55 protein-coding genes (2 of these 55 cut by a window edge) are annotated in these 56,083 nt (G+C 59.7%); 33 read left to right on the plus strand and 22 right to left on the minus strand.

Annotated elements, in window-relative coordinates; all coding sequences use genetic code 11:
* Window positions 1-778, plus strand: the 3' portion of a protein-coding gene (uraA, locus tag FO014_RS16735) for a uracil permease (protein ID WP_105232107.1). 509 nt of this gene lie to the left of the window's left edge; the window shows 778 of its 1,287 coding nt (coding positions 510-1,287); the start codon falls outside the window, past its left edge; it ends in the stop codon at window positions 776-778.
* A gap of 85 nt (window positions 779-863) precedes the next feature.
* Here uraA and FO014_RS16740 read toward each other — a convergent pair whose 3' ends face one another.
* Entirely contained in the window at window positions 864-1,382 is a 519-nt protein-coding gene (locus FO014_RS16740) for an E3 ubiquitin--protein ligase (protein ID WP_105232106.1), read from the minus strand.
* Window positions 1,383-1,591: 209 nt separating this feature from the next.
* On the opposite strand from FO014_RS16740, the gene hda reads away from it, so the two are divergent.
* A complete protein-coding gene (gene hda, locus FO014_RS16745) occupies window positions 1,592-2,299 on the plus strand; it encodes a DnaA inactivator Hda (RefSeq protein WP_105233467.1) in 708 nt (235 codons plus the stop codon).
* Between the two features lie 27 nt (window positions 2,300-2,326).
* Here hda and arsC read toward each other — a convergent pair whose 3' ends face one another.
* Both arsC and bepA read right to left on the minus strand, forming a co-directional pair.
* Window positions 2,327-2,680, minus strand: a complete 354-nt coding sequence (gene arsC / locus FO014_RS16750; RefSeq protein WP_105232105.1) for an arsenate reductase (glutaredoxin) — start codon at window positions 2,678-2,680, stop codon at window positions 2,327-2,329.
* Window positions 2,681-2,698: 18 nt separating this feature from the next.
* Entirely contained in the window at window positions 2,699-4,168 is a 1,470-nt protein-coding gene (gene bepA, locus FO014_RS16755; protein ID WP_160030342.1) for a beta-barrel assembly-enhancing protease, read from the minus strand.
* 320 nt (window positions 4,169-4,488) lie between these two features.
* On the opposite strand from bepA, the gene FO014_RS16760 reads away from it, so the two are divergent.
* On the plus strand, window positions 4,489-5,559 hold the full coding sequence (locus FO014_RS16760) for an AI-2E family transporter (RefSeq protein ID WP_160030343.1): 1,071 nt from the start codon (window positions 4,489-4,491) through the stop codon (window positions 5,557-5,559).
* A gap of 109 nt (window positions 5,560-5,668) precedes the next feature.
* Here FO014_RS16760 and bcp read toward each other — a convergent pair whose 3' ends face one another.
* Both bcp and FO014_RS16770 read right to left on the minus strand, forming a co-directional pair.
* Window positions 5,669-6,136 (minus strand): thioredoxin-dependent thiol peroxidase, encoded by a 468-nt coding sequence (gene bcp / locus FO014_RS16765; protein ID WP_105232102.1) that lies wholly within the window; start codon window positions 6,134-6,136, stop codon window positions 5,669-5,671.
* Window positions 6,137-6,138: 2 nt separating this feature from the next.
* Window positions 6,139-6,711: a glycine cleavage system transcriptional repressor gene (locus FO014_RS16770; RefSeq protein WP_105232101.1), complete on the minus strand. Its 573-nt coding sequence runs from the start codon at window positions 6,709-6,711 to the stop codon at window positions 6,139-6,141.
* Window positions 6,712-7,244: 533 nt separating this feature from the next.
* Between FO014_RS16770 and FO014_RS16775 the strand changes: the two genes are divergently transcribed.
* From FO014_RS16775 to FO014_RS16805, 7 genes are all read left to right on the plus strand, one after another.
* Entirely contained in the window at window positions 7,245-8,651 is a 1,407-nt protein-coding gene (locus tag FO014_RS16775) for a Tle-like phospholipase domain-containing protein (protein ID WP_246167979.1), read from the plus strand.
* The gene (locus FO014_RS16780; RefSeq protein ID WP_160030344.1) at window positions 8,648-9,391 is read left to right on the plus strand and encodes an ankyrin repeat domain-containing protein; all 744 of its coding nucleotides are present in this window, start codon (window positions 8,648-8,650) and stop codon (window positions 9,389-9,391) included. Before FO014_RS16775 ends, FO014_RS16780 begins: the two co-directional genes overlap by 4 nt.
* A gap of 540 nt (window positions 9,392-9,931) precedes the next feature.
* Complete coding sequence (gene dapA / locus FO014_RS16785) at window positions 9,932-10,819, plus strand: 4-hydroxy-tetrahydrodipicolinate synthase (protein ID WP_160030345.1); 888 nt, start codon at window positions 9,932-9,934, stop codon at window positions 10,817-10,819.
* 67 nt (window positions 10,820-10,886) lie between these two features.
* A complete protein-coding gene (gene bamC, locus FO014_RS16790; protein WP_160030346.1) occupies window positions 10,887-11,939 on the plus strand; it encodes an outer membrane protein assembly factor BamC in 1,053 nt (350 codons plus the stop codon).
* Window positions 11,940-12,065: 126 nt separating this feature from the next.
* Window positions 12,066-12,779 carry a phosphoribosylaminoimidazolesuccinocarboxamide synthase gene (purC, locus tag FO014_RS16795; protein ID WP_160030347.1) on the plus strand — a complete coding sequence of 238 codons (714 nt, stop codon included), beginning with the start codon at window positions 12,066-12,068 and terminating at the stop codon, window positions 12,777-12,779.
* 190 nt (window positions 12,780-12,969) lie between these two features.
* The gene (ypfJ, locus tag FO014_RS16800) at window positions 12,970-13,833 is read left to right on the plus strand and encodes a KPN_02809 family neutral zinc metallopeptidase (protein ID WP_160030348.1); all 864 of its coding nucleotides are present in this window, start codon (window positions 12,970-12,972) and stop codon (window positions 13,831-13,833) included.
* 74 nt (window positions 13,834-13,907) lie between these two features.
* Window positions 13,908-15,923, plus strand: coding sequence for a tRNA(Met) cytidine acetyltransferase TmcA (locus tag FO014_RS16805; protein ID WP_160030349.1), 2,016 nt, complete (start codon window positions 13,908-13,910; stop codon window positions 15,921-15,923).
* 31 nt (window positions 15,924-15,954) lie between these two features.
* Here FO014_RS16805 and FO014_RS16810 read toward each other — a convergent pair whose 3' ends face one another.
* The 6 genes from FO014_RS16810 to acrD all read right to left on the minus strand — a co-directional run bounded on the left by FO014_RS16810 (window position 15,955) and on the right by acrD (window position 22,190).
* Window positions 15,955-16,140: a YpfN family protein gene (locus FO014_RS16810; RefSeq protein WP_105232095.1), complete on the minus strand. Its 186-nt coding sequence runs from the start codon at window positions 16,138-16,140 to the stop codon at window positions 15,955-15,957.
* A 2-nt stretch (window positions 16,141-16,142) separates the two neighbouring features.
* On the minus strand, window positions 16,143-16,817 hold the full coding sequence (locus tag FO014_RS16815) for a M15 family metallopeptidase (RefSeq protein WP_105232094.1): 675 nt from the start codon (window positions 16,815-16,817) through the stop codon (window positions 16,143-16,145).
* Complete coding sequence (gene dapE, locus FO014_RS16820) at window positions 16,814-17,941, minus strand: succinyl-diaminopimelate desuccinylase (protein WP_105232093.1); 1,128 nt, start codon at window positions 17,939-17,941, stop codon at window positions 16,814-16,816. The genes FO014_RS16815 and dapE overlap by 4 nt, the downstream gene beginning before the upstream one ends.
* Window positions 17,938-18,303, minus strand: a complete 366-nt coding sequence (locus FO014_RS16825; protein ID WP_160030350.1) for an ArsC family reductase — start codon at window positions 18,301-18,303, stop codon at window positions 17,938-17,940. The genes dapE and FO014_RS16825 overlap by 4 nt, the downstream gene beginning before the upstream one ends.
* 224 nt (window positions 18,304-18,527) lie before the next feature.
* Window positions 18,528-18,959: a GNAT family N-acetyltransferase gene (locus tag FO014_RS16830; RefSeq protein ID WP_160030351.1), complete on the minus strand. Its 432-nt coding sequence runs from the start codon at window positions 18,957-18,959 to the stop codon at window positions 18,528-18,530.
* A gap of 96 nt (window positions 18,960-19,055) precedes the next feature.
* On the minus strand, window positions 19,056-22,190 hold the full coding sequence (acrD, locus tag FO014_RS16835) for a multidrug efflux RND transporter permease AcrD (protein ID WP_160030352.1): 3,135 nt from the start codon (window positions 22,188-22,190) through the stop codon (window positions 19,056-19,058).
* A gap of 238 nt (window positions 22,191-22,428) precedes the next feature.
* Here acrD and FO014_RS16840 point away from each other — a divergent pair, with 238 nt between their 5' ends.
* Window positions 22,429-22,707, plus strand: coding sequence for a winged helix-turn-helix domain-containing protein (locus tag FO014_RS16840; RefSeq protein WP_105232089.1), 279 nt, complete (start codon window positions 22,429-22,431; stop codon window positions 22,705-22,707).
* A 19-nt stretch (window positions 22,708-22,726) separates the two neighbouring features.
* Here FO014_RS16840 and narL read toward each other — a convergent pair whose 3' ends face one another.
* The gene (gene narL, locus FO014_RS16845; protein WP_054307010.1) at window positions 22,727-23,359 is read right to left on the minus strand and encodes a two-component system response regulator NarL; all 633 of its coding nucleotides are present in this window, start codon (window positions 23,357-23,359) and stop codon (window positions 22,727-22,729) included.
* A 120-nt stretch (window positions 23,360-23,479) separates the two neighbouring features.
* Entirely contained in the window at window positions 23,480-25,162 is a 1,683-nt protein-coding gene (narQ, locus tag FO014_RS16850) for a nitrate/nitrite two-component system sensor histidine kinase NarQ (RefSeq protein WP_160030353.1), read from the minus strand.
* A gap of 357 nt (window positions 25,163-25,519) precedes the next feature.
* Between narQ and napF the strand changes: the two genes are divergently transcribed.
* From napF to nudK, 8 genes are all read left to right on the plus strand, one after another.
* The gene (napF, locus tag FO014_RS16855) at window positions 25,520-26,014 is read left to right on the plus strand and encodes a ferredoxin-type protein NapF (RefSeq protein WP_160030354.1); all 495 of its coding nucleotides are present in this window, start codon (window positions 25,520-25,522) and stop codon (window positions 26,012-26,014) included.
* Complete coding sequence (gene napD / locus FO014_RS16860) at window positions 26,007-26,270, plus strand: chaperone NapD (RefSeq protein WP_160030355.1); 264 nt, start codon at window positions 26,007-26,009, stop codon at window positions 26,268-26,270. Before napF ends, napD begins: the two co-directional genes overlap by 8 nt.
* A complete protein-coding gene (napA, locus tag FO014_RS16865) occupies window positions 26,267-28,753 on the plus strand; it encodes a nitrate reductase catalytic subunit NapA (RefSeq protein ID WP_160030356.1) in 2,487 nt (828 codons plus the stop codon). The genes napD and napA overlap by 4 nt, the downstream gene beginning before the upstream one ends.
* A gap of 9 nt (window positions 28,754-28,762) precedes the next feature.
* Window positions 28,763-29,515 (plus strand): ferredoxin-type protein NapG, encoded by a 753-nt coding sequence (napG, locus tag FO014_RS16870; RefSeq protein ID WP_160030357.1) that lies wholly within the window; start codon window positions 28,763-28,765, stop codon window positions 29,513-29,515.
* Entirely contained in the window at window positions 29,515-30,423 is a 909-nt protein-coding gene (napH, locus tag FO014_RS16875) for a quinol dehydrogenase ferredoxin subunit NapH (RefSeq protein ID WP_160030358.1), read from the plus strand. Before napG ends, napH begins: the two co-directional genes overlap by 1 nt.
* The gene (gene napB / locus FO014_RS16880) at window positions 30,420-30,869 is read left to right on the plus strand and encodes a nitrate reductase cytochrome c-type subunit (RefSeq protein ID WP_160030359.1); all 450 of its coding nucleotides are present in this window, start codon (window positions 30,420-30,422) and stop codon (window positions 30,867-30,869) included. The genes napH and napB overlap by 4 nt, the downstream gene beginning before the upstream one ends.
* An 11-nt stretch (window positions 30,870-30,880) precedes the next feature.
* On the plus strand, window positions 30,881-31,489 hold the full coding sequence (napC, locus tag FO014_RS16885; RefSeq protein WP_160030360.1) for a cytochrome c-type protein NapC: 609 nt from the start codon (window positions 30,881-30,883) through the stop codon (window positions 31,487-31,489).
* Window positions 31,490-31,599: 110 nt separating this feature from the next.
* Window positions 31,600-32,172: a GDP-mannose pyrophosphatase NudK gene (nudK, locus tag FO014_RS16890; protein WP_160030361.1), complete on the plus strand. Its 573-nt coding sequence runs from the start codon at window positions 31,600-31,602 to the stop codon at window positions 32,170-32,172.
* A 144-nt stretch (window positions 32,173-32,316) separates the two neighbouring features.
* On the opposite strand, the gene tkt is transcribed toward nudK, so the two are convergent.
* From tkt to rpiB, 3 genes are all read right to left on the minus strand, one after another.
* Window positions 32,317-34,311 (minus strand): transketolase, encoded by a 1,995-nt coding sequence (gene tkt / locus FO014_RS16895; protein ID WP_160030362.1) that lies wholly within the window; start codon window positions 34,309-34,311, stop codon window positions 32,317-32,319.
* Window positions 34,312-34,328: 17 nt separating this feature from the next.
* Complete coding sequence (tal, locus tag FO014_RS16900; protein WP_160030363.1) at window positions 34,329-35,279, minus strand: transaldolase; 951 nt, start codon at window positions 35,277-35,279, stop codon at window positions 34,329-34,331.
* 228 nt (window positions 35,280-35,507) lie between these two features.
* Window positions 35,508-35,966: a ribose 5-phosphate isomerase B gene (gene rpiB, locus FO014_RS16905; protein WP_160030364.1), complete on the minus strand. Its 459-nt coding sequence runs from the start codon at window positions 35,964-35,966 to the stop codon at window positions 35,508-35,510.
* 317 nt (window positions 35,967-36,283) lie between these two features.
* Here rpiB and FO014_RS16910 point away from each other — a divergent pair, with 317 nt between their 5' ends.
* The 7 genes from FO014_RS16910 (at window position 36,284) to maeB (ending at window position 45,032) form a co-directional block, all read left to right on the plus strand.
* Window positions 36,284-37,396: an MDR/zinc-dependent alcohol dehydrogenase-like family protein gene (locus FO014_RS16910; RefSeq protein WP_160030365.1), complete on the plus strand. Its 1,113-nt coding sequence runs from the start codon at window positions 36,284-36,286 to the stop codon at window positions 37,394-37,396.
* A gap of 65 nt (window positions 37,397-37,461) precedes the next feature.
* A complete protein-coding gene (locus tag FO014_RS16915) occupies window positions 37,462-38,730 on the plus strand; it encodes an MFS transporter (RefSeq protein WP_160030366.1) in 1,269 nt (422 codons plus the stop codon).
* A 33-nt stretch (window positions 38,731-38,763) separates the two neighbouring features.
* A complete protein-coding gene (locus FO014_RS16920) occupies window positions 38,764-39,534 on the plus strand; it encodes a GolD/DthD family dehydrogenase (RefSeq protein WP_160030367.1) in 771 nt (256 codons plus the stop codon).
* Window positions 39,535-39,560: 26 nt separating this feature from the next.
* Entirely contained in the window at window positions 39,561-40,562 is a 1,002-nt protein-coding gene (locus FO014_RS16925) for a dihydroxyacetone kinase subunit DhaK (RefSeq protein WP_160030368.1), read from the plus strand.
* A 40-nt stretch (window positions 40,563-40,602) separates the two neighbouring features.
* On the plus strand, window positions 40,603-41,223 hold the full coding sequence (gene dhaL / locus FO014_RS16930; protein WP_425500820.1) for a dihydroxyacetone kinase subunit DhaL: 621 nt from the start codon (window positions 40,603-40,605) through the stop codon (window positions 41,221-41,223).
* Window positions 41,224-41,386: 163 nt separating this feature from the next.
* Window positions 41,387-42,349 carry a sugar-binding transcriptional regulator gene (locus FO014_RS16935; protein ID WP_160030370.1) on the plus strand — a complete coding sequence of 321 codons (963 nt, stop codon included), beginning with the start codon at window positions 41,387-41,389 and terminating at the stop codon, window positions 42,347-42,349.
* 403 nt (window positions 42,350-42,752) lie between these two features.
* Window positions 42,753-45,032 carry an NADP-dependent oxaloacetate-decarboxylating malate dehydrogenase gene (gene maeB / locus FO014_RS16940; RefSeq protein WP_105232071.1) on the plus strand — a complete coding sequence of 760 codons (2,280 nt, stop codon included), beginning with the start codon at window positions 42,753-42,755 and terminating at the stop codon, window positions 45,030-45,032.
* Window positions 45,033-45,089: 57 nt separating this feature from the next.
* On the opposite strand, the gene mmuM is transcribed toward maeB, so the two are convergent.
* Both mmuM and mmuP read right to left on the minus strand, forming a co-directional pair.
* Window positions 45,090-46,031 (minus strand): homocysteine S-methyltransferase, encoded by a 942-nt coding sequence (gene mmuM, locus FO014_RS16945; protein ID WP_160030371.1) that lies wholly within the window; start codon window positions 46,029-46,031, stop codon window positions 45,090-45,092.
* Window positions 46,021-47,442: an S-methylmethionine permease gene (gene mmuP / locus FO014_RS16950; protein ID WP_160030372.1), complete on the minus strand. Its 1,422-nt coding sequence runs from the start codon at window positions 47,440-47,442 to the stop codon at window positions 46,021-46,023. The genes mmuM and mmuP overlap by 11 nt, the downstream gene beginning before the upstream one ends.
* A 157-nt stretch (window positions 47,443-47,599) precedes the next feature.
* On the opposite strand from mmuP, the gene FO014_RS16955 reads away from it, so the two are divergent.
* Window positions 47,600-48,442, plus strand: a complete 843-nt coding sequence (locus tag FO014_RS16955; RefSeq protein ID WP_160030373.1) for a ChaN family lipoprotein — start codon at window positions 47,600-47,602, stop codon at window positions 48,440-48,442.
* Here the strand turns inward: FO014_RS16955 and FO014_RS16960 are convergent.
* The 3 genes from FO014_RS16960 to amiA form a co-directional block, all read right to left on the minus strand.
* Window positions 48,439-48,888, minus strand: a complete 450-nt coding sequence (locus FO014_RS16960; protein WP_105232067.1) for a YaiI/YqxD family protein — start codon at window positions 48,886-48,888, stop codon at window positions 48,439-48,441. The genes FO014_RS16955 and FO014_RS16960 overlap by 4 nt on opposite strands.
* Entirely contained in the window at window positions 48,888-49,808 is a 921-nt protein-coding gene (gene hemF, locus FO014_RS16965; RefSeq protein WP_105232066.1) for an oxygen-dependent coproporphyrinogen oxidase, read from the minus strand. The genes FO014_RS16960 and hemF overlap by 1 nt, the downstream gene beginning before the upstream one ends.
* Window positions 49,809-49,874: 66 nt before the next feature.
* A complete protein-coding gene (amiA, locus tag FO014_RS16970) occupies window positions 49,875-50,762 on the minus strand; it encodes an N-acetylmuramoyl-L-alanine amidase AmiA (protein WP_160030374.1) in 888 nt (295 codons plus the stop codon).
* 203 nt (window positions 50,763-50,965) lie between these two features.
* Between amiA and FO014_RS16975 the strand changes: the two genes are divergently transcribed.
* The gene (locus FO014_RS16975) at window positions 50,966-51,391 is read left to right on the plus strand and encodes a GNAT family acetyltransferase (RefSeq protein ID WP_105232064.1); all 426 of its coding nucleotides are present in this window, start codon (window positions 50,966-50,968) and stop codon (window positions 51,389-51,391) included.
* Window positions 51,392-51,428: 37 nt separating this feature from the next.
* Here the strand turns inward: FO014_RS16975 and FO014_RS16980 are convergent, their stop codons facing one another.
* Complete coding sequence (locus tag FO014_RS16980) at window positions 51,429-51,821, minus strand: YgiW/YdeI family stress tolerance OB fold protein (RefSeq protein WP_160030375.1); 393 nt, start codon at window positions 51,819-51,821, stop codon at window positions 51,429-51,431.
* Between the two features lie 196 nt (window positions 51,822-52,017).
* On the opposite strand from FO014_RS16980, the gene FO014_RS16985 reads away from it, so the two are divergent.
* The 5 genes from FO014_RS16985 to cysT form a co-directional block, all read left to right on the plus strand.
* Window positions 52,018-52,476: a DUF2919 domain-containing protein gene (locus FO014_RS16985; protein WP_160030376.1), complete on the plus strand. Its 459-nt coding sequence runs from the start codon at window positions 52,018-52,020 to the stop codon at window positions 52,474-52,476.
* Between the two features lie 152 nt (window positions 52,477-52,628).
* Entirely contained in the window at window positions 52,629-53,213 is a 585-nt protein-coding gene (locus FO014_RS16990; protein WP_160030377.1) for an RpoE-regulated lipoprotein, read from the plus strand.
* Between the two features lie 136 nt (window positions 53,214-53,349).
* Window positions 53,350-54,252, plus strand: coding sequence for a Dyp-type peroxidase (locus FO014_RS16995; RefSeq protein WP_105232060.1), 903 nt, complete (start codon window positions 53,350-53,352; stop codon window positions 54,250-54,252).
* A gap of 205 nt (window positions 54,253-54,457) precedes the next feature.
* Window positions 54,458-55,480, plus strand: a complete 1,023-nt coding sequence (locus FO014_RS17000) for a sulfate ABC transporter substrate-binding protein (protein WP_160030378.1) — start codon at window positions 54,458-54,460, stop codon at window positions 55,478-55,480.
* A protein-coding gene (cysT, locus tag FO014_RS17005) for a sulfate/thiosulfate ABC transporter permease CysT (RefSeq protein WP_105232058.1) crosses the window boundary here: on the plus strand, window positions 55,480-56,083 show its 5' portion. The gene runs 236 nt beyond the window's last position; 604 of the gene's 840 nt are visible here — the first part of the coding sequence; its start codon is at window positions 55,480-55,482; its stop codon lies beyond the right edge, outside the window. Before FO014_RS17000 ends, cysT begins: the two co-directional genes overlap by 1 nt.

The raw sequence follows: 56,083 nt of genomic DNA on the forward strand, positions 1-56,083 counted from the left end.
TCTCGGTTCGGTGCTGTTCCGTGGATTTTTGGCGATTATCCCGATTCTGATCGGCGTGCTGGCGGGGTATGCGCTGTCGTTCTTTATGGGCGTGGTCGATCTGACGCCGATTCGCGAAGCGCACTGGTTTGCGCTGCCAACCTTCTATACGCCGCGTTTTGAGTGGTTCGCTATTTTCACCATTCTGCCGGCGGCGCTGGTGGTGATCGCCGAACACGTCGGGCATCTGGTGGTGACCGCCAATATTGTTAAAAAGGATCTGATCCGCGAGCCGGGCCTGCATCGTTCGATGTTCGCCAACGGTATTTCCACGGTGATTTCCGGCTTATTCGGCTCGACGCCGAATACGACCTACGGTGAGAACATCGGCGTGATGGCGATTACCAAGGTTTACAGCACCTGGGTGATCGGCGGCGCGGCGATTCTGGCGATTTTGCTCTCCTGCGTCGGCAAGCTGGCGGCGGCGATCCAGGCGGTGCCTGTGCCGGTGATGGGCGGCGTCTCACTGCTGCTGTACGGCGTGATCGGCGCGTCGGGCATCCGCGTACTGATTGACTCGAAGGTGGATTACAACAAGGCGCAGAACCTGATCCTGACCGCAGTGATCCTGATTATCGGCGTCAGCGGCGCCAAGGTGCATATCGGCGCGGCGGAACTGAAGGGCATGGCGCTGGCGACCATCGTCGGCATCGCTCTGAGCCTGCTGTTCAAGCTGATTAGCCTGCTGCGCAAAGAAGAAGAGGTGATTGACGCCGACGAGGGGTTGGAGCAGAAATAGTGCGGGGCGTCCGCACCGGGCAGTCAGGGATGACGCGGGCTCATCCCTGAGGTTTACGGCGCGCTGGCGCGCCGTAATGTGAGGATTACTGATTTGCGGGCTGTGGCTGTTCCGCCGGTGCGTCGGCAGCTTCGGCCTGTTTTTGCGCCTCTTGCTGTTTATTATCGATGCTCTGCTGAATTTCCGAGGTTTTCGCCTTCGCCTCTTCGGTGAGCTGGTTCGCGCCGCTGATGGCGTCATTTTTGATCGTTTTCGCCTGTTCAACCAGGTGCTGACTCTGCTGGTCTGCTTGCTGTTTAATGGCTTCCGCCTTGGCCTGGGCATCGTTAGTGATGGCTTCGGCCTGTTTGCCGGCGTCGTTTTTCAGCGAGGAGGCCTGATCTTTCAGCTGATCGGCCTGCTCTGCTGCGGCCTGTTTGAGCTCTTGTGCCTTGGCTTTGGCGCTGTCGGTCAACTGCTCGGCCTTTTTGTCCGCGGCGTCTTTCATCTGTTCTGCGCTGTCCTTGGCTTTATCCAGGTTGTTGTCAACCTTGGAGGCGTCATCACAGCCCGCCAGCGCCAAACCGATCAGTGAAGCCAGTAAAATTTTATTCCATGATTTCATCGTTTAAATCCTTGTGATAAGCCGTTGTGATGGTAGTGCGGTTTTGCATTTTTATACTAGGACAGCTTATCCGAAAAGTGCAAGCCGCCCGGATGGAACGGCGATTGTTGCAGCATGTTGCCTACTATTACGGCATAAGATCCTACTGGTTCAACAGTGTGCGTTTTCTATGTTAAACTGACGCCGTTTTCCTGCCAGTTTTGGTTGAGGTGCTTCTGAATACGCCGGCACAGCTTTCACTGCCACTTTATCTTCCCGATGATGAAACGTTCGCCAGTTTTTATCCGGGGGAGAATCCGTCCCTATTAGCTGCGATCCAGTCTGCCGTTCGTCAGGAACACGGCAGCTATATCTATTTCTGGTCGCGCGAAGGCGGCGGACGCAGCCATCTGCTGCATGCGGCCTGCGCTGAGCTTTCACAGCGCGGGGAAGCTGCGGGCTATGTGCCGCTCGACAAGCGCGCCTATTTCGTGCCGGAAGTGCTGGACGGTATGGAGCAGCTGGCGCTGGTCTGCATCGACAACATCGAATGCATCGCCGGCGACGAAGAGTGGGAAATGGCGATCTTCAATCTCTATAACCGCATTCTGGAAACCGGGCGCACCCGGCTGTTTATTACCGGCGACCGTCCGCCGCGCCAGCTGAACCTGCAGCTGCCGGATCTGGCGTCGCGTCTGGATTGGGGGCAGATCTATAAACTGCAGCCGCTGTCGGATGATGAGAAATTGCAGGCCCTGCAGCTGCGCGCCAAACTGCGCGGCTTTGAGCTACCGGAAGACGTGGGCCGTTTCCTGCTGAAGCGGCTGGATCGCGAGATGCGCACGCTGTTTATGACGCTGGATCAGCTCGATCGCGCGTCGATCACCGCCCAGCGTAAGCTGACCATTCCGTTCGTCAAAGAGATCCTCAGTCTATAGCGGGGCCGTGCGCCGGCCCCGCATCCCTTACAGAATGTCCAGCACCTGCTCCGGCGGCCGGCCGATGCGCGCCTGCTTGCCTTTAACCACGATCGGACGTTCGATCAGTTTCGGGTTTTCCACCATTGCCTGCAGCAGTTGCTGTTCGCTCAGGCTGTCATCCGCCAGATTAAGCGATTTGTAGAGATCTTCCTTCTTACGCATCAGCTCGCGGGCGGAGCTGAACCCCAGCTGTTGCAGCAGCGTGGTTAACTGCGTGACCGAGGGCGGGGTCTCCAGATACAGCACCACGTCGGGCTGGACGCCGTGCTGCTCCAGCAGGGCCAGCGTTTCACGGCTTTTGGAGCAGCGCGGGTTGTGGTAAATGGTGACGTTTTTCATCTGTTTCTTCCTTAAAAATCAGCTGCGCTGGTATTGACGGAAACGTTGCTGCAGCTGACGGAGTTGATCGATACGCGCATCATAGCGCGCCTGTTTCAGGCTGCCGAGTTTTTGCAGGGCGCTGGCGTTGCTCAGCAGGCCGATAGCCTGATCGAGACGCCCGCCCAGCGCCAGACTTTCGGCGCGGGCGGACAGCTCTTCATCTCGCAGCCCCTGTGCCGCGCTGGCCTGCGCCAGCAGATCCCAGCCGTTGGGATCGTCGGGGTGGGCGAAGGTATAGCGGTTGAGAATTTTCGACGCCTGCGCCGGCTGGTTGCCTTCGACATAGGCGTTAGCCAGGTTAAGCTGCAGCACCGGATTGTTGCTCTGCGCCGCGTTGGCGGCCTGCAGACGGGCAATCGCCTGGGCGGCGCGCTTTTGCCCCAGATCGATATCGGTCATCAGATCCAGGAACCACACGTTGTCGCGCTCTTTGTCCAGCAGCGGCTGGATCAGCCGGCGTGCGGCATCGTACTTTTTCGCTTCGTAGAACAGGATGGCGCGGCCGTACTTGGCGGCGGTCTGCTGGCGGACATTGCCTTTTTCGTAGGCGCCGAGCACGTCCTCCGTCAGGCCGTAGCCGGTGGAACTGTACATGCCGAGTGCGCGCACCTTGGCCATATAGTAGTCCTGAGTGGACTGGGTAATGCGCCGCGCCATCTGGTTGGCGCGGTTGCGGGCGTCGGAAAGGCGGCTGTCCGGCAGCGGGTGCGTCAGCAGCATTTCCGGCGGTTTAGAGGCATAGCGCGACTGATCGGCCAGTTTCTGCAGGAAGTTAGGCATCGCTTCCGGATCGAAACCGGCGCGCTGCAGCACCTGAATGCCGATGCGGTCGGCTTCCTGCTCGTTGGATTGGGTAAAGCTGATCATCCCCTGCTGGGTGCCGGCCATGGTGCCGCTCAGCGCCGCCATGCCCATGGTCGGGTTGGCCATCGCCAGCAAAATGGAGCCCAGCGCGCCGACCCAGGTCAGCGGGGCGTTGCGCTGTTGGTCTTCCATCGCGCGCGCCAGGTGGCGCTGCGTGACGTGCGAAATTTCGTGCGCCAGCACCGAGGCGAGCTGGCTCTCATTGTCGGTTTCACGGAATAGCGCCGTGTGCAGCACCACGTTGCCGCCGAAGAAGGCGAAGGCGTTGATTTCGTCGTTGCGCACCAGGAAGAAATGGAACGGCGTACGCACCGAATAGGCGTTGGCCACCAGCCGGTTGCCCAACTGGTTGATGTAGGTGCTTAACAGCGGGTCATTGACCAGCGGCGCGCTGGCGCGCAGCTGGCGGACGTAAAAGTCGCCCATCGCCATTTCCTGACCGATGCTCAGCGTGCCGCCGGCGGTGGTGCCCATATCCGGCAACTGGTCCTGATTGGCCGCCATGGCGGGGGCTATGGCGCTCGCGTTGAGCGTGCCGAGCAGCAGCAGGGCGATCGCTTGTTTGGTCAACCGGGTGGTCATAGTCAGGGGTATCCCTCGTCATATCGTATTAACTAGGACGTTTATCGGGCGCAAGAGTTCTGCTGCTCGCGCACAGAGTTCTTCTTCCGTGGCGAACTCTCCAGTACAATCAGCGCGCAAGTGAGCCAACTCACAAAAATGGCGGCAGAGCGCGCGGCGCTGACCCATCACATCATAGACAGCCGCAGGCCGTAATGAAACCTTTGCCCGAGGAATTCCGGGCTAAGATTGTGTTACAACAAGAACTCTGTTTTCCCGCTGCGTTGCCAAGGAACGGCAGCCAACGATTCCTCTGTTATGGACCCAAGGAGCAATCTCTGATGTTGGAGATGTTATTACAGTGGTACCGACGTCGTTTCACCGACCCGCAGGCGATCGCCCTGCTGGTGATACTGGTCGCCGGATTCTGCATCCTCTATTTTCTGCATGGCATCCTGACGCCGCTGCTGGTGGCGATCGTGCTGGCTTATCTGCTGGAGTGGCCGACCGCGCGTCTGCAGCGTATCGGCTGCTCCCGCAGCTGGGCGGCGAGCATTATGCTGCTGGTGTTCGCCGGCATCGCCATGCTGCTGGTGTTTGTGGTGGCGCCGACCGCCTGGCAGCAGGGCATGAACCTGATGACCGACCTGCCGGGCATGGTAAATCAGTTCTACAATTTTGCCGCGACGCTGCCGAAGCGCTACCCGGCGCTGGTGGACGCCGGCATCATCGATATGATGGCGGAGAACCTGCGCAGCCGCCTGTCCGGCGTCGGCGAGTCGGTGGTCAAGTTCTCGCTGGCGTCGCTGGTGGGGCTGCTGACGCTGGCGATCTATCTGATTCTGGTGCCGATGATGATGTTCTTCCTGCTGAAGGACAAAGAGCAGCTGCTGAACGGCGTGCGCCGCATTCTGCCGCGCGATCGCGGGCTGGCCGGCCAGGTGTGGGCGGAGATGAATCAGCAGATCACCAACTATATCCGCGGCAAGGTGCTGGAGATGGTGATCGTCGGCGTGGCGACCTATCTGGTGTTTCTGGTGCTGGGCATGCGCTACTCGCTGCTGCTGGCGGTTCTGGTTGGTTTCTCGGTGCTGATCCCCTATATAGGCGCGGTGCTGGTCACCATTCCGGTGGTGGTGGTGGCGATGTTCCAATGGGGTGTCGGCGCGGATTTCTGGACGCTGATTATCGCCTATCTGGTGGTGCAGGGGCTGGACGGCAACCTGCTGGTGCCGATTTTGTTCTCGGAGGCGGTCAACCTGCACCCGCTGCTGATTATTCTGGCGGTGATCATTTTCGGCGGGCTGTGGGGGTTCTGGGGCGTGTTCTTCGCCATCCCGCTGGCTACCCTGGTAAAAGCGGTGATCCACGCCTGGCCGGATGAAATGCTGGTCGAGCGCGACAGCGAATAATCTTGCCCCTCGTTACGCCCGGCCCGGCTATCTCGGACCGTCAGACGACGTTGCCATAAAGCAAAGGCCCCGGAAACCGGGGCCTTTGGCGTTATCAGGGCGGTGAGGCTCAGTGCGCCTGCAGATACTCCAGCACGATATCGTGGTGGTTGGTGGTCTTAAAGCTGTCGAACACTTTCTCCACCTTGCCGTCCGCGCCGATCAGGAAGCTGATACGGTGGATGCCGTCATAGGTTTTACCCATAAAGGTTTTCTCACCCCACACGCCGAACTGCTCGGCAACCTGATGGTTTTCATCAGACAGCAGCGTAAAGTTCAGCAGCTCTTTCTCGGCAAAGCGGGACAGCTTCTCCGGCTTGTCGGTGCTGATGCCCAGCACTTCAACGCCGACCTGCTTCAGCTGATCCATATTGTCGCGCAGACCGCAGGCCTGCACGGTACAACCGGGCGTCATGGCCTTCGGGTAGAAATAAACCAAAACCTTCTGTCCCTGGAAGTCGGCCAAACTAATTTCCTCACCGTCCTGGTCAGGCAAACTAAATTTCGGCGCTGTATCACCGGCTTTCAATGGGCTCATCACTACTCTCCATCTCTCTCATCATGCTGTGGATAGTTCACGACGTTAATACTGCCTTGCGCATTCAATTCTGTACATAGGCGATGGAAGGCTTGCTCAATATTTAACGCATCCGCCTTGCCGGGGCTGTGCGCGGTAATCTGAATATACAGCTGCGGCGGCCGATCGCCTTCGGCGGGCTGGGTGCGCGACACCAGCTCGGCGATATTCATCTGGCTGGAGTCGAACAGATCGGTAAAGCGTTCGATGATATGCGGCGAGTCCTGTACCTCCACCTGCACCCAGACCGTGGCCGGCATCGGCGGGCGTTCGTGCGAATTTGTGCGTTTCATCACAATCAGCAGCTCAAGCTCGGCCCCTTTCTGCGGCAGGGTCGACTCGATCAGCGTAATGGCGTTCCAACTGCCGGACAGCAGCATAATAAAGGTGAATTCTTCGCCCAACATGGCCAGACGGCTATCTTCGATATTGCACCCGCAGCTACTGACGTGGCGGGTGATGGTGTTGACGATACCGGGTCGGTCGGCGCCGAGAGCGGTAATCACCAGATAGTGTTCAGCGGACTGTGGCGACATGGGGCTTCCTGTTGTGCTCAATGGAATACGCGTGCCGGCGGATACAACGCCGCGTATTTTGGGTATACCATGGTAAACATAAAAAAAACCGCCTGCCAAGCGCTTACAACGCCGTTGTTTGCTTGCTTTTGGTTAGACGCACCGTGTGTTCCTAATTTATAACGCAGACTATGTTTTTTGCCCGTGCTCGCAGCCCTGCGCAAATAATCACCTGGTTTTCCCATGCTAAATATTTTGTCGCATTGCGTGATGCGAACCTGAGTTGAATTTTATGGCCGGTATGGCAACCGCTATGGGGGAGGATACGTATCTGACTATATTGATTGACGTCGGTTGTCAAACATTCAGACCAAATATGGCCGCATGCTGGCTGGTAAAAAAGAAGTGATAAGATTAACTTATCATAATGAAACTACATCGATGTAGCCAACAGTACACCCATCAAAGCAGAGATAAAATAGGGTATGAGACTGATTTTTCTATCATTTTAGAACATGTCCCCGGATGACTTTCCTAGGATACTTAGTCCTTCGATGGCTCATTATGAGCTGGACCGCGATTACCTGTTTGGCGGGGCTGCCGGGATGTCTATATGCAGCCAGTATCGCGTTGTCCGTAATACCCAGTCGGGCATCGGTGTCACGGGATATAAAGAAGACACTACCATGAAGCGTATCGTATTCGATGACCTCAATCATGGTGAGTTGGTGGCGATTGGTGAAGGGGGCGGCACTTGGTCGCCGTCTAAACAGGTCTTCTACGTTGATGAGGAGGGGCGGTTACGACGTTATCCTGGTAGTTATCTGCCGATTCTATATCCCGTTGAACGGGTGATATCGCGCTATGAGACGATGGTGAAACGCTATGGTCATCGTGCCAGACCAACGATCTTGCCACCGAATCAGAATATGACCCGTAAGCCGCCGCTGCAGCAGGCTATAGCAACAGCGGCCGCAGCCGTTGTCGCTACAGCGAAAGCAATGCGGCCGATGACCAAGGCGGAACGTTGGCAAGAGCGGCAGTCCCTGATTGCGCGAGGAAATCGCAGTATTTACCCGGACGCACGTATCGCTGCGCAACGGCTGGCTCAGAACAACGTGGCGGTAGAAAAAGCGAAGTTAGCCGAGAATGTTTATAAGACGACAAATCCCTTGGTGGAAACTCCTGGTGTGCCTGAGGGATGGAAAGATATTAGCAACGATGATATTGCATTAGACAAAATTGGATTGAGCAAAGATATGCTCTATGACGATGAGGGTTCCCCTGGTTTTTTAGCCCGTGTCTACCAGCCGGACGAAAATGTATTTGGTAAGGCAATGAATCCGACAGTGGTATTTAGGGGGTCACGCGCACCAGAGTTTCCTGAAGGAATAGGTAATGCTACAAAAAATGTATTACTCAAAAGAGATTTATCAGGGATTAAAAATGTCAATGACTGGGATAATAATGGCTCGCAAGGTTTGGGATTTTATTCAGACTATTACCAAAAAGCAGTAAATATAGGTAAGGGAATTAAAGGGGATGTCGATATTTCGGGGCATTCCCTTGGTGGCGGCATGGCATCAGCAGCATCGATTGCCAGCGGAAAATCAGCTTGGACATTTAATGCAGCGGGATTGAACTCCGGCACAGTAGAAAAATATGGCGGCACAGCCGTAGGCAGTGAAAAAAACATACAAGCATACCGTGTTGAAGGTGAACTTTTAACAAAAGTACAAGAGGTTGATTTGTGGGAAGATGCGAAAAGTGTTTACTTCTATCCTCAAGCCGTAGTGCTTAAGGAAGAGGTATCCATGCTGGCGCCTGATGCCGTGGGTGTCAAACATACTCTACCGGGCGGTACGGGCTCATTATTGGACAAGCATGGTATCGATCAGGCAATAAACTGCATCGAGTCTGAAAAAGACGATGATATAGCGATCATTCGGGGGAGAATATGAAAAAAATCATTATCGCTATCACATTGTTATGCTCGATATTCATTATTCAGGGGTGTAAGGAAGATATGGATTTACAACCGCAGGATTATTTTGAGGGTACACAGTTGGAAATCGCTAAAACTATTTATGATGGTGATGAGCGGAGACTCGACAAAGTGTTGCCGACAGTGAGTGAAGATGACCTGAATCGTCCGGCTAAGGCTGAAATAACGTTGCTCTTTTGGGCAATAAATAACGCAATTTATGATAATGCTACACCAGAAAGACTCCAGATTATCACAGACCTAATTAAGGCTGGAGCGGATCCATTACAACCCAGACCTGCGGGAAAAAGCAGTCCGGTTGAATTTGTTATGAAAGCTAACAAAGGGGTCTGGATTCAAGCCATGCTGGAGGCTGGTTTATCGCCTAATGCAAGAGATAAAGTAAATAATCAACCCATTATATTTAAAAGTTTACAAGCACCTAATACGGAAACATTAAAAACACTGATTAAATATGGTGCTGACGTTAACATCAAAGGACGCATGAATAGAACTCCGCTAATAAATTCATTATATAACAGCAAGATAGAGCATATTGAGGTGTTATTGGATAATGGTGCGGATCCATCAATGAAAGATAATTTTGGTGATAGCTTTTCTTCATTGATTTCGGCAGAGATAGAAAAAGGCGATAAGGCTAATACGTATATAAAGGAACTTATAAAAATAAAAGAAAAAATGGATGCTAACCATTAATTCATTCTTTTTATGGACAGGCCGCGATAATTCTCCAGTAGAAAAAAAGAACTGGGGGAGAATCCCGCCCGCTCGTATCTATTACGCGTCAGGCATGATGGTAAAATCAACGTGATGAAGTGAGTATCTGCCGGTCCACGTTCTCGACGTGTGGTACACGTTTTGCCTCCGGCAAGCGATCGGTATGAGGCTTTTTTGACCCCGCTTGCATACAAAATCAGTCTGGCGTGCTGTTGCTTCAGTCTGTTCCGGGAGGGATTACCCAACCCAAAGAGTCTGGCACCAACAAGATCCGTCCAGTCAGGGGGCGCGGAGAGGGCGTGTTAACGCCGCTTATGAGCACGTTGCGCTTGACGATTATGTGTAATTGAACTGCTGCGGTTGTAGTTAAACGCTGATACAATTCGGTGATGCTATGGGTATGTTTTCTCACGGCGTGGTCAATTTTTGGGCGATGATTTTTATTTTCGTATTTAAGTCATGGTGTTGTATTGACAAAAAAAAGAACCATGGGTGACTTGTTTGTGGAGGGGACGGCCAATGTTTACGGGAAGTATAGTTGCGCTGGTTACGCCGATGGACGACGCGGGCGCCGTCGATCGTGCGAGCCTAAAAAAACTGATTGATTACCATGTTGCCGCCGGGACGTCGGCTATTGTTTCCGTCGGGACGACTGGCGAGTCGGCAACGCTTGCCCATGATGAGCATGTGGACGTGGTCCTGCAGACGCTGGAACTGGCCGACGGCCGCATTCCGGTGATCGCCGGCACCGGCGCCAACGCCACCGCCGAGGCGATTGCCCTGACCCAGCGTTTCAACGGCAGCGGTGTGGCAGGCTGCCTGACGGTGACGCCTTATTACAACAAACCGACGCAGGAAGGGCTGTTCCAGCACTTCAAGGCGATTGCCGACAGCACCGATCTGCCGCAAATCCTGTATAACGTACCGTCTCGTACCGGCTGCGATATGCTGCCGGCGACCGTGGCGCGGCTGGCCAAAATTAAAAATATTGTCGCAATTAAAGAGGCGACGGGGAACTTAAGCCGCGTTAGTCAGATCCAACTGCTGGTTGATGATGAAGATTTCATTCTGCTGAGCGGCGACGACGCCAGCGGTCTGGACTTTATGCAACTGGGCGGTAAAGGGGTAATATCCGTGACGGCCAACATCGCCGCGCGTGACATGGCGCAGCTTTGCCAGCTGGCCGCGCAGGGCGATTTCGCCGCCGCGCGCCGTTTGAACCAGCGCCTGATGCCGCTGCATCAGGACCTGTTTGTCGAAGCGAACCCGATTCCGGTGAAGTGGGCCTGTAAGGCGCTTGGCCTGATTGCCAACGACACCATGCGTCTGCCGATGACGCCGCTGGCTGAGGCCGCCCGCCCGATTGTTGAGCGTGCGCTGAAAAGCGCCGGTTTGCTTGAACCCTGAGTGCGTGATGCCGCGGTAAAACGCTGCGGCCGAGGGTGCACGGGATGAAACTCTTAAAGGAAATTTGATGGCTTATTCATTGCAAAAGTCGACGGTGGCAAAAGTTGTCGGCATCTCCCTGGTGATGATGCTGGCGGCCTGTTCCAGCGATCAGCGTTACAAACGTCAGGTTAGCGGCGACGAGGCTTATCTCGACTCGGCACCGCTCAAAGCGCTGAACGCGCCTGCCGGCATGATTCTGCCGGTGCAAAATGGCAACTACGATGTACCGCAGACCGCCGCCAAAGGCCAGGTCGGCAAGCAGCTGGACATTCGTCCGCCGGTGCAGCCTCTGGCCCTGCTGAGCGGTTCACGCGCGCAGTACGCCGGCGACAGCGGCACGCTGCTGCTGGAGAACAGCCCGCAGAACCAGAATCTGTGGTCGCGCGTGGTCAGCCAACTGCAGGCGAAAAACATCAGCATCGCTTCCCGTCAGGACGCCGCTCAGACGTTGACCACCGACTGGGTGAAGTGGAACCGCCTGGATGAAGACAACCAGTACGAAGGCCGCTATCAGATCAGCGTGCAGCAGCAGGGTTACCAGCAGGCGCTGGTGGTGAAAAGCGTCGGCCTGCAGCAGCAGGGGAAAACCGAACAGGTTACCGACCCGTCTGACGTGCAACGCTATAACGGCATGATGATGAACACCCTGGTGGAAGGGCTGGACAAGCAGGACAACCTGGCCAACGCCCAGACCGCCAATCGAGCAGGCGCGCTGGACGTACAGAGCGGCGCTGACGATACCGGTCTGCCGGTGCTGATCGTGCGCGCGCCGTACACCGTGGTGTGGGACCGTCTGCCGCCGGCGCTGGAAAAAGTCGGCATGAGCGTGGGCGACCGCAGCCGTCCGCAGGGCACCGTGGCCGTGACCTACAAATCCCTGAGCAGCAGCGACTGGGATGCGCTGGGCGTGAAGGATCCAGAGCTGACCGAAGGCGATTACAAGCTGCAGGTCGGGGATCTGAACAACCGCACCAGCCTGCAGTTTATTGCTACCAAAGGGAAACCGCTGACCCAGTCGCAGAACGACGCGCTGGTATCGGTATTCCAGTCTGCGTTTAGTCAAACCAGCGCAAAATAATCAAAAAGGGGCTACGGCCCCTTTTTGTTTTGTTGATACGGTATCGTTTGCGTCGTAGTTTTGGCACAATAGAAGCCCGTGCGTTGAGGCATTTTTTTAGAACTATTCTTTATTGGAGTAAGTAAGATGCAAAAGCTAGCTGAGTTGTATCGCGGCAAGGCAAAAACGGTCTACACCACTGAAAATCCGGATCTGTTGGTGCTGGAATTCCGTAACGATACGTCAGCACTGGATGGTCAGCGCATTGAGCAATTCGATCGCAAAGGGATGGTGAACAACAAGTTCAACCACTTTATCATGAGCAAGCTGGAAGAAGCCGGCATCCCGACGCAGATGGAACGCCTGCTGTCGGATAATGAAGTGCTGGTGAAAAAGCTGGATATGGTGCCGGTCGAATGCGTTATCCGCAACCGCGCCGCCGGCTCGCTGGTGAAGCGCCTGGGCATTGAAGAAGGCCTGGAGCTGAGCCCGCCGCTGTTCGACCTGTTCCTGAAAAACGATGCGATGCACGACCCGATGGTCAATGAATCCTATTGCGAAACCTTCGGCTGGGTCGGCAAAGAGCACCTGGCGCGCATGCGCGAGCTGAGCTACCGCGCCAACGAGGTACTGAGCAAGCTGTTTGACGACGCCGGCCTGATCCTGGTGGACTTCAAGCTGGAGTTCGGCCTGTTCAACGGCGAAGTGGTGCTGGGCGACGAGTTCTCGCCGGACGGCAGCCGCCTGTGGGACAAAAACACTCTGGATAAAATGGATAAAGATCGCTTCCGCCAGAGCCTGGGCGGCCTGATCGAAGCCTATGAAGAAGTGGCGCGCCGCATCGGCGTAACGCTGGATTAATTACGCGCGCTAACGGGACGCGATAAGCGCGTCCCGTCATTTCAGCGCCATTTCCGGAAAAATTCTGCATTTCCCCCCGCGGCAAACCTTTATACTGTAGTCACTGGCAGGACAGGCGAAACCGAACTCGCTATTGCGGGCGGCCGCCTAATTACCTACGATTATTAAAAAATTCATCTGGAGTTTACTTATGCGTTGGCAAGGGCGTCGGGAAAGTGACAATGTTGAGGATCGTCGCGGGCAATCTTCAGGCCAGGGCGGCGGCGGTTTCCGTCCGCCGATCCGCGGCAAGGGCGGCATTGTGCTGCTGGTGGTGGTGCTGGTCGCCGGTTATTACGGTATTGACCTGTCGCCGCTGCTGACCGGCGGCGATGTGACGCCGCAAACGCAGCAGCAGAGCGCCAACATCAGCCCGAAAGATGATGAGCTGGCGAAGTTCACCTCGGTGGTGCTGGCTTCTACCGAAGATAACTGGAAAGAAGTGTTCCAGCGGATGGGCAAAACCTACGAACCGCCGAAGCTGGTGATGTACCGCGGCGTGACGTCTACCCGCTGCGGCACCGGCCAGTCGGCGATGGGGCCGTTTTACTGCCCGGGCGACAGAGCTGTGTATATCGACCTGTCGTTCTATCAGGATATGAAAGATAAGCTGGGCGCCGGCGGCGACTTCGCCCAGGCGTATGTGGTGGCGCATGAAGTGGGCCACCACGTGCAGAACCTGCTGGGCATTGAGCCGAAGGTGCGGCAGATGCAGCAGGGCGCCAGCCAGACCGAGGTTAACCGCCTGTCGGTGAAAATGGAGCTGCAGGCTGACTGCTTCGCCGGCGTGTGGGGCAAGTACGCCGAGAAACAGCAGATGCTGGAAGAGGGCGATCTGCAGGCGGCGCTGAATGCGGCGCAGGCGATCGGCGATGACCGTCTGCAGCAGCAGAGCCAGGGGCGCGTAGTACCGGACAGCTTCACTCACGGCACTTCCGAACAGCGTTACACCTGGTTTAAACAGGGCTTCGACAGCGGCGATCCGAACAGCTGCAACACCTTCGCCAGCCGTTGAGCACGCCGTTTTTAATATTGACCGACATGCCGGCGCAAACGCGCCGGCATTTTTTATCTCCGGGCTGAACACTTATGTTACCGACTATGCAACAGCGTATGCAGCGGCAGGGCATCCGCCGGCTGTTGGTATTAAGCGGCGATGCCGACTGGTGTCGCCAGCAGGCACAACGGCTGATGGCCACCATGCCCGGTGACTGGCCATGGTGCGGCGGTGAGGCGCCGCACGGCGCACAGGCGCTGAACCACGGCGAAGTGCGCACTATGCTGGGGCAGGAGCGGCTGCATGCGGTATTTGACGCCGGCGACGGGCTGGACGTCGAGGCGCTGGCCCAACTGGCCGGCGCACTGCGCGCCGGCAGTTGGCTGCTGTTGCTGACGCCGCCGTGGCAAAGCTGGCCGCAGCGCGCGGATGCCGACAGCCTGCGCTGGAGCGACAGCCCGCAGCCCATCGCCACGCCGAATTTTATCGCGCACTTACAGCAGCGACTGACGGCGGACGCCGAAGTGAGCATCTGGCGGCAGGGCCAGCCGTTGCAACTGGCGCCGCTGCCGGCAAGGCCGGACTGGCAGGCGCCGAACGGCGAACCCACCGCTGAACAACAGGCTTTGTTGACGCGGCTGCTGGCGAGCGAGCGCGGCATCTGGGTGCTGACCGCGCCGCGTGGCCGGGGTAAATCGACGCTGGCGGGCATGCTGGTGCAGCGTTCGGCGCAGAGCTGTTGGATCACCGGCCCCAGCCGTGCGGCCACCGAGGTCGCCAGCCAGTGGGCGCAGGGAAACGCGCAGTTCTGGGCGCCGGACGCGCTGCTGGCGCACTGTCGGCAGCCGGGAAGCTCAGTTGCCGACTGGCTGCTGGTTGACGAGGCGGCGGCGATCCCCGCGCCGCTGTTGCAACAGCTGATTGCCTATTTCCCTCGGGTTCTGCTGACCACCACGGTGCAGGGCTATGAAGGCACCGGCCGAGGTTTTCTGCTGAAATTTTGCGCCTCTCTGCCGCAGTGGCAGGGGCTGAGTCTGCAACAGCCGATGCGCTGGGCGGCCGGTGACGCGCTGGAGCGGATTATTGATGACGCACTGCTGTTTAACGAACTGCAGCCCTGGCAGACGGCCGGCCAGACGATCGGCTATCGTCGGCTGACGCAGCCGCAGCTGTGTGGCGATGACGCGCTGCTGCAGCGCTTTTACGCCTTGCTCACCAGCGCCCATTACCGCACCTCGCCGCTTGATCTGCGGCGGCTGATGGATGCGCCGGGTATGCAGTTTGCCGTCGCCGTGCAGGCGGACGGCGAAGTGGCGGGCGCGCTGTGGCTGACGGAAGAGGGCGGGTTGCCCGCGGCGCTGGCTCACGAGGTGTGGGCCGGACGGCGGCGTCCGCGCGGCAGTCTGGTGGCGCAGTCGCTGGCGGCGCACGGCGGCCAGTGGTGGGCGCCGACCCTGCGGTCGCGCCGTATTACCCGCGTGGCGGTGCTGCCGGCGCTGCGCCGGCAGGGCATTGCCCGCCGGCTGATTGAGCAGCAGCGCCGGCAGGCGCAGGGGCTGGATTACCTGTCCGTCAGCTTTGGCTACACCGAGCCGCTGTGGCGCTTCTGGCAGAGCTGCGGCTTTGAGTTGGCGCGCATCGGCAGCCGGCCGGAGGCCAGCAGCGGCTGCTACAGCGTGATGGCGCTGTTGCCGCTCAGCGAGCAGGGCGAAATGCTGTGCCAGGCGGCGCGTAAGCACCTGGCGCGCGACTGGCGCTGGCTGCAGCAGCGCATTGCGCTGACGCTGGCAATCCCCGGCGACGATGGCGATCCGCAGCTCAATGAAGATGACTGGCGTGAGCTGGCGGGCTTTGCCTTTGCCCACCGACCGCTGGAGGCCAGCCTTGGCGCGCTGCAGCGTCTGCTGCTGCACAGCACGTTGCCGTTGCCGGCGTTGCGCGCGCACTTACAGCAGCAGCTGTCCGTGGAGCAGTGCGTGACGCAGTGCCGTGTGAACGGCCAGAAGGCGTTGCTGCGCCAGTGGCGGCAGGAAGCCGCTCAGGCGTTGGCGCAGATGGATGAACAGCACTGTCGCCGCTGGCGTGAGTGGAGCGCCGCCCGGCCATAAATAAACAGGGCGCCGTATGGGCGCCCTGAGATTATTTCTTTTTCGGCCAGTCGTCTTCGTCGTCCCACTGTGCGTTGTTATCACGGTGTGGCGGCAGTTCGGGCTTATCGGCCAGGTACTTTTTGACGTCGACGCGGCGCAATTCCTTAATGCCGCTGATGACCATCCCGACCAGTACCAGGAGGATTACCCACCAGTAATCTGCTAACCAATGCATATTTACACCTTTCCTTCAGCGCGTATAAAACGCGAAAAAATCGCCGGCAAATGCTGTGCCAGCCATTCGCTACCGGCCACGTCCTTATCCTGCCAGGCTGCCAGCAGCAGCGCCGGCGTCAGCAGATGCTCCGCCTGCTGCGCCAGCGGGCGATAGCTCAGGTGCCAGGGTTCAACCGCCACGCCGTCGCCGTCTTCGGTAAACGGGCGATAAAAGCCGAACTCGGCCATATGCGCCGTCAGCCACCGGTTGAGCGGCGCGAAGTAGCCGCCTTCCTCATACTCCCACGGCTCCAGCTGCAGTTTCTGGCCTGCCGGCAGCAGCGTGGGATCGTAGATATCCAAATCGCTGCCCCAGTGGTGGCGGCTGGCGCCCGGCAGCGCCGACCAGCGCAGAATCGCGGTGCAGCGTTCTTCCGCCGACAGCGGCCCGATATCCATCGGGCGGCTCTCTTTGTCTAATACTGGCCGCTCGCCGCAGAATTTGCCATTCCAGATCGCCAACTGCCGGTCGAAATCGCGGAAGGTGCTGGCGGGCTGCAGGTCAAAACCTGCCTGTGCGGCAGCCTGCTGCATGGCGAGAAAGGCCTGCACCGCCTGCGGCTGCAGGCGGTGGTTGCCGACCAGCGGCACCAGATGTTCGGTTGAACGTCCGGTTAGCATTTCCGGGGTGATCATGCGATCAGTTGCTCCATAATGCGTTGATACATCCGGCTGAGCTGCTGCAGATCGGCGGCGTTCACGCATTCGTTGATTTTATGGATAGTGGCGTTGACCGGCCCCAGTTCCACCACCTGCGCGCCCATCTGGGCGATAAAGCGCCCGTCGGAGGTGCCGCCGGTGGTCAGCAGCTGCGGCGTCAGCTCAGTATAATACTCAACGGCGTTAACCACCGCATCCACCAGCGCGCCGCGCGGGGTGAGGAACGGCTGGCCGGAAAGACGCCATTCGATACTGTAGTTTAGCTGATGGCGCTCCAACAGCTCTTCGACCCGCTGTTTGATGATGGCGTCGGTCAGTTCGGTGCTGAAGCGGAAATTAAACTGGACAAACAGTTCACCGGGGATGACGTTATTGCTGCCGGTGCCGGCCTGGATATTGGCGATCTGCATGCTGGTCGGCGGGAAATAGTCGTTGCCGCGATCCCATTCGATGCTTACCAGTTCATTCAGCGCCGGCATGGCGCGGTGCACCGGGTTATCCGCCAGGTGCGGATAGGCGACGTGGCCCTGTACGCCGTGGATACGCAGGTTGGCGGTGATGGAGCCGCGGCGGCCGTTTTTCACCACGTCGCCGACGCGGTCGGTGCTGGACGGTTCGCCGACCAGGCAGTAGTCCAGCCGCTCGTTGCGCGCCATCAGCGTCTCGACCACTTTCACCGTACCGTGGGTGGCGCTGGCCTCTTCATCGGAGGTGATGAGAAACGCCAGCCGTCCCCGATGGTTGGGGTTGGCGGCGACGAAGCGTTCTGCCGCGACCACCATCGCCGCCAGTGAGCCTTTCATATCGGCCGCGCCGCGGCCGTACAGCATGCCGCCGCGGATGGTCGGTTCAAACGGCGGGTTGTCCCAGTGGCTTTCATCGCCGCTCGGCACCACGTCGGTATGGCCGGCGAACGCCAGCGTCTCGCCTTCGCCGCGCCAGGCCCAAAAATTCTGCGTATCTTCGAAATCCATCTGCTCGACGGTAAAGCCGATAGCCGTCAGGCGCTCAATCAGCATCGCCTGGCAGCCTTCATCGTGCGGGCTGAGGGAAGGGCGGCGGATTAACTGTTGCGCCAGATCGATCACGGGGCAAATCATGCGGTTACCTCGGCAATAAATTGTTGGTAGTTCTCAGCTTTGAAGCCCAGCAGCGCATGGCCGTTGCCGTCGTCCAGCAGCGGACGCTTGATGATGGCCGGCTGCGCCAGCATCAGGGCGATGGCCGCCTCGGCGTTGTCGCAGGCGTTGCGCTGCGCTTCATCCAGCTTGCGCCAGGTGGTGCCGCGGGTGTTCAGCAGCGGTTGCCAGCCCAGCTGCTCGACAAAGCCGCGCAGCTGCTGTTCGCTCAGCCCGTCCGCGCGATAGTCGTGAAATTGGTACGCCACGCCCTGTTCTTCCAGCCAGCGGCGTGCTTTTTTAATGGTGTCGCAGTTTTTGATGCCGTACATGGTCAACGTCATGGTGTTGTGCCCTTTTTTGCCACGAAATACCGGAATTCCCGGTGAAAAAACCGCCGTCGGCGGTAAAACGAAAATTAGCGTTCAGCATGCCGAAAAAAGGCGGTGAGTTCCACCGTGCAATGCTCTGAAAGGCAGAGAAAACGTGAAAAAATCGCCGTGGGCGCCGGCTGCTAAAATTTTGCTAATTCTGCCGGCGGAGCGATTAAAAAGATGAATAAAGCGGCTTAGCGCACATAGCCATTATCCTGCAGCCGGCTGAGCGCCGCGCCTTCGGCAAACACCATGCCGGTGGTCAGATCGTGGAAGCCGTATTTTTTATAGAAAGCCAGCTTATCGGGAACGGCGTAGATAAATATTTTACCGAGCGGCGCCAGGTCTTCCATGATGCGATCCATCAGCTGCCGGCCGTAGCCGCGGCCCTGAAAATCCGGGTGAATCGCCACGTCGGCCAGATAGGCCACCGAAATGCGGTCGCTGATGGCGTGGGCGGTGGCGATCAGCTCGCCGTCCAGGTAGCCCCAGTAGCAAAACGCGTTGTTGTGGTAGATCTGCTCGGTCAGCTGCGGGTCGCGTTTGCCCAGCCCGGCGGCTTCCAGCAGGGCCGCCAGACGCGTCCAGTCAACGCGATAGCGTAGTTGATCGGTGACGATTTCCATGGATGCTCCTTAATGTGCGGTAACGGTGTTGCTGTTGTTCAGTATGCACACAGGAAAATAAAACGGCAGCGAAAACCGCTGCCGTTTTGTCAGGGATTAACCGTTATCGTGCTCCGCCGGCGGCAGTATGTTTTGCCGGCCGGGGAAGCGGCGGCGCACCAGCACGAAGAACAGCGGCACAAAGTAAATCGCCAGCAGGGTGGCGGAGATCATCCCGCCCATCACCCCGGTGCCGACCGCATGCTGGCTGCTGGAGCCGGCGCCCTGGCTGGTGGCCATCGGCAGCACGCCGAAGATAAAGGCCAGCGAGGTCATCAGAATCGGACGCAGGCGCATGCGCGCGGCCTCCAGCGTGGCGGCGGTCAGCTCTTTGCCCTGCTGATGCAGCTCATTGGCGAATTCGACAATCAGAATCGCGTTCTTGGCGGACAGCCCGATAATCGTCAGCAGACCGACCTGGAAATAAACGTCGTTCTCCAGCCCGCGCAGCCAGGTGGCGGCCACGGCGCCGATCACCCCCAGCGGCACCACCAGCATCACGGAGAACGGAATCGACCAGCTTTCATACAGCGCCGCCAGGCACAGGAACACCACCAGCAGCGAGATGGCGTACAGCGCCGGCGCCTGCGCGCCGGACAGGCGTTCCTGATAGGACATGGCGGTCCATTCCAGGCCGAAGCCGTTCGGCAGCTGTTTGACCAGCCGCTCCATTTCATCCATCGCGGTGCCGCTGCTGATGCCGTCGGCGGCTTCGCCGACGATTTCTACCGACGCGCTGCCGTTATAGCGTTCCAGGCGCGGCGAACCGTATTCCCAGCGGCTGGTGGCGAAGGCCGAGAAGGGCACCATGCCGCCGCTGCTGTTGCGGACATACCATTTGTTGATGTCTTCCGGCAGCATGCGGAATTTCGCAGCGGCCTGTACATACACTCTTTTCACCCGGCCGCGGTCAACGAAGTCATTGACGTAGGTGGAGCCCCAGGCGGTGGAGAGCGTATTGTTGATATCATCTACGTTAACCCCCAGCGCCTGCGCCTTACGCTGGTCGATGTCAATCTGCAACTGCGGGCTGTCGTCCAGGCCGTTGTGACGCTCGCGCGACAGCAGCGGGCTTTCCGCCGTCAGCTGCAGCAGCTGGTCGCGGGCGGCCATCAGCTTGACGTGCCCGAGGCCGCCGTGATCTTCCAGCTGCATATCAAAGCCGGATGAGCTGCCCATGCCGCTAATAGCCGGCGGACTGCTGGCGATCACCCGCGCTTCTTTGATGTTTTTGAAGGCTTCGCCGGCGCGGGTGATGATATCGAAGGCCGATTCGCCGGCGCCGCGCTGCTCCCAGTCTTTCAGGCGCACAAACAGCCGCGCCACGTTCTGGCCGTTGCCGCCGGGGCCGGCGCCGATGATGGCGAACACCGACAGCACGTCGTTTTTCTCCGCCGTCAGCAGGTGTTTTTCCACTTTCTCCACTACTTTGCTGGTCTGTTGCTGGGTAGAGCCGGTCGGCAGCTGGACCTGCACGGTGAAGACGCCGCGGTCCTCCAGCGGCAGGAAGGAGGTCGGCAGTTTGATAAACAGCAGCGCCAGGCCGCCAAGCAGCAGCAGATAAATCAGCAGGTAACGCACGCCGTGGTGCAGCACGCGCGCCACGCCGCGCTCATAGCGCATCGTATTGCGGTTGAACATACGGTTAAACCAGCCGAAGAAACCGCGTTTGCCATGATGATGCCCTTTGGCGATCGGTTTGAGCATCGTGGCGCACAGCGCCGGGGTCAGGATCATCGCCACCAGCACCGACAGCACCATGGAAGAGACGATGGTGATGGAGAATTGGCGGTAGATGGCGCCGGTGGTGCCGCCGAAGAACGCCATCGGGATAAATACCGCCGACAGCACCAGCGCGATGCCGACCAGCGCACTCTGAATTTGCCCCATCGATTTGCGCGTGGCCTCGCGCGGCGGCAGGCCTTCTTCGCTCATCACGCGCTCGACGTTCTCCACCACCACGATGGCGTCATCCACCAGCAGGCCGATCGCCAGCACCATGGCGAACATGGTGAGGGTGTTGATGCTGAAGCCGAAGGCGGAGAGGATGGCAAAGGTGCCGAGCAGCACCACCGGCACGGCGATGGTCGGGATCAGCGTCGCGCGGAAGTTCTGCATAAACAGATACATCACCAGGAACACCAGCAGCACCGCTTCCAGCAGGGTTTTCACCACGTCTTTGATCGAGGCTTTGACGAACGGAGTGGTTTCGTAGGCGACCTTGGCCTCCAGCCCGCGCGGGAAATACTGCGACAGTTCGTCGATTTTGGCTTTTACCAGTTCGTCGGTTTGTAGTTCGTTGGCGCCGGAGGCGAGTTTGATATTCATCCCTGCCGCCGGCATGCCGTTGTAGCGGCTGAGGTAGTCGTAATTTTCGCCGCCTAACTCAATGGTGGCGACGTTGCCGAGGGTGACCAGCGAACCGTCCTGATTGACGCGCAGGGTGATATCGCGGAACTGCTGCGGCGTCTGCAACTGCGACTGGGCGTTGATGGTGGCGTTCAGCGCCTGCTTATCGACCGACGGCGTGCCGCCGACCTGGCCGACGGCCACCTGAGCATTCTGCGATTGGATGGCGTTGACCACGTCGGTGGTGGTCAGGGCGTAGCTGTTCAGCTTGTCGGGATCGAGCCAGATGCGCATGGCGTACTGCGAGCCGTACACGTCCATACTGCCGACGCCGTTGATGCGGCTGAGCGGATCCTGCAGGTTGGAGACGATATAGTCGGCGATGTCCTGTTTATCCATGCTGCCGTCGGTGGAGACGAAGGCCACCATCATCAACGTGGTGTCGCCGGATTTGGAGACCGTCACCCCCTGCTGCTGCACCGCCTGCGGCAGCCGCTTGACCGCGGCCTGCAGTTGATTCTGCACCTGCTGCATCGCCTCGTTGGGGTCAGTGCCGGCCTCAAAGGTCAGGGTTACCGTGGCGCGCCCGGTGTTGGTGCTCTGCGACGACATATACATCATATTGTCGAGGCCGGTCATATTCTGTTCGATAATTTGGGTGACGGTATTTTCCAGCGTCTGGGCGGAGGCACCGGGATAATTCGCACTGATGCGCACGTTAGGCGGCGCCAGGTTAGGATACTGTTCCACCGGCAATGAATAAATCGCCAAGGCGCCCGTGAGGCAAAGAATAATTGCCAGCACCCAGGCGAAAATCGGGCGATCAATAAAAAAATTGGCCATGCAGCGCGAACCTCGTTATGACTTGTTCTATCTTTATTACGCACCAACGTTGCGTTTTTCAGAGCCTGGGAAGGATCCCGAGGCTATTGCACTTTACTCGGGATGGGCAGGGAAAGCGTGGAGAAAAAAAGGAGATAGTGTAAAAAACGGTAGTTAGCGAGCGTTCTGCACCGGAGCGCAGGTCCGCAGGCTGTCTGAGGCCGGATGCGGAAAAATTCCCCCGACGCTGGAGCAACCCATGGAATTAAACCCGGTATTCGCCCGCCGCTTGTATTTATGCTGGCTGATCAGCCACAGCGAGCGTCCCAATGTCCCCAAACTGATGGAACTGACCGGCTGGCCGCGCCGCACGCTGCAGGACGTGCTGAAAGCCTTGCCCGGGCTGGGCGTAGAGCTGCAGTTTGTGCAGCAGGGCGTGCGCAATAACGATGGTTATTATCAGTTGGAAAGCTGGGGACCGTTGAATAAAAGCTGGGTCCATCAGCACCATCAGACCCTGCTTGACGCTATCGCCTGATGGGCTGCGGCCCGCATAATTACTGGCTTTTGTGTTCCAGATACATCACCGTGGCGGCGACGCGCGAGCGGACATCCAGCTTGCGTAGCATATTGCGGATATGCACCTTCACCGTTTCTTCGGAAATATGCAGCTGCGCCGCCACCTCCTTGTTTGACATGCCGCGCGCCACTTCCTGCAGTACGTCCAGTTCGCGCTCGGTCAGTTCGGCGAAAGGGTTGTGCTGCTCGCTGCGGGAGGCGAGGTAGCCGGCGATCGCCTCGCTGATCACATTGTTGCCTTCCGCCGCCGCGCGGATATCTTCCAGCAGTTGTTCCGGCTCGCTGTCTTTGAGCAGGTAGCCGTCTGCGCCGGCGTCGATCAGGGCGTACACGTCGCTGCGCGCGTCCGAAACGGTCAGCACCACGATGCGCGCATCGACGCCGTCGTCACGCAGCGCCTTCAGCGTATCCAGCCCGGAAAGCCCTTTCATGTTCAAATCCAGCAGAATGATGTCCGGCTGTTTTTGTGCCGCCAGCGCAATGGCTTCGTTGCCATTGCTGGCTTCGGCGATGGTGCTGAACTGCGGATCCAGCCCCAGCAGCTGCTTGATGCCGCGCCGCATCAGCGGATGGTCATCGACAATCATTACCTTATAATTTTGCATCACCATGAAATGGCTCCCTGTCAGGTATCAAGCCGAGCCACTATGAGTATCGGCACGATGGGGCTGAATCTTATAAAAATAGAAGTTTTTGGCGCCTGGCGCGCCGTTTTACCGTCAGGCGGTGAATTATGCCGGAAAAGACAAGCTGACTTCCGTACCGCTCTGTTGACCACGGGCAATGCGTAATGTTCCGCCAAGGCGGGCGGCGCGCTCGTTCATGATATTCAGCCCGTAATGGCCTTCCGGCTCATCCAGGCTGGCAATGCCGCAGCCGTTGTCGGTAATGGTGATTTGGTTATCGCCGCCTGCGGTTTTGCCGCAGCGGATGACGATATCCTGCGCATCGGCGTGTTTAACCGCGTTGAGCACCGCTTCGCGCACGATCTGCAGCGCGTGCACCTGTTGCTGCGCATTCAGCGCCTGCGAAGGCAGCTCACAGTGTAACTGAATCCGCGCCTGGGTTAGAACTTTTAATGGCGCCAGCAGCTGCTGCAGCGCGGTGTTTAGGTCGGCGTCCTGAATGCTCAGACGGAACGTGGCCAGCAGTTCGCGCAGCTGACGGTTGGCGTCGGCCAGCGCCCGATCGAAGTCGTCGATAATCGTCTGCGCCTGCGGCGGGCCGTCGGCCAGCGTGCGTTTCAGCAGCGTCATCTGAATACGCAAAAACGCCAGCGCCTGCGCCAGCGAGTCGTGCAGTTCGCGGGCGATGGTGGCGCGCTCCTCCATCAGCAAAAACTGCATATGCTGCTTTTGCGTACGGTTGAAGTAGAGGCCGCGGCCGAGCATGTTCGCCACGCTTTGCATCAGATGCGGGTTGGCCGCCTGCTGCCGGGGCTGCCAGCAGAGTTGCCCCAGCGGCTGCTGTTCCTGCGTGATGGTCAGCCGCTGCCAGTCTGCGCCTTCCTGCGGGGCGCCGCTGCTGAGCTGCCAGGGGCTCTGCCCGTCCTGGACGTTGAGCTGCAGACACCGCAGCTGTTCACTCTGGCGCACGATATGCAGCACTTTTTCAAAGGCGTGGCGATCGATCTGGCCGCTGCTCAGCGCCTGTGAACAGCCGTACATCACCTCCAGCGTTTTATTGGCCTGCTGCAGACGTTCGGTTTTTTCCTGCACCTTGTGCTCCAGTGAGCGATACAGGCGGGAGAGTTCGTCGGACATGGCGGTGAACGCCTGTGACAGCACGCCCAGTTCGTTCGGCAGCGTGACGTCCAGCGGCGTGTAGTTGAAGTCGCGGCGTTGGATCTGCTGGCTGGCGTCCACCAATTGCCTGAGCGGCGCCACCACCTGCTTGCGCATCAGACGGATACAGAACAGTACCAGCGCGATAATGGTGATATAGCCGAGCACGCTGAAGGCGGCGACGATCGCCAGCTTGATTTCCGAATAGCGCTGCAGCGCCAGCACGAAGTGGTCGATCTGGTTGACGTAATTGACCACGCTGGCCTGATAGGCCCGTGCGCGGCCGGCGCGGATATGCTGCTCCAGCGGTTGCCAGGCCTGCTGCAGCGCCTGGTATTTATCGCGCACGTCGGCCGGCACGTAAAAACGGCTGAGCTTTTGCAGCGCCGGCGCCTGCAGCGATTGACGGTAGTGGCGCAGGTGCTGCGGCAGCGCCGCGTTGTTTTGCGTCAGGTCATACGCCAGGCGGTAGCTCTGCATGCGCAGCGAACCGGCGATATTCACCGCTTCGGCGTCGCGCAGGCTGTCGGCGACGGTGGTCAGCGCCAGACCGGTGGACAGCACCGACAGGGCGACGATGGCGATTAAGGCTTTGGCCAGACTGCGGGTGACGGAGCGTTTAACAAGCAAACACGGATCCTTTTCGGCTAAGCGCGGTGGGCTTTATTGAAATAAATAGATTTTATTTATATTAAAGCCTATGTATTAGCCAAGTCGATAAAAAGCCCTGCGGTGCCGGATGGTTCCCCACGATCGGATGCGTTTTCGCGCTTATCAGGGACTGCAGGCATCAGCGCCACCCCCTTCGGTATTATCCGAACGCGCCTACGTGAACAGCCCGCCAGGCGGTTGATAAACAATATTCCGCACTTATTTGACCTGGCGCAACGAACCCCGCTGTTTACCCCTTTCGGGTGATTATAACCCCCTATGATTAGCCCTATTTTTACTCTGCCAAAAAACACAGTAATTATAAGGATAAACAGCATGGCCGAATTGTCGCGGCGCAAACTGCTCAGCGGACAATGGCGTCGTCCCTCCAGCGTACAGCGTCCGCCCTGGGCGCATGAGGAAGCTCTGTTTATCGCCGGCTGCAGCCGCTGTCACGCCTGTGTTGACGCCTGTGAAACCGGCGTGCTGATCGCCGGTGGCGGCGGTTATCCGGAAATCGATTTTTCCCGTGCGGCATGCAGTTTTTGTCGCCGCTGCGTCAGCGCCTGTGAAGCGGACGTCTTTGACGCGACGGCGGAGAGGCCATGGCGGCTGCAGCCGAGTGTCTCGATGCGCTGCCTGGCGCTGCAGGGCGTGGAGTGCCGCAGCTGTCAGGACAGTTGCGATAGCAGGGCTATCCGCTTCCGGCCGCGCCTGGGCGGTATTGCGCAGCCCGTGCTGACGGCGGCGGCCTGCAGCGGCTGCGGCAGTTGTGTCGCGCCTTGTCCGACCAGCGCCCTCGCGCTCACCCGGAGTGAAAACAATGAATAACGAATGGCACGTCAGCGGCCTGCTGGTGCAGGCCCGCCCGGAGTCTTTTCAACGGTTGGTTCCCGCGCTGCTGGCGATCCCGGACACCGAAATACCGGCGCAGGATCGCGAACAGGGCAAGCTGGCGGTGGTGATGCAGGCGGCGCACTCGCGTGCGCTGCTGGAAAAAATTGAGTCGGCGCGCAATCTGGAAGGCGTGCTGGCGGTGTCGCTGGTTTATCACCAGCAGGATGAGCAAGGTGAGGTAATGCCATGAAACTCAGTCGTCGAGACTTCATGAAAGCCAATGCCGCTGCGGCAGCCGCCGCAGCGGCCGGGTTGACCATTCCGACGGTGGCGCAGGCGGTGGTCGGCGGTTCGGAAGAGATTAAATGGGATAAAGCGCCTTGCCGTTTCTGCGGTACGGGCTGTGGGGTGCTGGTCGGCACGCAAAACGGTCGCATCGTCGCCTCACAGGGCGATCCGGATGCGCCGGTCAACCGCGGTCTAAACTGCATCAAAGGCTACTTCCTGCCCAAAATCATGTACGGCAAAGATCGCCTGACGCAGCCGCTGCTGCGCATGAAGAACGGTCAGTACGATAAACAGGGCGAGTTTACGCCGGTCAGCTGGGATCGCGCCTTCGATGTCATGGCGGAGAAGTTCAAAGACGCGCTGCGGGAAAAAGGGCCGGATGCGGTGGGGATGTTCGGCTCCGGCCAGTGGACCATCTGGGAAGGCTACGCCGCCGCCAAACTGTTCAAGGCGGGGCTGCGCACCAACAACCTCGACCCGAACGCGCGCCACTGCATGGCCTCCGCCGTGGTGGGCTTTATGCGCACCTTCGGCATGGATGAGCCGATGGGCTGCTACGACGATATCGAGCAGGCCGACGCCTTTGTGCTGTGGGGCTCCAATATGGCGGAGATGCACCCGATTCTGTGGTCGCGCATTACTAACCGCCGCCTGAGCAGCGAGCAGGTTAACGTCTCGGTGCTCTCTACCTTCGAACACCGTAGCTTCGAGCTGGCGGATAACGCCATGGTGTTCACGCCGCAGACCGATCTGGCGATCATGAACTACATCGCCAACTACATTATTCAACACGACGCCGTCGACCACGACTTCCTGGCGCGGCACGTCAATATCCGCCAGGGGGCGACCGACATCGGCTACGGCCTGCGTCCGACGCACCCGCTGGAAAAAGCCGCCAAAAACCCGGGCAGCGACGCGTCGGAGCCGATGAGCTTTGAGGCGTTCAAGGCGTTTGTCGCCGATTATACGTTGGAGAAAACCACCGCGCTGAGCGGCGTGCCGCAGGATCAACTGGAAGCGCTGGCGAAGCTGTATGCCGATCCGAACGTTAAGGTGGTCTCCTACTGGACGATGGGCTTTAACCAGCATACGCGCGGCGTATGGGCCAATAACCTGTGTTACAACCTGCACCTGCTGACCGGCAAGATCGCCAAGCCGGGCTGCGGGCCATTCTCCCTGACCGGCCAGCCTTCCGCCTGCGGCACCGCCCGCGAGGTCGGCACTTTTGCCCACCGTCTGCCGGCCGATATGGTGGTGACCAACGACGCGCACCGCAAGATTGCTGAAGAGAAATGGCGGCTGCCGGCCGGCACCATTCCGGCCAAAGTGGGGTTGCACGCGGTGGCGCAGGACCGGGCGCTGAAAGACGGCACGCTCAATGCCTATTGGGTGATGTGCAATAACAACATGCAGGCCGGGCCGAACATTAATGAAGAGCGGATGCCGGGCTGGCGCGATGCGCGCAACTTTGTGGTGGTGTCCGATCCGTATCCGACGGTCAGCGCGCTGGCGGCAGACCTGATTTTGCCGACCGCGATGTGGGTCGAGAAAGAGGGCGCCTACGGCAACGCCGAGCGGCGCACACAGTTCTGGCGTCAGCAGGTACGCGCGCCGGGCGAGGCCAAATCTGACCTGTGGCAGCTGGTGGAGTTCTCCAGGCGCTTCAAGGTGGAAGAAGTCTGGCCGGAGACGCTGCTGGCGCAAAGCCCGCAGCTGCGCGGTAAAACGCTGTACGACGTGCTGTACGCCAACGGCAGCGTCGATCGGTTCAAACTGGATGAGATCCCGGACGATCAGCTGAACGACGAGGCGCGTGCCTGCGGTTTTTATATTCAGAAAGGGCTGTTTGAAGAGTACGCCGGCTTCGGCCGCGGCCACGGCCACGATCTGGCGGCGTTCGATATGTATCACCAGGCGCGCGGTCTGCGCTGGCCGGTGGTTGACGGTAAGGAAACCCTGTGGCGTTACCGCGAAGGCACGGACCCTTACGTGAAAGCGGGCGAGTCGGTGCGTTTCTACGGCAAACCGGACGGTAAGGCGGTGATCTTCGCGCTGCCGTACGAGCCGGCGGCGGAAAGCCCGGACGAAGAATACGATCTGTGGCTGTCGACCGGCCGCGTGCTGGAGCACTGGCATACCGGTTCAATGACCCGCCGCGTGCCGGAGCTGCACCGCGCCTTCCCGGAGGCGGTGCTGTTTATTCACCCGCTGGATGCCAAGCGTCGCAATCTGCGGCGCGGCGACAAGGTTAAAGTGCTGTCGCGCCGTGGTGAAGTGGTGAGCATGGTGGAAACCCGCGGGCGCAACCGGCCGCCGCAAGGGCTGGTGTATATGCCGTTCTTCGATGCGGCGCAGCTGGTGAATAACCTGACGCTGGACGCCACCGATCCGTTATCCAAAGAAACCGACTTCAAGAAGTGCGCGGTCAAGCTGGAGAAGGTGTAAGGGCTGCCTATGAGCCGGCAACGAGACAAGGCCCCGGCACGCCGCCGCTTCCTGCGGGATGCGGCGCGCAGCGCCGCCGGGCTGGCAGGGATCGCGGCGCTGCTGGGGTTGCAGCAGCATCAGTCGCAGGCGCGCGACGGTCTGGCGTTGCGTCCGCCGGGAGCGCTGGCGGAAGGGGATTTTGTTAACGCCTGCATCCGCTGCGGTCAGTGCGTACAGGCCTGCCCGTATCAGACGCTGAAGCTGGCGACCTTGCTGTCGCCGTTGGCGGCGGGCACGCCGTATTTTGTCGCGCGCGACGTGCCCTGCGAGATGTGTGAGGACATTCCCTGCGTTGTGGCCTGCCCGAGCGGTGCGCTCGATCCCCAACTGAGCGATATCGACCAGGCGCGGATGGGGCTGGCGGTGCTGCTGGATCATGAGAACTGCCTTAACTGGCAGGGGCTGCGCTGCGATGTCTGCTACCGCGTCTGCCCGCAGATTGACGCCGCCATCACGCTGGAGCTGCAGCGCAACCCGCGTACCGGCAAGCATGCGCTGTTTTTACCCACGGTGCACAGCGAGGCCTGTACCGGCTGCGGCAAGTGTGAGCAGGCCTGCGTGCTGGAGGAAGCGGCGATTAAAGTGCTGCCGCTGTCGCTGGCGCGCGGCCAGCTGGGCGGTCATTACCGCTGGGGCTGGCAGGAGAAACAGCGCGCCGGTCAGGCGCTGGTGCCGGAAGGCGGACAGTTGCCGGCGCACGGCGTCGGGGAGGGGAAATAATGGCGAATCCGGTTGCTCAGGCCGGCCGCGATGCGCGTCTGCGTCACGGCTGGTGGCGCAGTCACCGCTTTTTGATCCTGCGGCGCTGCAGTCAGCTGTTGATTTTACTGACGTTTCTGTCCGGCCCGCTGTGGGGCGTGTGGATCCTGCGCGGCAACTACAGCGCCAGCTTGCTGCTTGACACTGTGCCGCTCACCGATCCGCTGATGATGCTGGAAAGTCTGCTGGCCGGGCAGTGGCCGGCCTGGCTGGCCTGGGTCGGCGCGGCGGTGGTGCTGACGTACGGGTTGATCGGCAACCGGGTGTTCTGCGGCTGGGTATGCCCGCTGAATCCGCTGACCGATCTGGCGGCCTGGCTGCGGCGACGGCTGGGGCTGCGCCAGTCCGCCACGCTGTCGCGCCGGCTGCGCTACGGCATTTTGCTGATGGTGCTGGCGGGCAGCGCGCTCAGCGGCAGCCTGCTGTGGGAGTGGGTCAACCCGGTGGCGCTCACCGGACGCGGCCTGATTCACGGTGTCGCCGGCGATGCCGCCGGTTGGCTGTGCGGGTTGGCGGCGGCGTTTGGTGCCGGCATCTGGCTGCTGCTGGCGCTGTTTCTGTTCGACCTGCTGGTGGTGGAGCACGGCTGGTGCGGCCACCTGTGTCCGGTCGGCGCGATGTACGGCGTGATTGGCAGCCAGGGGGTGATGCAGGTCAGCGCGCAGCGGCGGGAGCAATGCACCCGCTGTATGGACTGTTTTCACGTCTGTCCTGAGGCGCAGATACTGCGCGAACCGCTGTTGTCGCCTGACGCCCCGCCGCAGGTGGCCAGCGATGCCTGCATTGCTTGCGGGCGCTGCATCGATGTCTGTGCGGAAAACGTATTCACAATAACAAGCAAATTTCATTCTTCGGGAGCCAAAAAATGAAAAGCACCGTACTGAAAAAGCGCGGGGCCCTGTGGGCGGCGCTGATGTCTCTGGCCGTGGCAGGTTTCGCCTTTGCCGCCACCGATGTCGATCTCAGTCAGTCGCCGGAGGTATCCGCCACCGCCGAAGGGCAGATCAAAATGCCCAAGCAGCAAGAGCGCATGGCGCTGAACTACGTCAATCAGCCGCCGATGATCCCGCACAGCATCGACGGCTACCAGGTGAGTAAAAACACCAATCGCTGCCTGCAGTGTCACGGCGTTGAGCACTACCGCACCACCGGCGCGCCGCGTATCAGCCCGACGCACTTTATCGACAGCGACGGCAGGGTGCGCGGCGACGTCGCGCCGCGTCGCTATTTCTGTCTGCAGTGCCACGTACCGCAAACCGACGCGGCGCCGATTGTCGGCAATAATTTTGAGCCGTTGCCAGGCTTTGGCAAATAACCGGAGGAACTATGGCCGAACGTAATACTGATAAAAAACCGGGGCCGATCCGCCGTTTGTGGCAATGGTGGCGCAGGTCAAGCCGGCTGGCGCTGGGCACCTTGCTGTTGCTGGGGTTTGTCGCCGGGATCCTGTTCTGGGGCGGTTTCAACACCGGGATGGAGGTGGCGAACACCGAGCAGTTCTGCATCAGCTGCCATGAAATGCGTGAAAACGTGTACGAAGAGTATATGGAGACCGTGCACTACAACAACCGCAGCGGGGTGCGCGCCACCTGCCCGGATTGTCACGTGCCGCATGAGTGGGGGCCGAAAATGCTGCGTAAGCTGAAGGCCAGTAAAGAGTTGTATGCTAAAATATTCGGCCTGATTGACACGCCGCAGAAATTTGAAAGCCACCGTCTGGCGATGGCCAGTAACGAATGGGCGCGTATGAAAGCCAATAATTCGCAGGAGTGCCGTAACTGCCATAACTTCGAATATATGGATTTCACCGCGCAAAAAACCGTGGCGGCCAAAATGCATGATAAGGCGATAGGCGAAGGGAAAACCTGTATCGACTGCCATAAAGGCATTGCCCATAAATTGCCGGATATGCGCGATGTGCCTAACGGTTTCTGACGGCTTTATCGTGCTGAACCCCGCGTAAGCGGGGTTTTTTATTAGGCGTTTTTTGCTACCGTAGCGGCGTGAAATTTTGCAGCAATGAAAAAGTGACAAAAGAAGGGTGTATGTCCGCAATAATAGGGAATGTAAAAAAAGAACTGTTAGCCGACAGTTGGTCGGTACTTAATAAATATACTTTTGACTTACAGCGCAAGAACGGCGGCGTCGTACAGCAGGTGCGGGAAGTGTATGACCGCGGTAACGGCGCGACGATACTGTTATACAACCGGGAGAAGGGCAGCGTGGTGCTGATTAATCAGTTCCGTATGCCAACCTACGTCAACGGCAATGAGAGCGGCATGCTGCTGGAAGCCTGCGCCGGCCTGCTGGAGGGCGATGCGCCGGAATACTGCGTGCGTCGTGAGGCGATGGAAGAGACCGGTTTTCAGGTGGATAAGGCGCAAAAGGTGTTTGAGGCCTATATGTCGCCGGGCGGCGTGACCGAAATCGTCCATTTCTTTATCGCTGAATATCGGGACGAACAGCGTCGTACGGTCGGGGGCGGCATTGAGGATGAAGATATTGAGGTGGTCGAGCTGCCGTTTAGCGACGCCATCGCCATGATCGCCGACGGCCGCATCAAGGACGGTAAGACCATTATGCTGCTGCAGTATCTGCAGTTGCATAATCTGATGTAAGGCACGTTTTCCGGTAACGAAAAGGCCCCTTTCGGGGCCTCAGCGTGCTGACAAAGTTAGTTATTAGGGAGAGCGTGGCGATCGACTTTGTCATCAACCTCAGGCGCCGCAAGGGCGCCTTTATTGATGGCTGCTAGCCGCCGCTTACTTCAGCAGTGCCTGAGCCTGCGCCACCACGTTCTCCACGGTGAAGCCGAACTCCTTGAACAGTTGGTCCGCCGGCGCCGACTCACCGAAGGTGGTCATGCCCACCACCGCGCCGTTCAGCCCGGTGTATTTCAGCCAGTAGTCCGCAATGCCCGCTTCAATCGCCACCCGCGCCGTGACCGCCGCCGGCAGCACCGACTCGCGGTAGGCCGCATCCTGCTTGTCGAACGCGTCGGTCGACGGCATCGACACCACGCGCGCCTTGCGGCCCGCCGCCGTCAGCTGACCCGCCGCCTCGACCGCCAGCTCCACTTCCGAGCCGGTGGCAATCAGGATAACGTCCGGCGTGCCGTCGCAGTCCTGCAGCACGTAGGCGCCGCGATACACGTTCGCCAGCTGCTCCGCCGTACGCGGCTGCTGCGCCAGGTTCTGACGCGAGAAAATCAGCGCCGTCGGGCCGTCGTTGCGCTCGATGGCGTACTGCCAGGCAATCGCCGACTCCACCTGGTCGCACGGACGCCAGGTGCTCATGTTCGGCGTTACCCGCAGGCTGGCCAGCTGCTCCACCGGCTGGTGGGTCGGGCCGTCTTCGCCCAGACCGATGGAGTCGTGGGTGTAGACGAACACGTTGCGCAGCTTCATCAGCGCCGCCATGCGCACCGCGTTACGCGCGTATTCCACAAACATCAGGAAGGTCGCCGAGTACGGCAGGAAGCCGCCGTGCAGCGCGATGCCGTTGGTGATAGCGGTCATGCCGAACTCGCGCACGCCGTAGTGGATGTAGTTGCCCGTCGGGTCTTCGTTCAGCGCTTTGGAGCCGGACCACATGGTCAGGTTGCTCGGCGCCAGGTCGGCGGAGCCGCCGAGGAATTCCGGCAGCAGTTTGCCGTAGGCTTCCAGCGCGTTCTGCGACGCCTTGCGGCTGGCGATGTTGGCCGGGTTGGCCTGCAGCTGCTCGACGTAGGCCTTGGCCTGCGCCTGCCAGTCGGCCGGCAGCTCGCCGCTCATGCGGCGGGTGAACTCGGCGGCCAGCTCCGGGAAGGCGGCGGCGTAGGCGGCAAACTTGTCGTTCCAGGCCGCTTCGCGCGCCTGACCGGCTTCCTTGGCGTCCCACTGGGCATAGATGTCCTGCGGGATTTCAAACGGCGGGTAGTGCCAGCCCAGCTGCTCGCGGGTGGCGGCCACTTCGGCGTCGCCCAGCGGCGCGCCGTGGGAGTCGTGGGTGCCGGCCTTGTTCGGCGAGCCGAAGCCGATAACGGTCTTGCACATCAGCAGGGACGGCTTGTCGGTAACCTTGCGGGCTTCCTCAATCGCCGCCTTGATGGCGTCGGCGTCGTGGCCGTCCACGCCGCGCACCACGTGCCAGCCGTAGGCTTCGAAACGCTTGGCGGTGTCGTCGGTGAACCAGCCGTCGACGTGGCCGTCGATGGAGATGCCGTTGTCATCGTAGAAGGCGGTCAGCTTGCCGAGCTTGAGGGTGCCGGCCAGGGAGCAGACTTCGTGTGAGATGCCTTCCATCATGCAGCCGTCGCCCATAAAGGCGTAGGTGTTGTGGTCGACGATGTCATGGCCCGGGCGGTTGAACTGCGCGGCCAGGGTGCGTTCGGCGATGGCGAAACCGACGGCGTTGGCGATGCCCTGCCCGAGCGGGCCGGTGGTGGTCTCGACGCCCGGGGTGTAGCCGTATTCAGGGTGTCCCGGGGTTTTGGAATGCAGCTGACGGAAGTTTTCCAGCTCGCGCATCGGCAGATCGTAGCCGGTGAGGTGCAGGAGGCTGTAAATCAACATGGAGCCATGGCCGTTGGAGAGGACGAAGCGGTCACGGTCGGCCCAGTGCGGGTTGGTCGGGTTGTGGCTGAGGTAGTCGCGCCACAGGACTTCGGCGATATCGGCCATGCCCATAGGGGCGCCCGGGTGACCGGATTTTGCTTTTTGTACGGCGTCCATGCTGAGTGCGCGGATGGCGTTGGCTAATTCTTTGCGTGAAGACATAGTAAAGCTCCGGGTAATTACAGTTCAGCGGCCAGCATGTCTTCCAGCTTTTGCTGGTCAACGGCGAACAGGCGGATGCCTTCGGCCAGTTTTTCTACCGCCATCGCGTCCTGATTATGCAACCAGCGGAATTCTGCTTCGGCCAGCGGCGCCGGCTGATGGAAACCTTCGGTAGACGGCGTCAGTTTGCGCTCAACCGGCTGTTCGCTTTGCTTCAGCTGTTCCAGCAGGTTTGGCGCGATCGTCAGGCGGTCGCAGCCGGCCAGCGCCAGGATCTGCTCAACCTTACGGAAGCTGGCGCCCATGATCACGGTCTGATAGCGGTGCTGTTTATAGTATTCATAGATGTCACGCACGGACTTCACGCCAGGATCCTGCTCGACATCGTACTCGGCGCTCGGCTGTTTTGCCTGATACCAGTCGTAGATACGGCCGACGAACGGTGAGATCAGATACACGCCTGCTTCGGCGCAGGCGCGGGCCTGGGCGAAGGAGAACAGCAGCGTCAGGTTGGTGTTGATGCCTTCTTTTTCCAGCTCTTCCGCCGCTTTGATGCCTTCCCAGGTGGAAGCCAGTTTGATCAGGATGCGTGATTTGTCGATCCCTTGTTCCTGATACATGGCGATCAACTTGCGCGCCTTGGCTACGCACATGCCGCGGTCGAAGGAGAGGCGGGCGTCCACTTCGGTGGAGATGCGGCCCGGCACGCTTTTCAGAATTTCGACGCCGATATTGACCGCCAGTTTGTCACAGGCGTTGATCAGCTGGGTTTCTTTATTGCCGCCCTGTTGGCGCGCGTAGGCCAGCGCCTCGGTAATCAGCGCTTTATATTGCGGCAGCGCGGCGGCTTTCAGGATCAGTGAAGGGTTGGTGGTTGCATCTTCCGGTTCGAACTGGCGGATGGACTCAATGTCGCCGCTGTCGGCAACCACTACGGTCAACTGCTTGAGTGCGTCTAATTGGTTCATGTATAGCTCCTTGATTTACCCTTCATCTCTAAGGGGGCAATAGCGCAGAACCACGCTTTTGCGCCATCAGGTTAAACGTCTATTTAATAGGGTGAACACACTGCATCATAGGTGTGCCAAATAAAATGCGCTTTTTCTGATTGTTGCGATGGATAAGAACAATGGATCCCGAATAAACGCAGGCAGGGCGCATGTTGGTGCGCACCTGCCTCTGACCGGAAAGCGGTTTCAGCGTGGTTGGAGCGCCTGTTCGTAATGGCTGATTTTCGCCACTTTGGGCGCCGAACCGCCGCCTTCAAACTCGGAAGCCAGCCAGGCGTCGACAATGGTTTTCGCCAGCTCGGCACCGATCACCCGCGCGCCCAGCGTAATGATCTGGGCGTCATTGCTCTTGCGCGCCCGCTGTGCCGAATAGGTATCGTGGCACTGGGCGGCGCGTATCCCCGGCACCTTATTGGCGACGATACTCATGCCAATGCCGGTGCCGCATAACAGAATACCACGTTGGTGCTGCTCATTCCTGATGGCCTGCGCCACCTGAAAGGCGATATCGGGGTAGATCCCGCTATCGTCGCCGCGATCGCGGGTGTAATCGGTCACGGCGATATCGCGTTGCTGCAGATAGGCAACGATCACATTTTTCAGTTCAATGGCGGCATCATCGGCGCCGATGGCAATAGGCAACATAACGATCTCCTGGTTGGTAGCGGAAAGGCTGACGATCCTTACTGGTACGTCTGTTGTTTAAGATATCGACAATATTACAAATGTTCAATGTATGTTCTTTTGTTTTGTTTGCTTTGAGTGTGAATGGGTTATTTTAAGTGATTAAGATCACGTAATTGATGCTTTAAGGCGCTTCAGTGGCTTTGGTAGGCGAGTTTTTGAACGTAATCACAGTTTGAACAGTTCATGGTGGGCAAATCAGCCGGCTGAGTTTAGTGTTCATTTGTTCTTATTTTGTATTAATGTTCATAATAATGACCCAGCCAGAGGACAAAACTATGTGTCAGACCTGTGTAACAGCGGCAAAAATGGCGGACGGCATCCCAGAAACCATGAAGGCGATCGTTGCCTACGCGCCCAAGGATTACCGTCTGGAAGAGGTAGCAGTGCCGAAGATCGGCCCGAAAGAGATCCTGGTGAAGATCGAGGCCTGCGGCATCTGCGCCGGCGATATCAAGGCGTTTGAAGGAGCGCCGAGCTTCTGGGGCGATGAGACGCAGCCGGCCTATATCAAGGCGCCGATGATCCCGGGCCATGAATTTATCGGCCACGTGGTCGGTTACGGCGAGGGCGTGGAAGGATTTGATATCGGCGATCGGGTGATCTCGGAACAGATCGTGCCCTGCTGGCAGTGCCGTTTCTGCAACCGCGGCCAGTACTGGATGTGTGAAAAACACGATCTGTACGGCTTCCAGAAGAACGTCAACGGCGGCATGGCCGAGTACATGAAGTTCACCAAAGAGGCGATTAACTACCACGTGCCGGCGGATCTGCCGATTGAAAAAGCCATTCTGATCGAACCTTACGCCTGCTCGTTCCATGCGGTGCAGCGCGCCAATATCAAACTGGGGGACGTGGTGGTGCTGGCCGGGGCCGGCACGCTGGGGCTGGGGATGATCGGCGCGATCAAAAAATCCGGGCCGTCGAAGCTGATCGTGCTCGATCTGTCGGACGAGCGGCTGGCGCTGGCGAAGACCTTCGGCGCGGATCTGACGCTCAACCCTACCCGCGACGACGTACCGGCGGCAGTCAAGCAGCTGACCGACGGCTACGGCTGCGATATCTACATTGAAGCCACCGGTGCGCAGAAGTCGGTGGAGCAGGGGCTGACGCTGATCCGCAAGCTCGGTACTTTTGTGGAGTTCTCGGTATTCAAGGATCCGGTGACCGTCGACTGGAGCATCATCAGCGACCGCAAAGAGCTGGACGTGCTCGGCTCACACCTTGGCCCGTACTGCTATCCGCTGGTGATTGAAGGCATTCACAACGGCGATTTGCCGACCGAAGGCGTGGTGACCCACACCCTGCCGCTGGAGCAGTTCGCCGAAGGTTTCGAGCTGATGAAGCGCGGCATAGGGTCGATCAAAGTGGTGCTTAATCCAAATCTGTAAACCTGCGCCATTCCTCGGGTGCAGGCCTGCCTGCGCCTCCACAATGACATGTGTTGGGGTGTTCTATGTTGCACGGACTGATTCATCGCATTGGTCTTTCACCGAAACTGCTGCTGGGCTATGCCGGCGTGCTGGTGTTTATGATGGGGGAAGGGCTGGAGCAGGGCTGGCTGTCGCCCTATCTGATCGGCAAGGGGCTGAGCATTCAGGAGTCGGCGCTGCTGTTCAGCGTGTATGGCTTTGCCGCCGCCATCGCCGCCTGGTTCTCCGGCGTGCTGGCGGAAATCTTCACCGCCCGTCGGGTCATGCTGGCCGGCCTGCTGCTGTTTCTGTTTGGCTCGGTGTGTTTTCTGGTGTTTGGCCTGCCCAGCAACAATCTGACGATTATGGTGCCGACCTACGCCCTGCGCGGGCTGGGCTATCCGCTGTTTGCCTACGGTTTTCTGGTGTGGGTGGCCTATGAGGCGCCGCCGGAAAGGCTGGGCTCCGCCGTCGGCATTTTCTGGTTCGTATACAGCGGCGGGCTGAGCGTGCTGGGCGTACTGTATTCCAGCATCATGCTGCCGTATCTCGGCGAGATACATACTTTGTGGAGCGCGCTGATCTTTGTGGTGCTGGGGGCGGCGATCGCGCTGTTGCTGAACCGTGGAACGCCTGATGGGCAAAGCGCCAATAAAGAGAAGGCGTCGCTCAGCTATGTGCTGAAGGGCATCACCATCGCCTTTGAGAATCCGAAGATTGGTCTGGGCGGCATCGTACGCACCATCAATACCTCGGCGGCTTACGGTTTTGTGGTGTTTATGCCGATGTACATGATGGATATGGGCTTTACCCGCACCCACTGGCTGCAGATGTACGCCGCGCTGTGGACGGTGAATATCATTTTCAACCTGATTTTCGGCGTAATCAGCGACGGCCTGGGCTGGCGTAACGTAGTGATGTGGTTCGGCTGTGTCGGCTGTGCGATCACCACGCTGATGTTCTATTACGCCCCGCAGTTCTTCGGCGCCAATTACCTGGTTACCGTGGCCGCCGCCGGTCTGTTCGGCGCCTGTCTGGCCGCCTTTGTACCGCTGTCGGCGATTATGCCGTCGCTGGCGCCGGAGAATAAAGGCGCCGCCATGTCGATTTTAAACCTCGGCGCCGGTCTGAGCACCTTTGTCGGGCCGGCGGTGGTGGGGCTGTTTATCGGCAGCCTCGGCGCGGTCGGGGTGATCTGGATCTTCACCGGTCTGTATCTGTTCAGCGGCGTGCTGATGAAATTCGTCACGCTGCCGAAAGAAGCGCCCGGCGATAGCAAAGACGCCAACCCCAGTTTGGCGAAAATATCCTGATGCACGTGATATTCACCGTTTAGGGAGAGAAAGATGAACAATCAGCAACAAACAGGCGAAGGCGCGCCGGCTTTGCAGGGCAAGGTGGCGCTGATCACCGGCGGCGGCGCCGGCATCGGCTACGCGATAGCCGAACAGTATGTGCAACACGGCGCGCGCGTGGTGCTGCTGGACCGTGCCCCCGACGTGACGGAAACGGCGCAGCGTCTCGACGCCGAGCGTGCGCTGGGCGTGGTTGCCGACGTAACCGAACAGGCATCGGTGGAGCAGGCGGTGGCCCAGAGCCTGGCGCATTTCGGCCGGCTGGACGTGCTGGTCAACAGCGCCGGCATTGTGGCGCTGAACCCGGCGGAGGCGGTGACGGAGGCGGAGTGGGACGCCACGCTGGCGGTGAACCTGAAAGGGGTCTTCCTCACCAGCCAGGCGGCCGGCCGGCATTTTATCCGTCAGCGCAGCGGCAGCATTATCAACCTGGCTTCACAGGCGGGCGTGGTGGCGCTGCCCAATCATCTGGCCTATTGCGCCAGCAAGGCCGGGGTGATTGGCCTGACGCAGGTGTTGGCGCTGGAGTGGGGGCCGCACAACGTGCGGGTGAACGCCATTTCGCCCACTGTGGTGCTGACCGAACTGGGACGCAAGGCGTGGTCCGGCGAGCCGGCGCGACAGATGCTCGACAAAATTCCGCTGCGGCGCTTTGCCGAGCCGCAGGATATCGCCGCCGGCGCGCTGTTTTTGGCCGGTGACGGCGCATCAATGATTAACGGCGCGAATCTGGTGATCGACGGCGGATACACCATTCAGTAATTCATCTTCAGGCGAGAGAGGCAGCAATGAACAGAATTATCAACGATCCCGATCATGTGGTGGAAGATGCGATTCAGGGCTATCTGCAGGCGCATCCCGACTATTTCACCCCGACCGATAACGCCCGGGTGCTGAAGTACCCTGCCGCGCCGGTCAGCGGCAAGGTGGGCATCGTCACCGGCGGCGGCTCCGGCCATGAACCGGCGTTTCTGGGCTATGTGGGCAAAAATATGCTGGATGCGGTGGCGATTGGTGAAATTTTTTCATCGCCGACCGCCGGCGCGTTTCTCGACGCGTTTAAAGCCGCCGACGGCGGCGCCGGGGTGGCCTGTCTGTACGGCAACTATGCCGGCGATAACATGAACGTCAAAATGGCGATGAAAAAGGCCGCCGCCGCCGGGATTGCGGTGAAAACCGTGGTGGCGAATGACGACGTGGCTTCGGCGCCGGCCAGTGAAATCGACAAGCGCCGCGGCGTGGCCGGGGAAATCATGATGTGGAAAGTCGGCGCCGCCGCCGCCGCCAAAGGCTATGACCTGGACGGCGTGATCGGCGCGGCGCAAAAGGCGATCGACAGCTGCCGTTCGATTGGCGTGGGGCTGAGCTCCTGCACCATTCCGGCGGTGGGCAAGCCCAATTTCCATATTGACGACGGTAAAATGGAGATCGGCATCGGCCACCACGGGGAGCCGGGCATTGAGGTGTCGCCGATCCAGCCGGCGTCGGAGATGGCGGCGACCATGCTGGATTTCATCCTCGGCGATATGCCGTTGGCGCAGGGCGATGAGGTGGCGGTGCTGGTTTCCGGGCTGGGGGCCACGCCGGTGATGGAACTGTATATCTATTATGGCGAAATCGCCCGGCGGCTGGCGGCGCGCGGCATCAATGTGCACCGTCGCTATGTCGGCAACTATTTCACCTCGCTGGAGATGATGGGCGTGACGCTGACAATCATGAAGCTGGATGATGAACTGAAAACCCTTATCGATATGCCGAGCCAGTCGCTGGGCTTGACCCAGGTGGAGTGAAGTGATGACAGAACAGATTTCAACGCAGTACGGTAATGAGATGGTGGAAGGGCTGGTGGCGGTGATCGTCAGCCACCGTGACGTCCTGAGTGAGATCGACGGCGCGATCGGCGACGGCGACCACGGCATCAACATGGCCAAGGGATTTACCTTGTGCGGTGAGGCGATGAAAGGCAAGACGCTGTCGCTGGCGCAGGCGTTCGATACGCTGTCCGATGCGCTGATGGAGGGCATCGGCGGTTCAATGGGGCCGCTGTACGGCAGCCTGTTTATGGGCATGGCGGACAGCGTGCGCGACAAGGCGCAGCTGGATGCGCCGGCGTTTCTCGCCATGCTGCAGCAGGGGCTGAGCGAGCTGCAGGACATCAGCAGCGCCGGCGTCGGTGATAAATGCCTGATGGATACGCTGATCCCGGCGCTGGCGGCGTTCGAGCAGGCGCTGCAGCGCGGCGACGACTTTTCCGGCGCGCTGGCGCAGATGAAGCAGGCGGCGGCGGACGGGCGCGATTCCACCCGCGATCTGGTGGCGAAAATCGGCCGTGCCAGCCGGCTGGGCGAGAGGTCGCGCGGCGTGCTGGATGCGGGGGCGGTCTCGTGCTGCCTGCTGCTGACCACGCTGGCGGAGGCGACGGAGCGGCGTTTGCAGACCGTTGCCGCCTGAGCCGGCGGAGTTGCTGCGGCGTTTCGGCGCCGCCTTGATGCAACGTCAATTATTTAGGGTATATACTGGCGACAGTGAAGTTTTATCGCACAATGGGTTCAGAGCCTCTGAACCCATTGCCGTCGATAACCGGCCAAACCTGCCGTGGGGAATCGTGTAACGGATGGAAAAACAAACAGTGTCCCAGGATAACGAACTACTGACTGAAATTGCCGTTGCGTATTATCAGGACGAAATCACCCAGGAAGAGATTGCAAAAAAATTCGGCATCTCGCGCATTAAAGTGGGGCGTCTGCTCAAACGTGCGAAAGAAGAGGGCATCGTTGAGATTACCGTGCGTTACCACCCGGTGTTCAGCACCCGGCTGGAACAGCAGATGCTGGAGCGGTTTCCCATCAGCCGCGCGCTGATCGCCCTCGACCATCAGGATGAAGATGAGCAGCGGCGGCAGGTGGCGGCGCTGGTGTCCAATTATCTGTCGATGTCGCTGAAGGATGATATGGTGCTGGCGGTCGGGCAGGGGCGCAACGTGGCGGCGATTGCCGATCACGTCGGCAGCGTGCCGGAGCGCAACTGCAAGTTTATCAGCGGGATCGGCGGCACCCACCGGCCCGGCGATGCGATTAACGCCGACCACATCAGCCGCCGGCTGGCGAAAAAGTTCGGCGGCAGCAGTGAGACGCTGTACGCGCCGGCCTACGTGGAGAACCGTGCGCTGAAGCAGGCCTTTATGCAAAACGGCACCATCAAAGAGACGCTGGACCGGGCGCGCAAGGCCGATGTGGCGCTGGTGGGCATCGGCGATATGAACGAAAACAGCTATATGGTCAAACTGGGCTGGTTTACGCCGCATGAGATTATCGACGCCAGCCTGAATCAGGGCGTGATCGGCGATATCGCCGGCTATGATTTTTTCAACGCCCAGGGGCAGCATGTGGATACGGTGATGAACGATCGGGTGATCGGGCTGAGCATCGACGAGCTGCGTAAAATTCCCTGCGTCATCGCCATCGCGTCGGAAAACACCAAGGCGCTGGCGATCCTCGGCGCGCTGCGCACCGGCGCGATTGATATTATCGCCACCAGCGCGCTGAATATCCGCACCCTGCTGAATATGTCGCAGTAGGCGGCAACCCTCCCACTTCGCAATAAAAAGGGTCAGCGCTGCGCTGACCCTCGGGCGTCAATTTATCGGGTAATTGTTCAGGTTAGCGTCAATCGCCTGATAGAACGCGTTGGCGCTATCGACGCCGGGCTGGTAGGGCCTTTAGAGCGGCGGTTTTTTTCTTGTTCATTCTGTGTTACTTGTTTTTAACCTAATGTATACCTTTCATACATGAAGTTGTCCTGAACCGGCGGGCGCAGCGTCTGGATGTGGCTTCGCACTGCCGCAACTTCAATTATTTCAGGTATCTGAAAGTTTCGTGCAGGGTTATGGCAGGCTTCAAAGTTTGCGGCGATTCTCTCACTATACTGGTGTAACAAAACAGCCTTACCTCAGATAAAAGTAAAAAACAAAGGACCCTATAATGGACGAACAGCTCAAACAGAGTGCCCTTGATTTCCATCAGTATCCTGTTCCAGGGAAAATCCAGGTTTCCCCGACCAAACCGCTGGCTACCCAGCGCGATCTGGCGCTGGCCTACTCGCCGGGCGTGGCTGCGCCTTGCCTGGAGATCGCCGAAGATCCGCTGGCGGCCTACAAATATACCGCCCGCGGCAACCTGGTGGCGGTGATCTCCAACGGCACCGCGGTGCTGGGGCTGGGCAATATCGGCGCGCTGGCCGGCAAGCCGGTGATGGAAGGCAAGGGCGTACTGTTCAAGAAGTTTTCCGGCATCGACGTGTTCGATATTGAAGTGGATGAGAATGACCCGGATAAGCTGATTGACGTAATCGCCGCGCTGGAGCCGACCTTTGGCGGCATCAACCTGGAGGATATCAAGGCGCCGGAGTGTTTCTATATCGAGAAGAAACTGCGCGAGCGGATGAAAATTCCGGTGTTCCACGATGACCAGCACGGCACGGCGATCATCACCACGGCGGCGGTGCTGAACGGCCTGCGGGTGGTGAAGAAAAATATCTCCGACGTGCGTCTGGTGGTGTCCGGCGCCGGCGCGGCGTCGATCGCCTGCCTTAACCTGCTGGTGGCGCTGGGGCTGCATCCGCAGAACATCACGGTGTGTGACTCCAAAGGGGTGATCTACAAAGGCCGTGACGAGAAAATGGAAGAAACCAAGGCCGCCTATGCGATCGCGGACAACGGGCAGCGCACGCTGGCCGACGCGATTCCGAACGCCGATATCTTCCTTGGCTGCTCCGGCCCGGGCGTCCTGACGCAGGAGATGGTGAAAACCATGGCGCGGGACCCGCTGATCATGGCGCTGGCCAACCCGGAGCCGGAAATTCTGCCGCCGCTGGCGAAGGAAGTGCGCCCGGACGCGATTATCTGCACCGGTCGTTCCGACTACCCGAACCAGGTCAACAACGTACTGTGCTTCCCGTTTATTTTCCGCGGCGCGCTGGACGTCGGCGCCACCACCATCAACGAAGAGATGAAGCTGGCCTGCGTACACGCGATTGCCGATCTGGCGCTGGCGGAGCAGAGCGACGTGGTGGCGTCCGCCTATGACGATCAGGATCTGTCATTCGGCCCGGACTACATTATTCCCAAGCCGTTTGACCCGCGCCTGATCGTCAAGATCGCGCCGGCGGTGGCCAAGGCGGCGATGGATTCCGGCGTGGCGATGCGGCCGATTGAAGACTTCGACGCCTACGTAGAGAAACTGACCGAGTTCGTTTACAAAACCAACCTGTTTATGAAGCCTATTTTCGCCCAGGCGCGCAAAGAGATGAAGCGCGTGGTGCTGGCCGAAGGCGAAGAAGAGCGGGTGCTGCACGCCACGCAGGAACTGGTGTCGCAGGGGCTGGCATTCCCGATTCTGGTGGGGCGTCCGAGCGTGATTGAGATGCGGCTGAAGAAGCTGGGCCTGCAGATGACGCCGGGCAAAGACTTCGAAGTGGTGAATAACGAATCCGATCCGCGCTTTAAAGAATACTGGGGCGAGTATTACCAGATCATGAAGCGCCGCGGCGTCTCGCAGGAGCAGGCACGCCGTGCGGTGATCGGCAACCCGTCGCTGATTGCCGCCATTATGCTGCACCGCGGCGAGGCCGACGCGATGATTTGCGGCACCATCGGCAGCTACCATGAGCACTACGAGGTAGTGAAAAACGTGTTCGGTTTCCGCGAAGGAACGCACGTCGCCGGGGCGATGAATGCCTTGCTGCTGCCAAGCGGCAACACCTTTATCGCCGATACCTATGTCAACGACGACCCGACGCCGGAACAGCTGGCGGAAATTACCCTGATGGCGGCGGAAACCGTGCGGCGCTTTGGTATTGAGCCGAAGGTTGCGCTGCTGTCGCACTCCAGCTTCGGCTCTTCCGACTGCCCGGCGGCGCGCAAAATGCGTAAAACGCTGGAGCTGGTCAACAGCATGGCGCCGGAGTTGGAAATTGACGGCGAAATGCACGGCGACGCCGCGCTGGTGGAAAGCATTCGTCACGATCTGATGCCGGACAGCCCGCTGAAAGGCTCGGCCAACCTGCTGATCATGCCGAACATGGAGGCCGCGCGTATCAGCTATAACCTGCTGCGCGTCTCTTCCTCGGAAGGGGTGACCGTCGGGCCGGTATTGATGGGGGTGTCGAAGCCGGTGCATATCCTGACGCCGATCGCCTCGGTGCGACGCATCGTCAATATGGTGGCGCTGGCGGTGGTTGAGGCACAGACCGCGCCGCTGTAATCGTCGCACGGTGGCGTATATGAGAAGGGCGCAGCATTTGCTGCGCCCTTTTTTCGTTTAGCGTCCGGCGAGCTGTCCGGCAATAGCGCGGATATCCTGCGGCGTGGTTCGGCAGCAGCCGCCGATCAGGCGCGCGCCGCTCTGTCGCCAGGCGTCCGCCTGGCTGCCCAGGCTGCCGTGCTCACCGCCGCAGGCGTGCCAGGTTTTGCTGACCGCGTCGTAGTGTTCGCCGGAGTTCGGGTACGCCAGCAGCGGCAGCGTGGTCAGGGCGGCCAGCGTTCGCAGCGCCGGGGTAACCTGTTCCAGCGCGATGCAGTTAACGCCGACAGCCAGCGCCTGCGGGCTGTTGTTCAGCAGGGCAGCGACCTCGGCAAGCGGCGTGCCGTCGCTCAGGTGCTCGCTGTCGCGCAGCGTAAAGGAGAACCAGGCGCCCAGCGTCGGGTAGTCCGCCAGCAGCGTCAGCAGCGCCTGCAGCTCGGCGAACGAGGGCAGGGTTTCGCAGGCCAGCAGGTCGACGCCGGCGGCGGCCAGCGCGTCGATGCGCGGGCGGTGGAAGGCGATCATTTCTGCCTGCGGCAAGTGATAATCACCCCGGTATTCGGAACCGTCGGCCAGAAACGCGCCGTAAGGGCCGACGGAGCCGGCCACCAGCAGCGGCGCTTCCTGCGGCTGCTGCGCCAGATAATCCGTACGCGCCTGCTGCGCCAGCTGCACGCTTTTGGCAATCAGCGCCAACGCCTGTTTTTCATCCAGGTCGCGGCGCAGAAAGCCCTGCGGCGTGGCCTGGTAGCTGGCGGTGATGGCGCACTGCGCGCCGGCGCGGAAGTAATCCAGATGCACCTGATAGATAAGCGTTGGGTTTTCCAGCAGCACCTTGGCGGACCAGAGCGGATCGCTCAGATCGCAGCCGCGCGCCTCCAGCTCGGTGGCCAGCGCGCCGTCGAGAATCAACGAGCGTCCGTCGGCCAGCAGCGGGGCCAGAGGATTATTAACCGACATGTTTTTCTCCTGCATTGAGTTCGGTGGTTTTTTTGCCCGCGCCGTGGCTGAAGTAGTAAGCGGCGTAGCACAGCGCGACAAACGGCAGGCCGCAATAGAGCGCAATACGCTGTTCGGCGTCGAAGGCCAGGCCGATACAGGCCAGCAGGCAGAGCGCGAAGCCGGCGATCGGCGTCAGCGGGTAGGCGGGCGCGCGGAATTTGAGGCCGCTCAGCGGCTGGCCGCTGCGCAGATAGCTGCGGCGAAACGCATAGTGGGCCGCGCAGATGCTCAGCCATACCGCCACCACGGCAAAGCCGGAAATCGCCGACAGCGCCACAAAGACCGTATCCGGCGCAATCACACTGGTCAGCAGTGCCAGCACGCCGCCGATCATACTGAAGGTCAGGGCGTTAAACGGAATGCCGCGACGGTTAACCCGGGCGAAATAGGCCGGCAGCGTACGCTGATTGGCCAGCGACCACAGCATGCGGCCAGAGGCGTACAGCCCAGAATTGGCGGCCGACAGAATGGCGGTCAGGATCACGAAGTTGAAGATATCGGCGGCATAGGGCACGCCGATGCGCTCGAACACCAGCACAAACGGGCTTTTCACCACACCGGCCTGCTCCATCGGCAGCAGGGCCGCCAGTACGAACACGGTGCCGATAAAGAACACCATCAGGCGGATCACCGTGGTGCGAATCGCCCAGGGCAGCACTTTTTCCGGGTTTTCGGTTTCACCGGCGGCAATGCCGATCAGTTCCGTGCCGGAAAAGGCGAAGTTCACCGCCACCATGGTCATCAGAATCGGCAGCGTACCGTTCGGCAGCCAGCCGGAGGCGGTCAGGTTATGCAGGAACGGCGCCGGCGTGCCGTCCTTCATCGGAATAATGCCGAACAGCGCCGCGCCGCCCAGAATGATAAACGCCAGAATGGTGACGACCTTGATCAGCGAAAACCAGAATTCGCTTTCGGCGAAAAAGCGGGTGGTGACCACGTTCAGCAGGAAGATTGCCGCGCAGAAAACCAGGCACCACAGCCACACCGGCGACTGCGGGAACCAATACTGCATACAGAAACCGGCGGCGGTCAGGCTGGAGCCGAGCGCCACCGTCCAGGTCAGCCAATACAGCCAGGCGACGGTGTAGCCGGTCGCCGGCCCGAGATAGCGCGACGCGTAAACGTGAAACGCGCCGGTTTCCGGCATGGCGACGGAGAGTTCGCCCAGGCACAGCATCACCAGATAGACCACCAGGGCGCCGATCAGATAGGCCAGCAGCGTGCCGAGCGCGCCGGTGGTGGCGATAATATAGCCGGTGTTGAAGAACAGGCCGGTGCCGATAACCCCGCCGAGGGAAAGCATCACCAGATGGCGGGCCTTCATACTGCGTTTGAACTGCCCTTCATGGGTGACAGAAGATGTTTGCATTGGCTGTCCGTATAGACGTCTAAATATCTAAATGGCTAATCGTTATACCTGCTCCGTGCGGCGAAATCAATGCGCAAAGCGGTTTGACGCTAATTTGTTATTTGGAAATGATAATTGTTATCTATAATGGGCGCACCATCGGCTGAGGGGCAACATTATGAAATTTTTGGTTTTCATTGCGGCGCTGGCGCTCAGCGCCTGTGCGCATTTTCCTGCTGCTCAGCGTGCTGAGCCGGTTGCGCCGCCGCCGGGAACCATCACCGATTTGCGCAGCGGTGAAACGCTGACGCCGTCACAGCTGTTGGCGCGGCTGGCGGCAGCGCCGCGGCTGATCGTCGGCGAAAAGCACGACAACGCCTGCCATCATCGCGCGGAGCTGTGGCTGCTGCAGCAGTTGCCGCAGCAGCGCCCGCAGGGCAGCGTGCTGCTGGAGATGATCAACCCCGATCGGCAGGCGCAGGTTGATGCGCTGCAGGCGCGTCTGCGGCGTGGCGAACGGGTCGCACCGGGCGAACTGCCGGCAGAACTGGGCTGGCGGCAGAGCTGGCCGTGGGCGCAGTATGGCGATCTGGTGACTGCCGCGCTGGCGGCGCCGTATCCGCTGTGGTCGGCCAATCTGGATCGCAGCGAGATTATGGCGATTTATCAACGGCCGCAGCTGCCGCCGGGCAGGCAGTCCACCCGCGCCGCGGTGCGACAGGGGCTGGCAGAGACCATTCGTGCGGCACACGGCGGCCAGATTGAGCAGCAGCAGCTGGCGGCGATGGTTGCGATTCAACAGCAGCGCGATCGCCGGATGGCGCAGCGGCTGCTGGCGGCGCCGACGCCGAGCCTGCTGATCGCCGGCGGTTATCACGCTTCCCGGTTGGTGGGTGTGCCGCTGCATATGCAGGATTTACAGCCGGCCGTGCAGCCGGCGGTGTTGATGCTGGTGGAACAGGGGAGCGAAGTGGGTAAGGAGCAGGCCGACTATCTGTGGGCGACGCCGGCGACGGATTAGCGTTTGCTCTGCTGCAGCCATTTATCCAGTTCGTTGGCGAACTGCTGACGGTCGCGCTGGTTCAGGGCGTTCGGGCCGCCGGTCTGAATGCCGCTGGCGCGCAGCGTATCCATAAAATCGCGCATGTTGAGCCGTTCGCGAATGGTTGCCGGCGTATAGCGTTCGCCGCGCGGATTCAGCGCCGCCGCGCCTTTTTCTATCACCTCCGCCGCCAGCGGAATATCGGCGGTGATCACCAGATCGCCCGCTTCGCAGCGGCGGACGATCTCATTGTCCGCCACGTCGAAACCGGCTGCCACCTGCAGCGTGCGCAAATACTTTGACGGCGGCGTGCGCAACGGCTGATTGGCCACCAGCGTCACCAGCGTGGCGGTGCGATCGGCGGCGCGGTACAGCACCTCTTTAATCACGTTCGGACAGGCGTCCGCATCAACCCAGATCTGCATTACGCCTCCTCCTGCAGCCAGTCGCGCACCGGCAGGAAATCGCGGTACAGCAGCGCTTCCGGGCTGCCTTCTTCCGGCTGGTAGCCGTATTCCCAGCGTACCAGCGGCGGCATCGACATCAGGATCGACTCGGTGCGCCCGCCGGTCTGCAGGCCGAACAGCGTGCCGCGATCCCACACCAGATTGAACTCGACGTAGCGGCCGCGGCGGTACAGCTGAAACGCACGCTCTTTCTCGCCCCAGCTCAGGGTTTTGCGCTTCGCCACGATCGGCAGATAGGCATCGAGGAAACCGTTGCCGACCGCGCGAGTAAAGGCAAAGCAGTGCTCAAAGTCCGGGCTGTTCAGATCGTCGAAGAACAGCCCGCCGATGCCGCGCGCTTCATTGCGGTGTTTGATAAAGAAATAGTCGTCGCACCACTTCTTATAGCGGGGATAGACCTCGTCGCCGAACGGCGCACACAGCTGCTGGGCGGTACGGTGCCAGTGCACCGCGTCCTCTTTGAAGCCGTAATAGGGGGTTAAATCGAAACCGCCGCCGAACCACCATACCGGCGCTTCGCCCGGCTTTTCGGCGATAAAGAAGCGCACGTTGGCGTGGCTGGTGGGGATATAAGGATTCAGCGGGTGGATCACCAGGGAGACGCCCATCGCCTGAAAACTGCGGCCCGCCAGCTCCGGCCGGTGCGCGGTGGCGGAAGCCGGCAGCATGGCGCCGGAGACGTGCGAAAAGTTGACCCCGGCCTGTTCGAATACCGCGCCTTCGGTCAGCACCCGGCTGCGGCCGCCGCCGCCTTCTGCGCGCGTCCAGTTGTCTTCGACAAAGGCGCCGCCACCGTCGGCCTGCGCCAGTTGTTCGCAGATGCGGTCTTGCAGCGCCAGCAGGAAGGATTTTACTTCAGCGATATCGGGTGAACTCATAGGGCATTTCGCAATGTCAGTCTTAATCAGCCGACAAGTATATACCCAAAAGCCCGTCCGGGGCGATCAGGCCGTACGCCGGCGGCGATCGGCATCATGGAAGAAGGCAAGGATACCGTCGGCGATAGCGCGGGCGATTTTTTCGCGAAAGGCGGTGGTGCCGAGCAGCTGCTCTTCATGCGGATTGGTGATAAACGAGGTTTCCACCAGCACCGACGGAATGGAAGGGGATTTCAGCACCGCAAACGCCGCCTGCTCGGTGCTTTGGCTGTGCAGATGGTGCACCGGACGGATCTGCCCCAGCACGTGACGGCCGAGGGTCAGGCTGTTGTTGATGGTGTTGGTCTGCACCAGATCGAACAGCGCCTGCTGCAGATAATTATCCTGCTGTTTGTATTTAGCGCCGGCTACCTCATCGGCGGCGTTTTCACGTTTTGACAGATAGCGCGCCATGGCGCTGCTGGCGCCGCGGTTGGACAGGGCGAAGACCGATGCGCCGGAGGCCGACGGATTGGTGAAGCCATCGGCGTGGATGGAAATAAACAGATCGGCCTGATGCTGATGGGCGATTTCCACCCGCTGGAACAGCGGAATAAAGTGGTCTTCTTCACGCGTCAGCCGCGCCTCGACGTGATCGTGCTGGTGCAGAAAGCGGCGCACGTGATTGGCAATCTCCAGCACCACGTGTTTTTCCTGCGACCCTTCGTGACCTACCGCGCCGGAGTCGATGCCGCCATGGCCGGGGTCGAGCATCACCAGCCGTTTGGCGCCCGCCGGCTTGGCGGCCGGTTTGGCGTGTGCGCTGCGCAGCATGCCGCCGGACTCCCGCGCCTGCGCCGCGCCGGCTTTGCCGCCGAGCAGGGCAAACGCCAGGCCCGACAGCAACAGGTGGCGACGTGAGGAGGAGGTGTTCAGCGGGGTGAAGTTAAGAAAAGATTTTGCCTGTTTTTTCATGCCGTTGTGCTCCGTCGCTGCAAACCGTTTGCAATGTTATATCGTATTGAACGGTGTCGATCGAGATGATAACTATTTCCATTTATTAACATGGTTACCGTTTCCGATAGCGGAAAAAGACCTTCTCTTTCAGCGTCCTTGCGGCAACGCCGCTGATTTGGGATATAATCAGAGAAATAACTCATGAACAGCGGCGAACAACGATGGAAATTCGCGTATTTCGGCAAGACGACTTTGAAGAGGTCATCACGCTCTGGGAAAGGTGCGATCTGTTGCGCCCGTGGAACGATCCGGAAATGGATATTGAACGTAAACTGCATCACGATGCCGATCTGTTCCTGGTGGCAGAGGTTGGCGGCGAGGTGGTGGGATCGGTGATGGGCGGTTATGACGGCCACCGCGGTTCGGCGTACTATCTTGGTGTACATCCGGATTATCGCGGTCGCGGTATCGCCAACGCGCTGATTAACCGGCTGGAGAAGAAGCTGATGGCGCGCGGCTGTCCGAAAATCAATCTGATGGTGCGCGAAGATAACGACACCGTGGTCGAAATGTATGAAAAACTCGGCTATGAGATCCAGGGCATTACCAGCCTGGGGAAACGGTTAATCGAGGATCAGGAATACTGAACCGAGAGGGCGGCCCTGCCGGCCGCCCCGTCAGCGGTTACTGGATTTTCTTGATGTTTTTCACATCCAGTTCCAGGTTGCTCCAGTCTTTATCGACTTTACCTTCCAACTGCACCTTGTCTTTCGGCGTGATGGTCTGGCCGTTCCAGCGTTTGTGGTCAATTTCCACCGTCAGCGTGCCGGTGGTGTCGCGGAAGGTATAAGTATCGTCGCCGACGCGCTGTTCAATATTGCCTTGCAGCATCACCCAGGCGTCGTCGCTCATCGATTTCACCTTATCGACCGTGGTCAGCGAGGCGCTGGGGCCGGAAAAGCCGCCCTGCTGAGTCTGCTGAACGTTCTGTGAACTAGGGCCGTTGAAACCGCCCTGTTGCGCCAGAACCGGGGTGCTGCACAGAGCGATTAATGCTGCCAGAGTCAGTTTTTTCATCGTTAAGCTTCCTTTTCGTTTTGCAGTGAATCTTGCGCGCCGGGATGCGGCGTCGCTCAGTTGATAGCGATAAGTAAAGCACATCAATCTTAAGAGGTTCTTAAGCCAGCGCAGGAATTTATGCCGGGCAGGATTGAAATTGCCGGTGCGGGCTCCCATCTGTGTCTGCACGATAACGGATAATAAGGAAACGGCCGTGAAGCCTTCACCCGTCTTTTCTCCGGATGATTACGACAGCCACGGCGTATTGCGCCTGCCGCTGTGGTTTTGGGGCGTATTAATTTTACAGGCGCGCACCTGGCTGCTGTTTGTGATGGCCGGCGCCTCGCGCCAGCAGGGGGAAAGCATGCTGGCGCTGTTTTACCCTGATACCCAGCGTTTTTGGTACGGTATCGCGCTAGGCCTGCCGGCGGCGCTGGCGTTTTTGCTCAGCGGACGCCGGGCGCAATGGCCGCGTCTGTGGCGCGCCTGGCGTTGGGTGCTGCTGTTTTCGCTGCTGGCGGCGCTGGGCGGTTCGCTGGCGGGCGTATGGCGGCAGGAAGACGGCGCGCCGCTGCTTGACGGAGTGCTGGCACTGCTGGATGCGCTGGCGCTGGGCTATCTGCTGGTTAATCGTCGCGTCCGCGCCTGTTTCTCGGATTCCGCGCAGCTGTAGCGCATCAGTTTGCGGCACTTTTCGCATTTTCTGCACTCCAAGCAGGCAACCGATGGTGAAGCGCCGGCCATTGTGAGAGGCTGGCGCTCAGATCACGCGATGAACCCCGGAGGCGCTGTGCGCCTTCGCGACCGATGTTAAGGAGCTACGAAATGAATATTCGCCCGCTGTTGTTAGGGCTGCCGCTGTTGCTGACCGGCTGTTCGACGATGTCCAATTTATCCTGGTCGAGCCTGTCGCCGTTCAACTGGTTCGGCAGCAGTCTGGAAGTCAGCGGCAAGGGCGTCGGCGGCATTAACGGCGGCACGCCAATGCTGGAGCACGCGATCGATGAGGGCCTGGACGGCAATTATCGCCTGCGCAGCGGCATGGGCACCAATAACGGCCAGATCGTCGCCTTTTATCAGGCGATGGACGGCGACGACATCAAGCTGGTGATCAGCGGCGAGCCGAAAGGCAGCGTGCAGCGGGTCGACGTGATGGATCAGGACGTGGTGACCGCGTGGGGCAGCAAGCTCGGCACGCCGTTCAGCGAGCTGTACAGCAAGGCCTTCGGCGCCTGTAAGCCGGGCGAGGGCGAAGACGTCGGCAAGGTGGAGTGCGTCGCCGGCCAGAGCCGCTACGTCACCTATCTGTTCAGCGGCCAGTGGGCCGGGCCGAAAGATATTATGCCGCCGGATGATACGCTGCAGAGCTGGACGGTCAGCAAAATTGTCTGGCATGCCAAACCGCAGTAAATATTCTGCGGCGGCGTGAGCGATTTTCTTTGCGTTCAGGCAAGGTAATCTTGCCGGCTTGCGGTATGATTATGGCTGGTTTTAACCGCCGCGGGCAGCGCCTGTGCGGTGAGCGAATAAGGAACGAGGTAACTACATGACACAGGTTCAGAGCGGTATTCTGCTGGAGCACTGCCGTTTCGCCATTTTTATGGAAGCCATGGTTCAGGGGGAGTTTGCCGATCTGCGTCAGGGCTGCAAGCAGTTTTGCCAGACGTTGAGCGAACTGCAGCAACAATTCCCTGACGCCAAACTGGGGGCGGTGGTCGCCTTTGGTTACGACGTCTGGCACGATCTTTCCAACGGTCAGGGCGCGTCAGAACTCAAGCCTTTCACGCCGCTTGGCAAAGGTCTGGCGCCGGCAACGCAGCGCGATCTGCTGATTCATATCCAGTCTTTACGTCATGATGTTAACTTTTCCCTGGCTCAGGCGGCGCTGGCGGCCTTCGGCAACACCATCAAGGTGGAAGAAGAGACCCACGGTTTCCGTTGGGTGGAGGAGCGTGACCTGAGCGGCTTTATCGACGGCACCGAAAACCCGCAGGGCGAGCAGCGCGCGGAGGTGGCGGTGATTGGTGAAGACGACGCGCAGGACGCCGGCGGCAGCTACGTGTTCGTACAGCGTTATGAACACAATCTGCGCCAGTGGTCACGTTTTAGCACCGAGCAGCAGGAACAGATTATCGGCCGCACCAAGCAAGACAGCGAAGAGCTGCCGCCGGAGGCGCGGCCGAACACTTCACACGTGAGCCGCGTCGATCTGAAAGAGGACGGCAAGGGGCTGAAAATTCTGCGCCAGAGCCTGCCTTACGGCACCGCCAGCGGTAAACACGGCCTGTTCTTTATCGCCTACTGCGCGCGTTTGCATAATATTGAACAGCAGCTGCTGAGCATGTTCGGCGAAACAGACGGCAAACATGACGCCATGCTGCGCTTCACCCGGGCGGTGAGCGGCAGCTACTATTTTGCGCCGTCGCTGACGCGTTTGCTGGCGCTGTAATGCGCCGCTGCGGGGCCGCAGCGCCGGCCCCCGCTACCTCTCTTCAGCCCCGCCCACCATACCGCTCCGCGCCTGCCTTATAGCATTTGATGCTTGTAAATCACCAAACGGTATATAAAAGCGTTACGGATCTGCACCGAGTTATAAATACACTGATCACACGGGGGATAATACCCGACAGATTGATCGAGTAATAAGGTGCAAAATGAAACAGACGCGGGTTAAACATATGATGCTGAAAGGGTGGCTGGCAGCGGCGTTGCTGGCCAGCGGCACCGCTTCGGCCGCTGAATTATTAAACAGTTCCTATGACGTTTCCCGCGAACTGTTTACCGCGCTGAATCCGGGCTTTATCCAGCAGTGGAACCAGCAGCATCCGGATGACAAGCTGACCATCAAACAATCGCATGCCGGCTCTTCCAAGCAGGCGCTGGCGATTCTGCAGGGGCTGCGCGCTGACGTGGTGACTTACAACCAGGTCACCGACGTGCAGATTCTGCACGATCGCGGCAAGCTGATCGCCGCCGACTGGCAGACGCGCCTGCCGAACAACAGCTCGCCATTTTATTCCACCATGGCGTTCCTGGTGCGCAAGGACAACCCGAAAGGCATTCACGACTGGAGCGATCTGGTGCGCGACGACGTGAAGCTGGTGTTCCCGAACCCTAAAACCTCGGGCAACGGCCGCTACACCTATCTGGCGGCCTGGGGCGCGGCCAGCCAGGCCGACGGCAATGATGCAGCGAAAACGCGCGCCTTTATGACCCGCTTTTTGAAAAACGTGGCGGTGTTCGACACCGGCGGCCGCGGCGCGACCACGACCTTTGTTGAACGCGGCCTCGGCGACGTGCTGATCAGCTTTGAGTCGGAAGTGAACAATATCCGCAAACAGTACGGTGAAGACAAATACCAGGTGATCGTCCCGCCGGTCGATATTCTGGCCGAGTTCCCGGTGGCCTGGGTGGATAAAAACGTTGAGCGTAATGGCAGCGAACAGGCGGCGAAGGCTTACCTGAACTACCTGTACAGCCCGGCGGCACAGCAGATTATCACCGGCTATTACTACCGCGTTAACAATGCGCAGGCGATGGCGGCGGCGAAAGATAAGTTCCCGCAGACCAAACTGTTCCGGGTAGAAGATCAGTTCGGCGGCTGGCCGCAGGTGATGAAAACCCACTTCGCCAGCGGCGGCGAGCTGGATCGGTTATTAGCGGCAGGGCGTAAGTAATGTTGTCGTTAACCCGTTCCAGTAAACGTGTGCTGCCCGGATTCGGCCTGAGCCTGGGCAGCAGCCTGTTTTATACCTGTCTGATTCTGCTGCTGCCGCTGAGTGCGCTGGTAATGCAGTTGTCGCAGATGACGCTGGCGCAGTATTGGGAAGTGATTTCCAACCCGCAGGTGGTGGCGGCCTATAAGGTCACGCTGCTGGCGGCTGGCGTGGCCAGTCTGTTCAACGCGCTGTTCGGCATGCTGATGGCGTGGATCCTGACCCGCTACCGGTTCCCCGGCCGCTCGCTGCTGGACGGCCTGATTGATTTGCCGTTCGCGCTGCCGACCGCCGTTGCCGGCCTGACGCTGGCCGGGCTGTTTTCCACCACCGGTTGGTACGGCCAGTGGTTGGCGCACTTTGATATCAAAGTCACCTTTACCTGGATTGGCATTGCGGTGGCGATGGCGTTTACCAGCCTGCCGTTTGTGGTGCGTACCGTACAGCCGGTGCTGGAAGAGCTGGGGCCGGAGTATGAAGAGGCGGCGGAAACGCTGGGCGCTACCCGCTGGCAGAGCTTTCGCCGCGTGGTGCTGCCGGAGGTGTCGCCGGCGCTGCTGGCCG

It is taken from the genome of Serratia rhizosphaerae, assembly GCF_009817885.1.
GTDB classification, from domain to species: domain Bacteria; phylum Pseudomonadota; class Gammaproteobacteria; order Enterobacterales; family Enterobacteriaceae; genus Serratia_B; species Serratia_B rhizosphaerae.

Bases quoted from the DNA above. Each gene is read 5' to 3' on its own strand.
- FO014_RS16740 (WP_105232106.1), bottom strand. From the start codon at position 1,382: ATGAAATCATGGAATAAAATTTTACTGGCTTCACTGATCGGTTTGGCG.
- arsC (WP_105232105.1), bottom strand. From the start codon at position 2,680: ATGAAAAACGTCACCATTTACCACAACCCGCGCTGCTCCAAAAGCCGT.
- bepA (WP_160030342.1), bottom strand. From the start codon at position 4,168: ATGACCACCCGGTTGACCAAACAAGCGATCGCCCTGCTGCTGCTCGGC.
- FO014_RS16760 (WP_160030343.1), top strand. From the start codon at position 4,489: ATGTTGGAGATGTTATTACAGTGGTACCGACGTCGTTTCACCGACCCG.
- bcp (WP_105232102.1), bottom strand. From the start codon at position 6,136: ATGAGCCCATTGAAAGCCGGTGATACAGCGCCGAAATTTAGTTTGCCT.
- FO014_RS16770 (WP_105232101.1), bottom strand. From the start codon at position 6,711: ATGTCGCCACAGTCCGCTGAACACTATCTGGTGATTACCGCTCTCGGC.
- FO014_RS16775 (WP_246167979.1), top strand. From the start codon at position 7,245: ATGGCTCATTATGAGCTGGACCGCGATTACCTGTTTGGCGGGGCTGCC.
- FO014_RS16780 (WP_160030344.1), top strand. From the start codon at position 8,648: ATGAAAAAAATCATTATCGCTATCACATTGTTATGCTCGATATTCATT.
- dapA (WP_160030345.1), top strand. From the start codon at position 9,932: ATGTTTACGGGAAGTATAGTTGCGCTGGTTACGCCGATGGACGACGCG.
- bamC (WP_160030346.1), top strand. From the start codon at position 10,887: ATGGCTTATTCATTGCAAAAGTCGACGGTGGCAAAAGTTGTCGGCATC.
- purC (WP_160030347.1), top strand. From the start codon at position 12,066: ATGCAAAAGCTAGCTGAGTTGTATCGCGGCAAGGCAAAAACGGTCTAC.
- ypfJ (WP_160030348.1), top strand. From the start codon at position 12,970: ATGCGTTGGCAAGGGCGTCGGGAAAGTGACAATGTTGAGGATCGTCGC.
- FO014_RS16805 (WP_160030349.1), top strand. From the start codon at position 13,908: ATGTTACCGACTATGCAACAGCGTATGCAGCGGCAGGGCATCCGCCGG.
- FO014_RS16810 (WP_105232095.1), bottom strand. From the start codon at position 16,140: ATGCATTGGTTAGCAGATTACTGGTGGGTAATCCTCCTGGTACTGGTC.
- FO014_RS16815 (WP_105232094.1), bottom strand. From the start codon at position 16,817: ATGATCACCCCGGAAATGCTAACCGGACGTTCAACCGAACATCTGGTG.
- dapE (WP_105232093.1), bottom strand. From the start codon at position 17,941: ATGATTTGCCCCGTGATCGATCTGGCGCAACAGTTAATCCGCCGCCCT.
- FO014_RS16825 (WP_160030350.1), bottom strand. From the start codon at position 18,303: ATGACGTTGACCATGTACGGCATCAAAAACTGCGACACCATTAAAAAA.
- FO014_RS16830 (WP_160030351.1), bottom strand. From the start codon at position 18,959: ATGGAAATCGTCACCGATCAACTACGCTATCGCGTTGACTGGACGCGT.
- acrD (WP_160030352.1), bottom strand. From the start codon at position 22,190: ATGGCCAATTTTTTTATTGATCGCCCGATTTTCGCCTGGGTGCTGGCA.
- FO014_RS16840 (WP_105232089.1), top strand. From the start codon at position 22,429: ATGGAATTAAACCCGGTATTCGCCCGCCGCTTGTATTTATGCTGGCTG.
- narL (WP_054307010.1), bottom strand. From the start codon at position 23,359: ATGGTGATGCAAAATTATAAGGTAATGATTGTCGATGACCATCCGCTG.
- napF (WP_160030354.1), top strand. From the start codon at position 25,520: ATGGCCGAATTGTCGCGGCGCAAACTGCTCAGCGGACAATGGCGTCGT.
- napD (WP_160030355.1), top strand. From the start codon at position 26,007: ATGAATAACGAATGGCACGTCAGCGGCCTGCTGGTGCAGGCCCGCCCG.
- napA (WP_160030356.1), top strand. From the start codon at position 26,267: ATGAAACTCAGTCGTCGAGACTTCATGAAAGCCAATGCCGCTGCGGCA.
- napG (WP_160030357.1), top strand. From the start codon at position 28,763: ATGAGCCGGCAACGAGACAAGGCCCCGGCACGCCGCCGCTTCCTGCGG.
- napH (WP_160030358.1), top strand. From the start codon at position 29,515: ATGGCGAATCCGGTTGCTCAGGCCGGCCGCGATGCGCGTCTGCGTCAC.
- napB (WP_160030359.1), top strand. From the start codon at position 30,420: ATGAAAAGCACCGTACTGAAAAAGCGCGGGGCCCTGTGGGCGGCGCTG.
- napC (WP_160030360.1), top strand. From the start codon at position 30,881: ATGGCCGAACGTAATACTGATAAAAAACCGGGGCCGATCCGCCGTTTG.
- nudK (WP_160030361.1), top strand. From the start codon at position 31,600: ATGTCCGCAATAATAGGGAATGTAAAAAAAGAACTGTTAGCCGACAGT.
- tkt (WP_160030362.1), bottom strand. From the start codon at position 34,311: ATGTCTTCACGCAAAGAATTAGCCAACGCCATCCGCGCACTCAGCATG.
- tal (WP_160030363.1), bottom strand. From the start codon at position 35,279: ATGAACCAATTAGACGCACTCAAGCAGTTGACCGTAGTGGTTGCCGAC.
- rpiB (WP_160030364.1), bottom strand. From the start codon at position 35,966: ATGTTGCCTATTGCCATCGGCGCCGATGATGCCGCCATTGAACTGAAA.
- FO014_RS16910 (WP_160030365.1), top strand. From the start codon at position 36,284: ATGTGTCAGACCTGTGTAACAGCGGCAAAAATGGCGGACGGCATCCCA.
- FO014_RS16915 (WP_160030366.1), top strand. From the start codon at position 37,462: ATGTTGCACGGACTGATTCATCGCATTGGTCTTTCACCGAAACTGCTG.
- FO014_RS16920 (WP_160030367.1), top strand. From the start codon at position 38,764: ATGAACAATCAGCAACAAACAGGCGAAGGCGCGCCGGCTTTGCAGGGC.
- FO014_RS16925 (WP_160030368.1), top strand. From the start codon at position 39,561: ATGAACAGAATTATCAACGATCCCGATCATGTGGTGGAAGATGCGATT.
- dhaL (WP_425500820.1), top strand. From the start codon at position 40,603: ATGGTGGAAGGGCTGGTGGCGGTGATCGTCAGCCACCGTGACGTCCTG.
- FO014_RS16935 (WP_160030370.1), top strand. From the start codon at position 41,387: ATGGAAAAACAAACAGTGTCCCAGGATAACGAACTACTGACTGAAATT.
- maeB (WP_105232071.1), top strand. From the start codon at position 42,753: ATGGACGAACAGCTCAAACAGAGTGCCCTTGATTTCCATCAGTATCCT.
- mmuM (WP_160030371.1), bottom strand. From the start codon at position 46,031: ATGTCGGTTAATAATCCTCTGGCCCCGCTGCTGGCCGACGGACGCTCG.
- mmuP (WP_160030372.1), bottom strand. From the start codon at position 47,442: ATGCAAACATCTTCTGTCACCCATGAAGGGCAGTTCAAACGCAGTATG.
- FO014_RS16955 (WP_160030373.1), top strand. From the start codon at position 47,600: ATGAAATTTTTGGTTTTCATTGCGGCGCTGGCGCTCAGCGCCTGTGCG.
- FO014_RS16960 (WP_105232067.1), bottom strand. From the start codon at position 48,888: ATGCAGATCTGGGTTGATGCGGACGCCTGTCCGAACGTGATTAAAGAG.
- hemF (WP_105232066.1), bottom strand. From the start codon at position 49,808: ATGAGTTCACCCGATATCGCTGAAGTAAAATCCTTCCTGCTGGCGCTG.
- amiA (WP_160030374.1), bottom strand. From the start codon at position 50,762: ATGAAAAAACAGGCAAAATCTTTTCTTAACTTCACCCCGCTGAACACC.
- FO014_RS16975 (WP_105232064.1), top strand. From the start codon at position 50,966: ATGGAAATTCGCGTATTTCGGCAAGACGACTTTGAAGAGGTCATCACG.
- FO014_RS16980 (WP_160030375.1), bottom strand. From the start codon at position 51,821: ATGAAAAAACTGACTCTGGCAGCATTAATCGCTCTGTGCAGCACCCCG.
- FO014_RS16990 (WP_160030377.1), top strand. From the start codon at position 52,629: ATGAATATTCGCCCGCTGTTGTTAGGGCTGCCGCTGTTGCTGACCGGC.
- FO014_RS16995 (WP_105232060.1), top strand. From the start codon at position 53,350: ATGACACAGGTTCAGAGCGGTATTCTGCTGGAGCACTGCCGTTTCGCC.
- FO014_RS17000 (WP_160030378.1), top strand. From the start codon at position 54,458: ATGAAACAGACGCGGGTTAAACATATGATGCTGAAAGGGTGGCTGGCA.